Genomic DNA, 55,879 nt, shown 5'->3' with positions numbered 1-55,879 from the left:
ATCAGAAAGTTCGTTCGCCAGGCGAAGAGCCATTGATTTATCACCACGTTTACGAGCAGCATCTACGATCCAGCGCATTGCCAGGGCATTACGACGAACCGGACGGACTTCAACTGGTACCTGATAGGTAGAACCACCAACGCGACGTGACTTAACTTCGACAGTCGGGCGCACGTTTTCCAGTGCTACTTCAAAGGCTTCCAGGGAGTTTTTACCTGAACGCTGAGCCAGGGTCTCAAGCGCGGTATAAACGATAGATTCTGCAGTAGATTTTTTACCATCTACCATCAGGATATTTACAAATTTGGCCAGCAGCTCTGATCCGAACTTAGGATCTGGCAGAATTTTACGCTGACCAATGACGCGACGACGTGGCATGGAAATACTCCGTTGTTAATTCAGGATTGTCCAAAACTCTATGAGTTTATTTTGACATTTAATTTAAAACGTTTGGCCTTACTTAACGGAGAACCATTAAGCCTTTGGCTTCTTCACGCCGTACTTGGAGCGAGCCTGCTTACGGTCTTTAACACCTGAGCAGTCCAGCGCGCCACGAACGGTGTGGTAACGCACACCTGGCAGGTCTTTTACACGACCGCCACGGATCAGGATCACGGAGTGCTCCTGCAGGTTGTGACCTTCACCACCGATGTAGGAAGTCACTTCAAAACCGTTGGTCAGACGCACACGGCAAACTTTACGCAGTGCGGAGTTAGGTTTTTTAGGAGTGGTGGTGTACACACGAGTACAAACGCCACGTTTTTGCGGGCAAGCTTCCAGCGCCGGCACGTTGCTCTTTGCAACTTTGCGGACGCGTGGTTTGCGAACCAGCTGGTTAACTGTTGCCATTAAATAGCTCCTGGATTTGCTTTTGCTTCGTAAACACGTAATAAATCGCCTCGTAGAATTACGAGGAGGCAGAATTTTAGGGCTGCGTCAAAAGGGTGTCAAGAAATAACCAGGTTTTAGCCGATTACCAGACCATTTGTTGCGGATGCCTGATCGTTAGCGTGACAAAGCCATTATAGTCTACGGACCGCACAGTGGTCGAAATTTGTCCAGACAGCCCGCGCGCCTGGACATCTTCGTCCAGAACCCACAGCGTCGCTTTGCAGGCTGACAGCTGAACCCATGCCCGACTGCCAGCCACGGCAGCCAGCACACCATCCTGTAGCAGCAGCAGATCATCACCGGCTTCCGCCATTAATAACAGCGTGTCGAGGTCGCTGTGCGACGGAGAGTACATCAGAGTATGCAGCATTTGCGCCTCTTAAAAAGTCAGAATGCGATCGAAGCTGGCCAGCCGCTGGCGCAGTTCCGGCGCGTCCAGTAGCGTCACGTCCAGCAGCCGCCCGGCGTCAGCATCCAGTCCGCGCGCAATCAGTGATGTCCGGCAGAGATAGCACTGCTCAATGTCATAGAGTGCCAGCACGCCAAACGTCGCGGCATAGTGACGGCTTTTTATGCGTTCAGGTTGCTGATGCAGATTAAGCTGCAGCACTCCATCGCCGATAAAGAACAGGCCAATATCGTCGCTGAGTGCGCCCGTTGCCAGTGCGGCATCCAGCCCCTCACGCCCTGCGCTGCTGCCATGGGGCGCACGGGTAAAGACAAAGGCAACCCGATTCATCAGAACTGCACCATGCGTTCACAGCTCAGCGCCGCCTCTGCCAGCGCACCCAGCCCGCTCAGGGTAAATCCCGGCTGCAGGTTACTGGCCGCCAGGTGCAGACGAGCTGCCTCCTGCGGGTCGCTGATTCCACGCCGCAGTGCGGCCGCCACACAGATATTCAATACGACCCCCTGCTCCTGATGCAATGCCTGCCATGCCCGCACCAGATCAAACTCATCGCTGGCCGGTGCCGTCAGCTGGTTAGCATTGAGCACCCCTTCACGATAGAAGAAAACGCTTTCAAGCTGATGACCCGCCGCCAGCAGTGCCCGGGCAAACAGCCAGGCACTGGTTGCCTGTTGCGTGCCGTAGGCCGGGCCAGTCACCAGCAGCGTGTAACGCATCAGCGATCCTGTCCCTGGAAATCGCCATTTTTAAACTGGCGGATGTAGAGATAGACGGTGTGCTTCGAGATGTTCAGCCGGTCTGCGACCTGGTTGATGGCATCCTTAATGTCGAAGATCCCCTTCTCATACAGGTTGAGCACAATCTGACGGTTCTTAGCGTTATTAGAGACATTGCGGTCAGCGCTGACCTCTTCAATCGTAAACTCCAGGGTCTGCATAACCAGGTCATCGACCGAACTGGCGAAGTTAACGCTGGAGTCAACCTGCTGCATCTCGGGCGGCATAAAGGTCGACATAATCTGCGAGAACGGCACATCAAGATTCATGTTGATACAGAGCAGGCCGATAACCCGCTGTTGACGGTTACGAATCGCGATGGTCACGGATTTCATCAGCACGCCGCTTTTGGCGCGCGTGAAGTAGGCACGGGAAACATTACTGTCCGCGCCATGCATATCATGCAGCATCCGCAGCGCCAGATCGGTGATAGGCGAACCGACCTTACGGCCCGTGTGCTCTCCATTGGCGATGCGAACGGCTGAACACTTAAGATCTTCCAGCGAATGCAGGACGATTTCACAATGCGAACCGATCAACATCGCCAGGCCATCCACGACAGCCTCGTACGATTTCAGAATATCGTAATCAGTTTGTTCGAACGGGCGCTGCTCCAGAAGATCGAAGTCGCTCAGTTCACCCGGATTGAATGGATTAGACATTGAAGAGTATCACCCTGAATGGCTGGAGCCTGTCACAGCGGCTTATGGGCAGACTCAATGTTGGGATAATTAGGCAGGCATTAGTCTGGCAAATGTCGTCGGCTTATGCCAGAGGTTTGTCGTGAAGGCGAAATGAAACCGCCGCCCGGAGGCGGCGGTCAGCAGATTACTGCGCTTTTTCTGCGGCAGCAGGCGCGGGCGCCTGTGCTTTTTCATCGGCTTTTGGGGCCGGTTTGATATCAAGCAGCTCAACATCAAACACCAGCGTGGAGTTAGCCGGAATACCCGGAACGCCATTTTTACCGTAAGCCAGCTGCGGTGGGATGACCAGCTTGATCTTACCCCCTTTCTTCACGTGCTTCAGGCCTTCGGTCCAGCCCGGGATGACGCCATCCAGACGGAAAGAGAGGGGCTCGCCACGGGTGTAAGAGTTGTCAAACTCAGTACCATCAATCAGGGTACCTTTGTAGTTAACCACCACAGTGTCGCTATCTTTTGGTGCGTCGCCGCTGCCCTCTTTCTCAACTTTATAGAGCAGGCCGGTTTCCGTTTTCTTCACGCCGCTCTCTTTGGCGAATTTGGTCGCGTAAGCCGTGCCCTTTTCAGCATTCTCTTTCGCATCTTTTTCCATTTTCGCAGAGGCAGCGCCTTTCACGCGACCTTCGAACGCCTGCAGTGTCTGCTCAATCTCTTCATCAGAGAGTTTGCTCTTGCCACCGAATGCATCCTGGACGCCCGCGATCAGCTGCTGCTTATCCAGTTTGATGCCCAGTTTTTCCTGCTCCTTCAGGGAGTTGTCCATGTAGCGACCCAGTGAAGCACCCAGTGCATAGGCTGACTGCTGGTCTTCATCTTTGAAAGCCGCATTTTTCGGTGCCTGAGGCGCAGACTGTGGCGCAGCAGCCGGGGCAGCCTGAGGAGCCGCAGCGGTTTCAGCCGCCATAGCCAGCGGAGCATTCAGCGCAACAGCCATGGTGGTAGCTAACAATGTGACTTTAAACAGTGATTTCATCCATTCTCCAAAACCGAAGCGTCTAACCTCGGGAAACATTGCGGACTTCAGGGTCCACACTATAACTTTACGTGGCAGTGTCGAACACTCCCACAATGTAATTACCCGGTTAACCTCCGACCTTTATAACAGCGGGAAGTTTCATCAGAGATGATGCCGCGCCACCTTTTTTCAAGCGCAACGCCTTCGGGCATGAAAAAAACAGGTGATTCCTGGCGTTCAGGTCGTAGAATCACGCCCTGAGTCGCACCTTAACAGAGGAACAGGTCATGCAACAGTCTGAGTGGGAACAGCGTCTGGAGACGTTAGAGAGCAAACTGGCCTTTCAGGAGATGACCATTGAGCAGCTGAACAGCGCCGTTGTTCAGCACGAGCTGGAGATGAGTAAAATGCGTGAGCAGATACGCCTCTTAACCGACAAGCTCAAAGCGAACGCAACCTCACTGGTGGCCTCACAGTCTGAAGAGACGCCGCCGCCACACTACTGATCGCGCGCTGTCGGCCCCTGTCCGTCCGGGCCAGCGCCGGATAGCCGCCAAAAGAAAGGCCACCCGAAGGTGGCCTTAACCGATTGTCAGACTTAGTGGCTGCAGCCGCAACCGCCAGTGCCACAACCGCCTTTACCGTGATCATGGTCGTGATCATGGCCGTGATCATGGTCATGATGATGACCGTCTGCACCGTGAACATGGCCGTGAGCCAGTTCTTCCGGCGTCGCTTCACGAATCGCAACCACTTCAACGTTGAAGTTCAGGTTCTGACCCGCCAGCATGTGGTTACCATCAACCACGACGTGATCGTCTTCCACTTCGGTGATTTCAACCGGAACCGGACCCTGATCGGTTTCTGCCAGGAAGCGCATGCCAACCTGCAGTTCGTCGACGCCCATGAAGACATCTTTAGGAACACGCTGCACCAGGTTATCGTCATACTGACCGTAAGCGTCGTTTGCCGGGATATGCACGTCAAATTTGTCGCCGGCAACGTGGTTTTCCAGCGCATTTTCCAGACCAGAAATCAGGGAACCATGACCGTGCAGATAGTCTAACGGTGCGCTCACCGGTGACTCGTCAACTAACACGCCGTCTTCTGTACGTACCTGATAGGCCAGGCTTACCACCAGGTCTTTTGCTACTTTCATGATATCTCCTAACCGTTGAGAACTAAGATCCCGTCTCATTGGTCTATTCTTGCGTGCAATAACACCAACCAGAAAGGTTCGGGGCTGAGTGCAAGAGGGGTTTCACTTTCTCTTGCGACCACAGCGTTAATGGCGTCAATTGTAACGGAATTCAATCCCGCTGTAAGTTTAAGCGTAAAAAAAGCTGCGTCACTTCGCTACTCGGGATGGAAAATCCCGATAACCTGCTCGTTAGTGCGAACCTGATCGCGCGCCTGTTTATCCGCCTCGCGCATCTGATGTCCACACTTCACGCACTCCACGACATCGACACTATTTTCACGCCACATCGCCAGCGTGTCCTTCTCCTGGCAGTGCGGGCATGTCGCACCAGCAATAAAACGTTTACGCATGAGCTTCAGCCTGTTTTAAAAGGTTATTGATCATCGTCCCAGCCATCGATCTGCCGCTTTTCGCGCTGCATTTCGCGCTGGAAGATATCTTCCAGTTCCCGCCGCGCTTCACGCACGCGCGACGCCTGCGCACTTTCAGAGAGGCTGGGCATCAGTTCACGCAGCATCCGCATATCGAGCCGGCGGAAATGCTGCTGGGCGCGATGCGCCTGATGCGGATGCATCCCCAGAGACATCAGCGTCTTGCGTCCCAGCTCCAGCGCACTGGAGAAGGTTTCACGTGAGAACTGCGTCACGCCAGCCTGCAGCAGTTCGTGTGCCTCGACACGGCCCCGGGCGCGCGCCTGAATCTGCAGCTGCGGGAAGTGCTGCTGACATAAGTGCACGATGGTCATCACATCTTCCGGTTCATTACAGGTGATCACAATCGCCTGCGCGCTGGCTGCGCCCGCCGCGCGCAATAACTCCAGCTCGGTGGCGTCGCCGTAATAAACCTTGTAGCCATATTTGCGCATCAGGCTTACCGCACTGATGTCGCGCTCCAGCACGGTGATGCGTTTGTTGTTCGCCATCAGCAAGCGGCCGACCACCTGGCCGAAGCGACCAAAGCCCACCACAATCACCTGCGGCTGATCGTCTTCAACAAAGTGCTTCTCTGCTTCTTCATCGGGCTCATTGAAGCGATGCGCCAGCAGACGATCAATACCCTGCATCAGCAGAGGCGTGGTCATCATCGACAGGGTGACGGTCACCAGCAGCATCGGCAGCTGATCGCCGGAGAAGAGCTTCGCCGAAGAGGCCGCGGAGAAGAGCACAAAGGCGAACTCGCCCCCCTGACTCAGCACGCCGGCAAACTGCTGCCGCTCGGAACTGCGTAAGCCATAAATACGCGCCAGCAGATAGAGCACCAGCGTTTTCACCGCCACCAGCGTCACCACGCCGAGCAGGATGGTCACAATATGGGTATAGAGCACACCGAGGTTGAGCGCCATGCCAACGGAAATAAAGAACAGGCCCAGCAGCAACCCTTTGAAAGGGTCAATCGCCACCTCCAGCTCATGCTGGTATTCACTCTCTGCCAGCAGGATCCCCGCGATAAAGGTGCCCAGCGCCATCGACAGACCCAGCGCATCCATAAACAGCGCGGAGCCCAGCACCAGCAGCAGCGAGGCGGCGGTAAAGACCTCACGGACACCTGATGCGGCGATATAGCGGAAGATAGGCCGCAGCAGATAGCGTCCCCCCACCAGCATGCCTGCGAACGCCAGCACCTTCATGCCGACTTTCATCCAGTCAATATGGCCGCTGTCGGTGCCCGCCAGCAGCGGAATCAGCGCCAGGGCCGGGATCACCGCGATATCCTGAAACAGCAGCACCGAAAAGCCCAGCTGCCCCGCTTCGCTGCGGTTCATGCCTTTATCCATCATCAGCTGCAGCGCCATCGCGGTTGAGGACATCGCCAGACCGATGCCGCCGATGACCGCCGCCTGCCAGCTAAAGTCGGTCAGCCACAGCAGGCCGCCCAGAATCGCCGCAGAGAAGATGACCTGCGCCGCGCCGACACCAAAAATGGAGCGGCGCAGCGCCCACAGCTTTGCCGGGTTCAGCTCCAGGCCAATAATGAACATCAGGAAAACCACGCCCAGCTCCGAGAAATGGAGAATCTCATCGACGTCGCTGATAAAACCTAATCCCCACGGGCCGATAGCGATCCCCGCCACCAGATAGCCCAGTACAGCACCAATCCCGAGGCGAGCCGCCACCGGTACAATTAATACCGCCGCGACCAGATAAATCACCCCGGCGGTCAGCAGCGTTTGCCCTTCCATCTATATCCCTCCATTCGGCAGCGGAGCTGCCAGCCACTCGCCATAGGCGCGGGCATAATTTTTCATCAGTTCAGGACTCTGCCGACGCGCCCAGTAGACGATCATCGGCGGCATCCAGTGCATGCGGCACATCTGTGCGGTCAGCTCAAAGGGCCGCATGATGTCATTGAGTGAATAGCGGTTCAGCCCCTGCTGTTTAAAGGCGCTCTCCGGCTCCCCGGTCGTCACAACGCTGCGCCAGTATTTTCCTTCCAGCGCATTGCCATCCACGCCACTGGCAAAACCGCGCGACAGCACCCGGTCCAGCCACTCTTTCAGCAGGGCCGGACAGCTATAGGTATAGAGCGGATGCTGAAAAATGATGACATCATGTTCGCGCAGCAGCTGCTGTTCATGATGAATATCGATAAAAAAATCCGGATAGGTGGCGTACAGATCGTGTACGGTGACGTGTTCCAGCGCCTGCGCCGACTGCAACAAAATCCGGTTAGCGACGGAATCCTGTAATTCCGGATGAGCAAAAAGCAGTAACACGCGGGGTGGCTGCGACATCCTTTCCCTCCAAAGCGTCGTCATTGGTGCGGTTTTCGGCTACCATGCACGACGCAGCAAAATCTCATTATGTTGCCAGTAAATTAACATATTCTGACGATACGGCGCTTACATGATTGTCTTCTCTGCCTTACAAATTCGCCGCGGCATCCGCGTCCTGCTCGACAATGCCACCGCCACCATTAATCCCGGTCAGAAGGTCGGGCTGGTGGGTAAAAACGGCTGTGGAAAATCCACGCTGCTGTCGCTGTTAAAAGGTGAGATCACCAGCGATGCCGGCACCGTCACCTTTCCTGCTCACTGGGCGCTGGCCTGGGTTAACCAGGAAACCCCCGCGCTGGACAAAGCCGCGCTGGAGTATGTGATTGATGGCGACCGCGACTATCGCCAGCTTGAGGCTGAACTGGCGGAGGCGAACCGGCGGGACGACGGCAATGCGATCGCCCTGCTGCACGGCAAGCTTGATGCGGTGCAGGCGTGGAGTATCCATGCGCGCGCCGCCAGCCTGCTGCATGGTCTGGGCTTCAGTCAGGAGCAGCTGCAGCGCCCGGTCAGCGACTTCTCCGGTGGCTGGCGGATGCGCCTCAATCTGGCTCAGGCGCTGATCTGCCGCTCCGATCTGCTGTTACTGGATGAACCGACCAACCACCTCGATCTTGATGCGGTGATCTGGCTGGAGCGCTGGCTGAAGAGTTACGAAGGTACCCTGATCCTGATCTCGCATGACCGTGACTTTCTCGATCCGGTGGTCGACAAAATCATTCATATCGAACAGGCGTCGATGTTCGAATATACCGGCAACTACACCTCCTTTGAGCGGCAGCGCGTCGCCAAACTGGCTCAGCAGCAGTCGCTGTATGAGAGTCAGCAGGAGAAGGTGGCGCATCTGCACAGCTACATTGACCGCTTCCGTGCCAAAGCCTCCAAGGCGAAACAGGCGCAGAGCCGCATCAAAATGCTGGAGCGCATGGAGATGATCGCGCCTGCCCATGTCGATAACCCGTTCAGCTTCACCTTCCGCAAGCCGGAAAACCTGCCCAACCCGATTCTGAAGATGGAGAAGGTCACGGCGGGGTATGGCGATCGCATCATTCTCGACGCCATCAAGCTCAACCTGGTACCGGGTTCGCGCATTGGTCTGCTGGGCCGCAACGGGGCGGGTAAATCGACCCTGATTAAGCTGCTGGCGGGCGAGCTGGAGGCGATGGAAGGCAGGATTGGCCTGGCGAAAGGGATCAAGCTCGGTTACTTCGCCCAGCATCAGCTCGAGTACCTGCGGGCCGACGAGTCCCCGCTGCAGCATCTGGCGCGCATTGCGCCGAACGTGCTGGAGCAGCAGCTGCGCGACTATCTGGGCGGCTTTGACTTCCGCGGCGATAAAGTCACGGAAATGACCGAACGCTTCTCCGGCGGTGAGAAAGCGCGCCTGGTGCTGGCACTGATTGTCTGGCAGCGCCCTAACCTGCTGCTGCTGGATGAACCGACTAACCACCTTGATCTGGATATGCGCCAGGCGCTGACGGAAGCGCTGATCGACTTCGAAGGTGCGCTGGTGGTGGTGTCGCACGATCGCCATCTGCTGCGCGCCACCACGGACGATCTCTATCTGGTGCACGACGGCAAAGTGGATGTCTTTGCCGGCGATCTCGAAGATTATCAGCAGTGGCTGAGCGATCTGCAGAAGCAGCAGGCGCAACAGGAGGCCGCGCCAAAGCAGGACAACGGCAACAGCGCCCAGGCGCGAAAAGATCAGAAGCGCCGCGATGCCGAACTGCGTGCGCAGACTCAGCCGCTGCGTAAAGAGATCGAAAAACTGGAAAAGCAGATGAGCAAATGGCAGAGCCAGCTGGCCGATGCCGAAGCTCAGCTTTCGGACAGTGCCATTTATGATCCTGGCCGCAAAGCGGATCTGACCACCGCGCTGCAGCGTCAGGCAGAGAGTAAATCGGCGCTGGAAGAGGTGGAGATGGCGTGGCTGGAGGCGCAGGAACAGCTCGAACAGATGATGGCGTCCTGACGGGCTGGCCTTCTCCCTGCCCACAGGGAGAAGGCTGTGCGCTTAACGGGGTCTGTCGCCCAGGACGGTGGCCCGCTGCATAATCCGGCGCGCCGGATAGTAGTCGGCATTGGCATAGTGCTGCGTGACCCGATTATCCCAGATAGCCAGATCGTTGGGCTGCCAGCGCCAGCGCACCTGAAACTCCGGTTTGGTGGCGTGAGCGAACAGAAAGCGCAATACCGCCTCACTCTCCTTCTCACTTAACTCCACGATCCGCGTCGTGAACCCCTCATTCACAAACAGGGCTTTTTTGCCGCTGACCGGATGGGTGCGGATCACCGGATGCTGCACCGGCGGATGTTTATCGACCGCCTGCTGCCAGCGCTGATGCTCCTCCGGGGTTTTGCGGTACTTATACTCCTGAAAGGACTTTTTAAAATCGTGTTCCGCACTCAGGCCCGTCAGCAGTTGCTTAAAGGGTTCAGAGAGCGCCTCGTAAGCCGCTATCCCGCTGGTCCAGAGCGTATCGCCGCCCGCCGCCGGTAGCACCTTGGAAGCCAGCAGCGCAATCGCGGGCGGCGTGTCGATAAAGGTGACGTCGGTGTGCCAGTTATCATTATCCGGCGGGTTATCCTGGTGGGTATCCAGCACGATAATCTCCTCCACGCCTTCCGCATGCGGATAGACCGGATGAATATGCAGGTCACCGAAGCGCACTGCCAGCGCGCGATGCTGCTCCGGCGTAATCTGCTGATCGCGCAGAAACAGCACCTGATGACGCAGCAGGCCGTGATAGAGCTGCTCAAACTGCGCATCGCTCAGGGGGCGCGAGACATCCAGGTCAGAAACCTGTGCGCCAATATAGGGGCCAAGCGGGGTAAAACTGAGACGTTCACTCATGATTGTTCTCCACTCCAGGGCGTCAGACGGCGCTGCAATGCGCGGAGCCCGAGTTCTAAGCTAAAAGCGATAACGGCTATCACCGCGATACCTGCCAGCACCACATCGGTGGCAAGAAACTCTCCGGCCGACTGCACCATAAACCCCAGTCCTCGCGTGGCGGCAATCAGTTCAGCCGCCACCAGCGTCGACCAGCCCACGCCCAGACCGATGCGCAGTCCGGTCAGGATCTCCGGCAGCGCACCCGGCAGAATCACCCAGCGCAGCAGTTGCCAGCGGTTAGCCCCCAGCGAGCGGGCCGCCCGCAGCCGCACCGGCTGCGTGTTTCGTACCCCGGCCAGGGTGGAGAGCGTCACCGGTGCGAAGATGGCCAGATAGATCAGCAGAATTTTTGAGGTTTCGCCGATGCCGAACCAGATCACCATCAGGGGCAGATAGGCGAGAGGCGGAATCGGGCGATAAAGCTCAATCAGCGGATCGAGCAGTCCACGCGCAACCGGGCTGAGGCCCATCAGAATGCCGGTCGGAATACCGATGGCGGCAGCAGCGGTCAGCGCAATCAGCATGCGCGTCAGGCTGGCGGCCAGATGCTGCCAGAGCGTGGCATCCATAAACCCCTGTGCGCTGGCAATCAGCAGCAGCTTGCTGAACACCTGCTGCGGCGATGGCAGAAACAGCGGCGCGATCAGGCCCAGCGCGGTCACGCCCCACCAGAGCAGTAACAGCAGAGAGAGGCTCAGCAGGCTCAGCGTCAGGGCAGTTGAGAAAGGCCAGCGCAGCCGACGGCGCACCGGCAGAGATTTGTCGTTGATAAGCGCGCTCATGCAAATGCCTCCCGCTGATCAAACACCCGGCTCAGCACATACTCGCGCTGGGCGATAAACTGCGGATCGGATTTGATGCTGCGGCACGATTCACCCGCGGCAAAGCGCCGGCCAAAATCGGGGCGCAGCCGCTCGACAATGCGGCCCGGTCCGGGTGAGAGCAGAATCAGTTCGCTGGCGAGGAAAATCGCCTCTTCAATGTCGTGCGTAATCAGCAGGATCTGTTTACCGCTGTCACGCCACAGCGTCAGCAGCAGGGTCTGCATCTGTTCGCGGGTAAACGCATCCAGCGCACCGAAGGGTTCATCCAGCAGCAGCAGTTGCGGATCGGTCGCCAGCGCGCGTGCGATGCCTACCCGCTGACGCTGACCGCCAGAGAGCTGCCAGATGGCGCGCTTCTCCGCCCCTTCCAGCCCCACCTGTCTGATCAGGCGGCGCGCCACCGCCTCACGCGGCTGGCGGGGCATCCCGGCCAGCTGCAGGCCAAACGCGACATTATCCAGGACGTTGCGCCACGGCAGCAGCCCCTCATTCTGAAACACCACGCCGCGCTCCGCGCCCGGTCCGGTCACCGGCTGGTTATCCAGCGTAATGGAGCCCGACTCAACCGGCAGGAATCCGGCGACCAGATTCAGCAGCGTGGTTTTGCCGCAGCCGGAGGGGCCCAGTACCACCAGCAGTTCCTGGCTGTCCAGTTGCAGGTTGATATCCTGCAACACCGGCTGCCCGGCATACCGTGCATTAAGGTGAGCGATGCGCAGCATAGTGCCTCCTTACTGTTTAACGAGTGGCGCGACGAAGCGGGAAGTGACGTAGCTGCTGTAGTCGTTATCGGCCTGTGGCACTCGGCCCTGCGCTTTCAGAAACTGCGCGGTATCGACAATCGCTTTATTGACTGGCTTGCCCAGCTGCTCAACCTGCTGCTGCGCCGTCAGATAGGTATTCCCCTTCACCAGGTCCGGCACCTGCGCTTCCGGCACCCCGCTCAGGCGTGACAGTTTGCTGAGGTTTTCAGGCTGCTTCAGCCAGCTGTCGGGACTCTTCAGGTAGGCCTGTTGCGCCTCGATAGCGCTGCGGGCAAAGGCAGTGACGATCTCCGGATGCTGTTCGGCAAAATCTTTGCGTACGACCCAGACATCCAGCGTCGGTGATCCCCAGCTCCCCACCTGCGAAGAGTCGGTTAATACCCTGCCCTCTTTTTCCAGCTCATTCACCGCGGGTGCCCAGACATAGGCCCCGTCAATATCGCCGCGCTGCCAGGCAGCAATAATCGCGGGCGGCTGCAGATTGACCAGCTGAACCTGCGACGGCTTAATGCCCCAGTGTTTCAGCGCAGCCAGCAGGCTGTAGTGGGTGGTGGAGATGAACGGCACCGCGATGCGCTTGCCGATAAGATCTTTCGGGGAGGTGATGCTTTTTTTGACGACCAGGGCTTCCGAATTACCCAGCTGCGACGCGAGTAAAAAGGCTTCAATCGGCAGCTTCTGCGCCGCGGCCACTGCTAACGGACTGGAACCGATATTACCAATCTGGACGTCACCGGAGGCCAGCGCACGTAATACGCCCGCGCCGCTGTCAAACTTACGCCAGTCGACGCTGGCTCCGCTATCTTTGGCAAAACTGTTGTCCGCCTGCGCCACTTTTGCCGGTTCGGCGGAAGTCTGGTAGGCCACGGTGACATTCACCGCATCAGCCCGGAAAGCCAGCAGCGCCAGCGCGGCGGCTAAAAGTGTGAAACGTGTTGTTGCCATGATCGTTTTCCCCCCTGTTTTTTTATCGTGGGGGCAGTGTCTCTGCGCACTATAGTTTCATAAAGGAATTAAAAATTATCCCTAATAGAAATAAGTTCTTAGATCACTATCTGCAAACCTAAGTCAGAAATCGCAAATGCTGAAAATAGCTAAAGTAAGCAAAAATGTCAGGCGCTCACATTGTCCCTGTGATATTGATATGTGTTCCCATTCATTGCCTGTTAAGGTCTCAGTAACCCGATGTCGATTGAGAAAGTCGCTCAGCTGGCTGGCGTCTCCAAAGCCACGGTATCGCGGGTACTCAACGCGCATCCTGGCGTCAAGCCCGATACGCGTGAGAAAGTTCTGGCGGCGATCTCTGCCTGCGACTATCAGCCCAACTTACTGGCACGTCAGCTGCGTACGGCGCAAAGCCACATGCTGCTGGTGCTGATCTCAGATATCACCAATCCCTTCTGCTCGCGCGTGGTGCAGGGGATAGAGGCAGAAGCCGAACTGCATGGCTATCACATCCTGCTCTGCAACTCCGCTTCGCAGCTGCAGCGGGAAGCCGCCTATCTGAGTTTGCTGACCGGGAAAGTGGTGGATGGCGTGATTACCATGGATGCCGCGTCGGGCTTGCAGGATTTGCAGGCGCTGATTGCCGGTGCGCCGTGGGTGCAGTGTTGCGAGTTTGATCCGACGATCCCCGCCTCCTCGGTCACCATCGATCATCTTGAAGCTGCGCGTGACACCGTCCATTACCTTGCCGGTAAAGGACGTAAACGCATCGGGCTGGTGAATGGCGATATGCGCTACCTCTATTCACATCATCGTGAAAAGGGCTACCGGCAGGCACTGGAAGAGCTGGAGTATCCCTGGTCTGGCGTCGCTTATACCGATGAAATTTCCCCTGAGGCGGGCAGTCAGGCCGTGAAGGAGCTGCTGGCGCTACCGGAACCGCCGGATGCAGTGTTTGCGGTTTCCGATGTGCTGGCGGTGGGCGTGGTGCATGCGGCACTGGAGGCAGGTCTGCGCGTACCGGAAGATCTGGCGGTGGTCGGTTTTGATGGGATTCCGTTCACCCGCAGCCTGAATCCGCCGCTGACCACCATCGAACAGCCGATGAACCAGCTGGGCGCTCGCAGCGTGCAGCTGCTGTTGCAGAAGATCCGTAATCCGAACGCGTCAGTGGTTCGCGAAGTACTGCCCTGGACGCGCGTTGAACGCGCATCCAGTTAACTCAGTGCCAGATTAACAGCACGCAGGCGGCAGTCAGCAGCCCCATGGCGAGGTTGAAGATTTTCCAGGCGCGACGGCTGCGCAGAATGCGGCCAATCATCGCGCCGAATCCCATCCAGATTGCGCCCGACAGCAGATTGACCATAAACATGCCGATGCTTATCGCGGCAATCGAATGGCGATAAGCGTCCCCTGCCAGGCTGAAGCTGGCGACTGCGCCCAGCGCCATCAGCCAGGCTTTGGGGTTGATCAGCTGCAGCACGCCTCCCTGCCAGAATGGCATCGGCGCATCCGGGCCCTGGTCAGTTTCCAGCTTTTCATAGCTGGCTGTGGCGATTTTCCACGCCAGCCAGAGCAGATAGAGGCTGCCGGCGATTTTCAGCATCAGATGCAGTGACGGATAGAGCAGGATCAGGCCACCCACCCCAAAGGCCACCATCAGCAGCATCACCTGCATGCCGATCATGATGCCAATCATCAGCGGAATGGTGCGCACAAAGCCAAAATTAGCGCCCGAGGCGGTGAGTAACATATTATTAGGGCCTGGCGTGATGGCAGCGACCCAGAGAAACCCTAACATCGATAAGAAAAGACTCAGTTCCATGGCAATCGGGTACTCCTTACCCCTGCAAGAAAAAACCTTTCGAAGCTAACAGTGTGATATGGAACAGACAAGCTTTTACCCCATGAAATTTACCGGACCCGGAAATGAGCGCTTTATCCCGCCGGGCTCACTGCGTAATGCGCATCTGCAGACCGTGCTGCCGCGCCTGTTGCGGCGCCATGTCACTCTCCAGCCCCACTGGCAGCGTCTCGATCTGCCGGATGGCGATTTTGTCGACCTCGCCTGGAGCGAAGATCCGCACACGGCGCAGCATAAACCGCGTGTGGTGCTGTTTCACGGTCTCGAAGGCAGTTTTCACAGCCCCTATATCCATGGCCTGATGGCCATCTGCCGTGCGCGCGGCTGGCTGGCGGTGGTGATGCATTTTCGCGGCTGCAGCGGCGAGCCTAACCGGCTGAACCGGATCTATCACTCCGGCGAAACGGACGATGCCCGCTTTTTCCTGCAGTGGCTGCACCGCCGCTGGGGACGCGTGCCCACCGCCGCCGTAGGCTTCTCGCTGGGCGGCAATATGCTGGGCTGCCTGCTGGGTCAGCAGGGTGCAGACGCCGGGGTTGATGCGGGCGTGATCGTCTCCGCCCCGCTGCAGCTGGAACCCTGCAGCCTGAGACTGGAGCGCGGCTTTTCCCGCGTCTATCAGTACTATCTGCTGGCGCAACTGAAGAAAAATGCCCGCCGCAAGCTACACGCCTGGCCGGATACGCTGCCGGTCAATCTGGCGCAGCTGAAAGCCCTGCGGCGACTGCGCGATTTTGATGACGCGATCACCGCCCGTGCCCACGGGTTTGCGGATGCGACCGACTACTATCAGCGTGCCAGCGCCATGCCGTGGCTGAAGCAGGTCGAAACACCGCTGCTGATCATCCATGCGAAAGACGATCCCTTTATGAGCGATGAGGTGATCCCGCACAGCAGCCAATTATCTGCCACTATTACTTATCAACTGAGCCCACACGGCGGCCACGTCGGCTTTGTCGGTGGAACGTTACGTCAGCCCGAAATGTGGCTGGAACAGCGCATCCCCCAGTGGATCGCCCCTATTCTGGATAACTGATCGCGTGATTATTCCCTGGCAACAGGTCTCTCCGGAGACCCTCGAAAACCTGATTGAAACGTTTGTGCTGCGCGAAGGCACCGACTATGGCGAACAGGAGCGCAGCCTGGTCGACAAGGTCGCGGATGTGCGTCGGCAGCTGGAGTCTGGCGAAGTGGTGCTGGTATGGTCGGAACTGCATGAGTCGGTCAATATTATGCCGCGCAAAGAATTTCGCGGCTGATGCACCGGCGGGCATTTCATGATAACAATGCTCATTGCCCGACCACACAGGGAGCTTTTCTATGTCTGCTCGTCATCCCATTATCGCGGTGACCGGTTCCAGCGGCGCAGGAACCACCACCACCAGCCTCGCGTTTCGCAAAATCTTCCAGCAGCTAAATCTGCATGCGGCGGAGCTGGAAGGCGACAGCTTTCATCGCTTTACCCGTCCTGAAATGGATATGGCGATTCGTAAAGCGCGCGATTTAGGACGTCACGTCAGCTATTTCGGCCCGGAGGCCAACGACTTTGGCCTGCTGGAGCAGAGTTTCAAAGAGTATGGTCAAAGCGGACAGGGCCAGTCGCGTAAATATCTGCACACCTATGATGAGGCGGTGCCGTGGAATCAGGTGCCTGGCACCTTTACGCCGTGGCAGCCGCTGCCGCAGGACACCGATATTCTGTTCTACGAAGGCCTGCATGGCGGCGTGGTTACCGCGCAGCATAACGTCGCAGAGCAGGTGGATCTGCTGGTGGGCGTGGTGCCGATTGTTAACCTTGAATGGATTCAGAAGCTGGTGCGGGACACCAGCGAGCGCGGCCACTCCCGCGAGGCAGTGATGGATTCGGTGGTGCGGTCGATGGAGGATTACATCAACTTTATTACGCCTCAGTTCTCCCGCACCCATATTAACTTTCAGCGCGTCCCGACCGTGGATACCTCGAACCCGTTTGCCGCCCGCGCTATCCCGTCACTGGATGAGAGCTTTGTAGTGATCCACTTTCAGGGACTGGAGGATATCGACTTCCCCTATCTGCTGGCGATGCTGCAGGGGTCGTTTATCTCGCACATTAATACCCTGGTGGTGCCTGGCGGTAAAATGGGGCTGGCGATGGAGCTGATCATGGGGCCGCTGGTGAAGCGGCTGATGGAAGGTAAACGGATAGAGTAAGGGGTCAGCAAAAAACCCTCAGAGAGCAGATGCCTTTCGCAAAAATGTAAAACCGGTTTTTCTGCGGATTAAGGCTTACTGCTGAGCAGGCTTCAGGGAGCTCGCTACAGACACACCCTGATCACAAAGAATCTGACAGCAGCATATAAGCTCAACACGCAGGGAACCGGGTCAGAAGAGGAAAGCGTCCCGCCGCCCGGATAAAACGCCGGGAGCGTTTTTGAACAACGCAACGTGTTGGCCCGGCTACGGGCGCACCTCAGGGATGAGGTGCGTAATCGCGCGGGCCGAGCGGCCATGGATTGGCTCAAGCGACTTTCCGATCTGACCCGGTTTCCTGCGCAGGCACGGCCTGACAGCGAACCACCACAAATCGATCCGACCCGGTTTTCTGCGCAGGCACAGTCTCAAAGTGAATTCCCCCATCCAGGCACGGCCTCACACCGGACAGCCAGCAACTTTAAAAAAACCTGCGGCTATTACAGCTCAACCACCTCATAGCTGTGCGTCATCGTCACCCCTTTCCCCAGCATGATGGCCACCGAACAATATTTTTCAGCAGAAAGATCCACCGCGCGTGAGACCGCTTTATCCTGGAGTGCTTTGCCACTCACGATAAAATGCAGGTTGATGTGCGTAAAGATTCGCGGCGCCTCTTCACGACGTTCTGAGGTCAGTTTTACTTCACAATCAGCCACATCGTTGCGGCCTTTTTGCAGAATTGATACCACGTCGATCGCGCTGCATCCGCCCGCCGCCATCAGCACCATCTCCATTGGGCTGGGCGCTTTATCCCCTGAATTGCCATCCATAAGGATCTGATGGCCGGAGGATGACTCACCAAGGAATGTCATCCCTTCTACCCATTTCACTCTTGCCTGCATGATTTTTGCTCCGGAATACGCTGTTTTGTCGCCAGAGTACGCTTTCGCCTGATAAACAGCAATCCAGAGAAATCCGCCCTTAGCTGAAGCGAGACAACAGAAGACAGTCGGCAAAAGCTGTGCTACAAACAGAGCTGAAAATATTTTTCGTCACCCGATGGCGAAGCCGGGAAGAATGATGCGCACTGCGCCTGATGCGGCCCGAATAATTTCCTGAAAAGGAAACGCTTGAAGCTTTCACCGCCTGACAGGGAAAACTGCCCCCTGTATTTTGGGCACGATTACAACAGAGGATAATAGCGAATGGTTCTCGGCAAACCGCAAACAGACCCTACACTCGAATGGTTCCTGTCCCATTGCCATATTCACAAGTATCCATCCAAAAGTACGCTGATTCACCAAGGTGAAAAAGCTGAAACGCTTTACTACATCGTGAAAGGTTCCGTCGCGGTTCTGATTAAAGATGAAGAAGGCAAAGAGATGATTCTTTCCTACCTCAATCAGGGGGATTTCATCGGCGAGCTTGGCCTGTTTGAAGAAGGTCAGGAGCGCAGCGCCTGGGTACGTGCAAAAAGCGCGTGCGAAGTGGCGGAGATCTCCTACAAGAAATTCCGCCAGCTGATTCAGGTGAACCCTGACATCCTGATGCGACTCTCGTCGCAGATGGCGCGTCGCCTGCAGGTGACGTCAGAAAAAGTGGGTAACCTCGCTTTCCTCGACGTGACCGGACGCATTGCACAGACGCTGCTTAACCTGGCGAAACAGCCAGATGCCATGACGCATCCCGACGGCATGCAAATTAAAATTACCCGTCAGGAAATTGGCCAGATTGTAGGTTGTTCACGCGAAACCGTGGGCCGTATTCTGAAGATGCTGGAAGATCAGAACCTGATCTCTGCACACGGCAAAACCATCGTCGTTTACGGCACCCGCTAATTCCTGTCATCCACGGCGTGATGTTCGCATCACGCCGTTATTGTTTGTGCTGAGCCGATGTGGCGTCGAATTATTTATCACCCTGAAGTGAACTATGCCCTGCGGCAAACGCTGGTGCTCTGCCTGCCGGTCGCGCTGGGCTGGCTGGCTGGCGACCTGCAAAAAGGTCTGCTGTTCTCGTTAGTCCCCGCCTGCTGCAACATTGCCGGTCTCGATACCCCGCATAAACGCTTCTTCAAACGTCTGATTGTGGGCGGCAGCCTGTTTGCGCTTGGCAGCTTCCTGATCCAGTGGCTTACCCTGCATGCGGTTCCGCTGCCGCTGATCCTGTTTGCGATGCCCCTGTTGCTGGGCGTCACCGGGGAGATCAGCCCGCTGCATGGCCGCCTGCTCTCCGGCACCCTCATCGCCGCTATTTTTACCCTGAGCCTGACGGGCCGCATGCCCATCTATGTGCCGCCGCTGCTCTATATCGGCGGCACCCTCTGGTATGGCGTGTTTAACTGGTTCTGGTTCTGGCTGTGGAAAGAGCAGCCGATGCGCGAAAGCCTGAGCCTGATCTACCGCGAGCTGGCGAACTACTGCGATGCCAAATATACCCTGCTGACGCAGCTGACCGATCCGGAGAAGGCCCTGCCGCCGCTGCTGGCTCGCCAGCAGAAAGTGGTCGATTTGATCAACACCTGTTATCAGCAGATGCATATGCTGTCGGCGAGCCGCGACAATAGCCATAAACGGCTGACGCGCGCCTTTCAGGTGGCGCTGGATCTGCAGGAGCACATCTCGGTCAGCCTGCACCGGCCGGAAGAGGTGCAGAAACTGGTTGAGCAGAGCCATGCTGAAGCGGTGATCCGCTGGAACGCCAAAACCATCTCAGCCCGGCTGCGGGTGCTGGCCGATACCATTCTCTACCACCAGTTAGCCGATCGTTTTGCGATGGATAAAGAGCTTGGCGCGCTGGAGAAGATCGCCCGTCAGCATCCCGACAATCCGGTGGGCCACTTCTGCCTTTATCACTTCAACCGCATTGCGCGGGTGCTGCGCACCCAGAAGCCGCTTTACCAGCGCGATCTGATGGCTGACCGCCAGCGCCGTCTGCCGCTGCTCCCGGCACTGCGCAGCTACCTCTCATTTCGCTCCTCAGCGCTGCGCACTGCCGGTCGCTTTGCGGTCATGCTGATGCTGGGCAGCGCGCTGGCGCTCTTCTTCAACATCCCTAAGCCCTACTGGATTCTGATGACGATCATGTTCGTCAGCCAGAACGGCTACAGCGCCACCCGCGTCCGTATCCAGCACCGTGCGCTCGGCACCTTTGCCGGCCTGGTGGTCGCGGCGGCCACACTGCGTCTGGCGGTGCCGGAACCTGTCGTCCTGCTGGTGATGCTGGCGATTACCTTCATCAGCTATCGCTTTACCCGTCAGTTTTATGGCTGGTCGATGATTGGCTTTACGGTCACTGCGGTTTACTCGCTGCAGCTCCTCTCACTGAATGGCGCGCAGTTTCTGCTGCCGCGACTGATGGATACGCTGATGGGCTGCCTGATCGCCTTTGGCGGCATGATCTGGCTCTGGCCGCAGTGGCAGAGTGGCTTACTGCGGCAAAATGCCCATGACGCGCTGGAAACCTATCAGGATGCGCTGCGCCTCCTGCTGGGAGAGGAACAGGCACCCGGCAAGCTGGCTTATCAGCGCGTGCAGGTGAATCAGGCGCACAATGCGCTGTTTAACTCGCTGAATCAGGCGATGCAGGAGCCGGGTTTCAACGCCCAGTATCTGAAAGATATGCGGCTCTGGGTCACGCACAGCCAGTTTATCGTCGAGCACATCAATGCGATGACCATTCTGGCGCGTGAGCACACCATGCTGACCCCCTCGCTGGCGGAACGTTACCTGCAATCCTGTGAGATCGCGCTGCAACGCTGTCAGCAGCGGCTGGAATATGAGGGTGCCAGTTCGCAGGTTAATCTGCTGGATGAGCTGGGGAATATCAGTGAAGGACCGGTAACGGTGGTAGAGCAGCATGTGCGACGCATTCTCGATCATCTCAGCGTCATGCACACCATCTCCTCGCTGGCGTGGAGCCAGCGACCACAACATGGCCGCTGGCTGATCAGACACTTACGGAAAAAATCTGCTAGCCGTTGAGCACTTTGCCGACAGCCGTGGCAAAGCGGCTCATGCCCTCTTCGATGTCAGCAGGCTCGATGATCAGCGACGGGGCAAAACGCATCACGTCGGTGCCGGCGACCAGCACCATCACGCCTTCAGCGGCCGCGGCATTGAGGATATCGCGCGACCGTCCGGCATGCTGCGGTTTCAGCGCCGCGCCAATCAGCAGCCCCTTGCCGCGAATATCGCTGAACAGATCGTACTTCGCATCGATAGCCTGTAAGGCGTTCACAAAGTGCTGACGACGCGCCTCAACGCCTGACAGTACCTCTGGCGTATTGATGATATCGAGTGCGGTTTCGGCAATCGCACAGGCCAGCGGGTTGCCGCCGTAGGTGGTGCCATGCACGCCTGGCGCCATCGTCGAGGCGATCTCATTGGTGGTCAGCATGGCGCTGACCGGGAAACCGCCGCCCAGCGCTTTGGCTGAGGTCAGGATATCGGGCTGAACACCATAGTGCTCATAGGCGAACAGCTTGCCGCTGCGGCCCATACCGCTCTGCACTTCGTCCAGCACCAGCAGCGCCTGATGCTTATCGCACAGCTCACGCAGTCCCTGCATAAAGGCCTGCGTCGCGGGCATCACGCCGCCTTCGCCCTGAATCGGTTCCACCACGATGGCACAGGTGTGATCGTCGATAACCGCTTTTACCGCCTCCAGGTCATTGAACGGCACATGCACGATGTCCGCCGGTTTCGGGCCGAAGCCGTCTGAATATTTTGGCTGACCGCCAACCGTGACGGTAAACAGCGTCCGCCCGTGGAAGGCGTTATGAAAGGCGATGATCTTACTTTTGAAAGGGCTGTGACGTTTGCAGGCGTAGTAACGCGCCAGCTTAAAGGCGGCTTCGTTCGCTTCGGCACCGGAGTTAGCAAAGAAAACGCGCTCCGCAAAGGTGGACTGGATCAGCTTACTGGCCAGGCGCAGGGCCGGTTCGTTGGTGAAAACGTTGCTGGTATGCCACAGCGTTTCGCCCTGGCTTTTCAGCGCCTCCACCAGCGCCGGATGGCAGTGGCCCAGTGCGGTGACGGCGATCCCGCCGGAGAAATCGATATACTCTTTGCCCTGCTGATCCCATACACGACTGCCTTTGCCTTTTACCGGCACAAACTGCGCAGGTGCATAAACAGGCAAAATAACGTTATCGAACGTCTCCCGGGTAACCGCAATTTTTTCCGCCGCCATTGATGACCCCATTTGAATGATAGTTGTGCAACATTGAAATAATAATCACAAAATATGCATAAAAAATCACTCAAAGGCAACTTATTGCGTCAGGAAATTGCGCAGCAGCTGATGACCCTGCTCGCTGAGAATGCTCTCGGGATGAAACTGCACGCCTTCCAGCGCCAGCGTTTTGTGGCGGAAACCCATGATCTCGTCAGGCTCACCGTCGCGCAGACTCCAGGCGGTGACCTCGAACGCATCGGGCAGCGTCTCGCGCTGCACGATCAGCGAATGGTAACGGGTGACAGTCAGGGGATTGTTGAGATTGCGGAACACACCTTTGCCGGTGTGCTGAATGGCGGAGGTTTTGCCGTGCATCACCTGACGGGCGCGCACCACCTGCGCACCATACGCCTGCGCGATAGCCTGATGACCCAGACAAACGCCCAGCACCGGCAGCTGCCCGGCAAAGTGGCGGATGGCCGCCAGTGAGATCCCCGACTCCGAAGGCGTACAGGGGCCAGGGGAGATCACCAGATGGGTCAGCGGTAAGGCAGCCATCTGCTCCAGCGTGATGGCGTCATTGCGCACCACCTTAACCTGCGCATCCAGTTCGCAGAAATATTGATAAAGATTCCAGGTAAAGGAGTCGTAGTTGTCGATAAGCAGCAGCATGACTGATCCAGAATGATAAACCGCGCCGCTATTCTACGTGGTTAAGCCGCCTCACTCACCACTTTCGCAAAAACCGCCTCCAGCGGAGCCAGATCGCCCGCCACACCTGCCTGATTGGCCGCTTTCCAGCTCTCCGCATCGGTCTCTTCCCACGTCAGCAGATACCCGGCATGCAGCGCCAGCTGTTCGAAGAAGATGCGCTGGGCCCGCCCGTTGCCATGGCGGAACGGATGCAGCATGTTGATTTCACAATAGTAGTGGGCGATACGCGGGATAAAGGCGTCACGCGGGAGGTCAGCCAGCCCCTTCTCCTCTTCCAGCGCGGCCATCAGGGCGTTGCCCTCTTTTTCGATATATTCGAAATGACAGAACGGCGTCTCATCGCGCCAGATATCAATGGTGCGCAGTTCACCGGCCCAGCTGTAGAGATCCTGGAACAGGGTGCGGTGAATCTGACGCAGCCAGGGCAAACCGGGGTTGCGGGGCCCCAGTTCCAGCGTGGCGAGACGCGCCGCACTGAAGCTCAGCTCCGCCTTACGCAACTGGGCGGCATCGTGAATGTCGGCCAGATTTTTCAGCACATTGTCGTGCTGCCACAGGTAAGGGTCCTGGCTGACGGCGCTGTTAGAGTCCATATTGCCTCCTCAGGGACGCCAGACGCGTTTCCGCATCGTCACTCTTCACGCTGATCTCATTCGGTGTGAAGCCCTCCAGCCGACAGCTGGCCTGATAGCTGGCGCTGCGCCGCTGTTGCCACAGTGTGACCTTCTGTTTTTCGGTGAGTTTGTTCGCCATGCCGCCTCCTGCTCAGGTTTTTGCCCTAAGTATAAGAGCAAATTCTGGCTTTGCCGGAGGCGGCGGGCGATCGCCATCCGCAGATGGCGACAAAAGGCGTTAAGGCAGGACTTTCGCGGAGAGGATAACGACCGGTTTAGACGGGACATTCTGGTAAGGGCCAACATCTTTGGTCGGCACCTGAGAAATTTTTTCAACCACATCCTGGCCTTTCACAATCTTACCGAAAACGGCGTAGCCAAAATCGCGCTGTCCATGGTCAAGGAAGGCGTTATCCGCCACGTTGAGGAAGAACTGGCTGGTCGCGCTGTCTTTATCCGCAGTACGCGCCATCGAGATGGTGCCACGCAGGTTGCGCAGGCCATTATCGGCTTCATTTTTGATCGGCGCGTTGGTCTGCTTCTGCTGCATATCGGTAGTGAAACCGCCGCCCTGCACCATAAAGCCCGGGATCACGCGGTGAAAAATGGTGTTGTTGTAAAAACCGCTGTTAACGTAATCAACGAAGTTTTTTACGGTAACCGGCGCTTTCTGGTTATTCAGTTCGAGTTCGATATTACCGGCGGAGGTGGTAAGCAGAACGTGCGTGTCGCCTTTTGCGGCCAGCGCTTGGGCGGAAACAGAGGAGAGCGCTAACAGGGTAATGGCCGCTGTTAAAGTACGTTTGAACATGAAAGATTCCTTACCCTGGAGAGTGGGGATCGAAAAAAGTGATTAAGTGTAAAGAGCATGGAATACAAGAGCCAGCGTTTTACCTATATTTACGCTGCCTGCGCAAAAGCGAGACGCAAACGTTAACCCTCAGCAATTACGTGATTAAAATCACACAACACATGAAATTTGGATCTGTAGTTTCACTGCTTGTTTATTAAGATCACAGTTCCGTTTACACTTTCTGACACTTTTTGGCACCCGGTCCCTAACAGGTTCAGAACATGACAAACCGAAATCGTATTGGCCTTACCTGGATAAGCTTTTTCTCCTATGCGCTGACGGGCGCACTGGTAATCGTTACCGGCATGGTAATGGGCGATATCGCAAAAGATTTCCAGATCCCTGTCTCCAGCATGAGTAACACCTTCACCTTCCTCAACAGCGGCATTCTGGCTGCGGTCTTCCTGAATGCCTGGCTGATGGTGATTGTGCCCCTGAAGCGCCAGCTGATTTTCGGCTTCGTTCTGATGGTCCTGGCGATCGTCGGATTGATGACCAGCCGCGATCTGACCATCTTCTCGCTCTGTATGTTTGTGCTGGGCGTGGTCAGCGGCATTACCATGTCGATCGGCACCTTCCTGATCACCCATCTGTATGAGGGTCGTCAGCGTGGTTCCCGCCTGCTCTTCACGGACTCCTTCTTCAGCATGGCGGGCACGCTGTTTCCGGTACTGGCCGGGATCCTGCTGGCGCGTCAGCTGCCGTGGTACTGGGTCTACGTCTGCATCGGCTTCATCTACGTCGCGATCTTCATCATGACGCTGTGTGTGGAGTTCCCGGTGCTGCGCAAGCCTGAAAACAGCCCGACGGTGGAAAAAGAGAAATGGGGTCTGGGCGTGCTGCTGCTGGCAGTGGCGGCTCTCTGCTACATTCTCGGCCAGCTTGGCTTCATCTCCTGGGTGCCGGAATATGCCACCAAAGTCATGGGCATGAACATCAATGATGCCGGACAGCTGGTGGGCAGCTTCTGGACAGCCTACATGGTCGGCATGTGGGTCTTCAGCTTCCTGCTGCGCTTCTTCGACCTGCAGCGCATTCTGATGGTGCTGGCGGGTCTGGCCACGGTGCTGATGTACTGGTTCGTCAGCAGCAACGATGCCGGCATGCTGAAATGGATCATCATGATTCTTGGCTTCAGCTCCAGTGCGATCTACACCACCATCATCACGCTGGGTTCGCTGCAGACCAAAGTCGCCTCACCGAAGCTGGTCAACTTTATCCTGACCTGTGGCACCGTCGGCACCATGCTGACCTTCGTAGTGACGGCGCCTATCGTTGAGAAAAGCGGAGTGCATACCGCACTGGCGACCGCCAACGCGCTTTACGCGGTGGTGTTTGTCATGTGTGCGCTGCTCGGCTTTGTCAGCCGTCATCGTACGCACGGTCACATCACGCATTAATGCTTCAGGGCGGCGATTTATCGCCGCCCTGCTCGTTAACGCCGGAAATCTACGCGCTCCCGCTCCCGCCAGTAAATTTCACTTTCCGCTGGTTTTGTCTCCGCCACCACCACACCACGCCGCACCGAGTAGCGCACCGGAACCTGCCTTCTCACCGCATCAAAGCCACTCTCAGCCGGCAGAATGATCAGGCTCGCCTCGTTGCCGCTCTGAATGCCATAGCCTGCAAGCTGCATCGTCTTCGCGCTGTTATGCGTAATCAGATCCAGCCCCGCATCAATCTGCTCGTAGCCCATCAGCTGACAGACATGTAAGCCCATGTGCAGCACCTGCAGCATGCTGGCGGTGCCCAGCGGATACCAGGGATCAAACACATCGTCGTGGCCGAAGCAGACGTTGATCTCCGCCTCCAGCATCTCTTTCACCCGCGTAATGCCGCGCCGCTTAGGATAGGTGTCGAAACGCCCCTGCAGATGAATATTGACCAGCGGGTTCGCGACAAAGTTAATGCCCGACAGCTTCAGCAGGCGGAACAGCCGCGAAGTGTAGGCACCGTTATAGGAGTGCATGGCGGTGGTGTGGCTGGCGGTCACGCGTGCGCCGTTGCCGTCGCGGTGGGCCAGCGCCGCCACGGTTTCCACAAAGCGCGACTGCTCATCATCGATCTCATCGCAGTGAACATCGATCAGCCGGTCGTAGCGGTTCGCCAGCGCAAAGGTCTTATGCAGCGACTCCACGCCATATTCGCGGGTAAATTCATAGTGCGGAATCGCCCCGACCACATCAGCACCCAGCCGCAGCGCCTCCTCCAGCAGCGCCTCCCCGTTGGGATAGGAGAGGATCCCCTCCTGCGGAAAGGCGACGATCTGCAGGGTTATCCAGGGGGCCACCTCCGCCTTCAGCTCCAGCATCGCTTTGAGCGCCGTCAGGGAGGGATCGGAGACGTCAACGTGGGTGCGAACAAACTGGATGCCGTTGGCGATTTGCCATTTCAGCGTCTGCATCGCCCGCTGTTTAACATCCTCGTGACTGAGCATCGCCTTGCGTTCCACCCAGCGCTCTATGCCTTCAAACAGGGTGCCGGACTGATTCCACGCGGGCTGACCCGCGGTCTGGGTGGTATCCAGATGAATGTGTGGCTCAATAAAGGGCGCACAGGCCAGACCGCCCTCGCCGTCCAGCGTCTGATTGGCCGGTGTCGCCTGCTGGGGCTGGGCCGAGAGGCGGACAATGCTGCCGTCGGCAATTTCGATCTGCCACAGACCTTCCCGCCAGGGTAAACGCACGTTGTTAATCCACTTGGGTGACCGCATTGCCATCTCCTTATCCGGGTTTTGGTTAAAACTAGCACGAATCGTCGTCCCGGCGGCAATACCGGATTATCAGCGGGTTAGCCCTTCCGGATAAAATCAATTCAAATCAACCACCTAACCCTAAATAGGTATATGGACGGGTGGTTGATGTACATCAATAAGCGCCAGAAAGGGCGCGCTATTGTAGCCGCAGAAATCGCAAATCTGAGGCAAAAATGAGCAAGCACAATGTCGTCGTTATCGGTAACGGCATGGTCGGCCACCGCTTCATAGAAGAGTTAATGGAGAAAGCGGAACCTGACCAGTTTTCGCTGACCGTCTTTTGTGAAGAACCGCGCGTCGCCTACGATCGTGTCCACCTCTCGGCTTACTTCTCCCACCACACCGCAGAAGAACTCTCGCTGGTGTGTAAAGGGTATTACGAGAAACATCAGGTCACGCTGCTGCTGGGCGAGCGCGCCATCACCCTTAACCGTGATGAGAAACTGATCCACTCCAGCACCGGTCGCACGGTCCGCTACGACACGCTGATTTTTGCCACCGGCTCTTATCCCTGGGTCCCGCCGATTAAGGGAGCGGACGGCAGCGACTGCTTTGTCTATCGCACTCTTGAGGATCTTGATGCGATTGAGGCCTGCTCACGCCGCAGCACACGTGGCGCGGTGATTGGCGGGGGTCTGCTGGGCCTGGAAGCGGCGGGTGCCCTGAAAAATCTGGGCATCGAAACCCACGTCATAGAATTTGCCCCCGTGCTGATGGCAGAACAGCTGGATCAGCAAGGCGGAGAGCAGCTCCGTCGCAGGATCGAAGAGATGGGTGTACGGGTCCACACCGGCAAAAATACCCAACAGATTGTGCATCATGAACAGGGCGGCAAAACACTGCAGTTTGCCGATGGCAGCACGCTGGCGGTCGATTTTATCGTCTTCTCCACCGGTATCCGTCCGCAGGACGCGCTGGCGAAGCAGTGTGGCTTGACGCTGGGGCCGCGCGGCGGCATCGCGATTGATGACCAGTGCCGCACCAGCGACCCCGCCATCTACGCGATCGGCGAGTGTGCCGCCTGGCAGAACCGCGCCTATGGCCTGGTGGCACCGGGGTACAAAATGGCCCAGGTCGCCAGCGACCATCTGCTGGGCCGCGACAATGCCTTTACCGGCGCGGACATGAGCGCGAAGCTCAAGCTGCTCGGGGTCGATGTCGGCGGGATTGGCGATACGCGCGGCACCACACCGGGCGCCCGCAGCGTGGTCTGGCTGGACGAAGGCAAATCGATCTATAAACGCCTGATTCTCAGTGAGGATCAGAAAACCCTGCTGGGGGCCGTGCTGGTGGGCGACACCCGCGACTATGGCAACCTGCTGCAGCTGGTGCTGAACGCGATTCCGCTGCCTGACCAGCCGGAAGCGCTGATTCTGCCCACAGGCAGCGGTGAAAAACCGGCTATCGGCGTCGACTCTCTGCCGGAGAGCGCGCAAATCTGCTCCTGCTTCGACGTCACTAAAGGCGATATTGTGCAGGCGGTCCAGGCGGGCTGCCACACCGTGGCTGCACTGAAAACCACCACCCGTGCAGGCACCGGCTGCGGCGGCTGTATTCCGCTGCTCACACAGGTGCTCAACAGTGAGCTCAGCCGCCAGGGGATTGCGGTCAGCGACCATCTTTGCGCCCATTTTGCGTATTCCCGTCAGGCGCTGTATCACCTGATTCAGGTAGAAGAGATCAAAACCTTTGATGAACTGCTGGCCCGCTATGGCCAGGGCTACGGCTGTGAGGTCTGCAAGCCCACGGTGGGTTCGCTGCTCGCCTCCTGCTGGAATGAATATGTGCTCAAACCCCAGCACGCCCCGCTGCAGGACAGCAATGACCTCTGCCTGGGCAATATTCAGAAGGATGGCACCTACTCCGTGATCCCGCGCTCCCCCGGTGGGGAAATCACGCCGCAGGGACTGAAAGCGATAGGTGAGATCGCCGGACGCTACCAGCTCTACACCAAAATTACCGGCTCACAGCGCATCGGCCTTTTCGGGGCGCAGAAAGATGATCTGCCCGCCATCTGGTCACAGCTGATCGACGCCGGCTTCGAAACCGGCCAGGCCTACGCTAAGGCACTGCGAATGGCGAAAACCTGCGTCGGCAGCGCCTGGTGCCGCTATGGAGTCGGCGACAGTCTCGCTCTGGGCGTGACGCTGGAGAACCGTTACAAAGGCATCCGCACCCCGCATAAGATGAAATTTGGCGTCTCCGGCTGCACCCGCGAGTGCGCGGAAGCCCAGGGGAAAGATGTCGGCATCATTGCCACCGAAAAAGGCTGGAACCTTTACGTCTGCGGCAACGGCGGCATGAAGCCGCGGCATGGCGACCTGCTGGCCGCCGATCTGGATCAGGAGACCCTGATCGCCGCGCTTGACCGCTTCATGATGTTCTATATCCGTACTGCCGATCGTCTGCAGCGCACCTCGCTGTGGCTGGAGAGCATGGAGGGCGGCATCGACTATCTGCGTTCGGTGATCATGGATGACCGGCTCGGTCTCAACAGCCAGCTGGAGCAGCAGCTGGCTGCGCTGCGCGCCACTGTCCGCTGCGAATGGAAAGTGACGCTGGAAGAGGAACCGTCCCTGTCGCGCTTCGCCCACTTTATCAACTCGCCGCAGCGCGACCCTGGCATACAGCGGGTGGCCGAACGCGACCAGCACCGTCCGGCCCGCGCCGATGAGCGTATTGCCATCACCCTGACAGAGGAGACGAAATTATGAGCCAGTGGCATCCGGTGTGCGCGCTGACGCAGATCCTGCCCGCAACGGGCGTCTGTGCGCTGGTCAACGGCGAGCAGATCGCCATCTTCCGTCCACGCAATGATGAACAGCTCTATGCCATCAGCAATATCGACCCGTTCGCCGGGGCCAGTGTGCTGTCGCGCGGCATCATCGCGGAACATCAGGATGCGCTCTGGGTGGCCAGCCCGCTGAAAAAGCAGCGTTTTCGTCTCAGCGATGGTGTCTGTATGGAGGATGCCTCGCGCAACGTGGCCGCCTGGCCGGTGCGGGTCAATGCCGGACAGGTCGAAGTCTGCCTGTAACTCTCTTCACAGCCCGCTCCGGCGGGCTTTTTTAAGGATCGCTGATGGACTACTTCCCCCTCTTCTGCCGCCTGCAGGGCCGGCGCTGTCTGCTGGTGGGTGCGGGTGATGTGGCGGAGCGCAAAGCCCGCCTGCTGCTGGAAGCCGGTGCCGAACTCCGGGTGGGTGCCCCTGATTTTTCGCCCGCCTTCCGGGCGTGGGCACAGCAGCGTGCGGTTACGCTGCTGCCGGGACATTTCGATCCGCACTGGCTGAACGGCTGCTGGCTGGTGGTGGCCGCCACCAGCGACAACGCGGTCAATCAGCAGGTGGCGGAAGCGGCGGAAAGGCAGCAGATCTTCTGCAACCTGGTGGATGCACCGCAGCAGGCCAGCGCGATTGTGCCATCGATCATCGATCGTTCCCCGCTGATGGTGGCGGTGTCGTCCGGCGGACGGGCGCCGGTGCTGGTGCGCCTGCTGCGGGAGAAGCTGGAGGCGAGGCTGCCGCAACATCTCGGCCAGCTGGCGCAGCTGGCCGGTCACCTGCGCGCGCGGGTGAAAAAGCAGTATGGCACGCCAGATGCCCGCCGCCGCTTCTGGGAGCGCTTCTTTCACAGCGAGCGACTGGCGCAATCGCTGGCGAACGGCGACAGGCCGCGTGCAGAGCAGATCGCTGACGCGCTTTTTGACGCCGATCCGGCCCGCCAGGGGGAGGTGGCGCTGGTCGGTGCCGGGCCGGGCGATGCCGGACTACTCACCCTGAAGGGCTTACAGCTTATTCAGCAGGCGGACGTCATCGTCTATGACCGCCTGGTCTCCGATGCGGTCCTGAAGCTGGTGCGCCGCGATGCCGAGCGTATCTTCGTGGGTAAACGCGCCGGACATCACTGCGTGCCGCAGGCGTCGATTAATCAGCTGCTCTGCGAACAGGCGCAGCGCGGAAAGCGGGTGGTACGGCTGAAAGGGGGCGATCCCTTTATCTTTGGACGGGGCGGCGAAGAGCTGGAGGCGCTGGCGCAGCAGCAGATCCCCTTCAGCGTGGTGCCGGGGATCACCGCCGCGTCAGGCTGTGCGGCCTACAGCGGCATTCCGCTGACCCACCGCGATCATGCGCAGAGCGTCAGGCTGGTTACCGGCCATCTGCAGAAAACGGGCACCCTCGCCTGGCAGACGCTGGCGGCGGAACAGCAGACGCTGGTCTTTTACATGGGGCTGACGCAGGCCGGAGAAATTCAGCAGCAGCTGATCCGACACGGGATGCGCAGCGATATGCCGGTGGCGCTGGTGGAAAACGGCACCAGCACGCGTCAGCGCGTGGTGACCGGAATACTGAATGAGCTTGAAGCGTTAGCCGATCAGGTGAGCAGCCCCAGCCTGATGATCATCGGCAGCGTGGTGAGTCTGCGCGACAGCCTGCGCTGGTTCTGAATGAGCAAATAAAAACGGCGGGCACAGTGCCCGCCGTTTTTTATCTGCTCAGCCGTTACGGCATCGCAACGAAGCCCACCGCCTCATACACCTTCTTCAGGGTGTCCTGCGCCTGTGCGCGTGCTTTCGCCGCACCATCACGCATCACCTGCTCCAGCAGCGCTTCGTCGTTGCGGAAGGTGTGATAACGTTCCTGCAGCTCAGAGAGCATGCCCGACACCGCATCCGCCACCGCGCCTTTCAGATGGCCATACATCTTGCCCTCAAACGCCTGCTCAAGCTCGGCGATACTCTGACCGGTCACGCCCGACAGAATATCCAGCAGGTTAGAGACGCCCGCCTTCTCTTTCACGTCGTAGCGCACCACTGGTGGCTCTTCAGAGTCGGTGACGGCGCGTTTAATCTTCTTCACCACCGCTTTCGGATCTTCCAGCAGGCCGATCACGTTGTTGCGGTTGTCGTCAGACTTGGACATCTTCTTCGTCGGTTCCAGCAGCGACATTACGCGCGCGCCAGACTTCGGAATGAACGGCTCCGGCACCTTGAAGATGTCGCCATACAGCGCATTGAAACGATGCGCGATATCACGGCTCAGCTCCAGATGCTGTTTCTGATCTTCACCAACCGGCACCTGATGGGTCTGATAGAGCAGAATGTCCGCCGCCATCAGCACCGGATAGTCGAACAGACCGGCATTGATGTTCTCTTCGTAGCGTGCGGATTTATCCTTGAACTGCGTCATGCGGCTCAGCTCACCGAAATAGGCGTAGCAGTTCAGGATCCAGCTCAGCTGCGTATGCTCCGGCACATGGGACTGAACAAAGATGGTGCTTTTTTGCGGGTCGATGCCGCAGGCAAGATAGAGCGCCAGCGTGTCCAGCGTCGCTTTACGCAGTGCGGCAGGGTCCTGACGCACGGTGATAGCATGCAGATCAACGATGCAGTAAATGCAGTGGTAATCATCCTGCATCTGCACCCACTGACGCAGCGCACCCATATAGTTGCCGATGGTCAGTTCGCCGGACGGCTGTGCGCCGCTGAAAACGATGGGTTTCATACTTAAGTCCTGATATTTACAGCCCCAGAGCGGGCAAAAGTTCGTCGAAAGAGTCGAGAGTTAAATCGGGCTGGCTGGTGGCAATCGGCTCGCCATAGTTATAGCCATAGGTCATGGCCACATTGGGCACGCCTGCCGCCTGCGCCGCCTGGATATCATTGCGGGAGTCGCCGACAAACAGCAACTGATCCTGCAGCACCCCAAAGGTGCCAAGCACCATAAAAATGGCGGCCGGATGCGGTTTTTTAACCGGCACATCATCGCCACCAATAATCAGCGAAAACGCATCGGCAATCCCCAGCGATTCCAGCAGCGGCGCCACAAACGGCGTCGGCTTGTTGGTGACAATCGCCATCGGCAGTCCGGTCGCCTTAAGGGCTGCCAGCGTCTGCTTCACGTGCGGAAACAGCGTACTGCCCGCCTCCACGGTATCGGCGTAGTGCCGGTCAAACAGCGCCCGCGCATCGCGCTGCTCTTCCGGCTGCGGTTCGCGGCCCAGCGCAAAGGTCAGCGCGCGCGCCATCATGATATCGGCACCGTTGCCAATCCACGTGGAGACCCGCGCCAGGCCCGCCTGCGGCAGACGCAGGTCGTTCAGCGTGCGGTCGATAGCCTCGGCAAGGCCGGGTGCGCTATCCACCAGGGTGCCATCCAGATCAAACGCCAGCGCGCGAATATCAGTGAAATGAGCCATTGGCCTTCTCCAGTTCGTTGCGCATGTCGTCGATGACTTTTTTATAGTCGGGATGACCGAAGATGGCGGAACCGGCAACAAACATGTCGGCACCGGCGGCGGCAATCTGGCCAATGTTATCGATCTTCACACCGCCATCCACCTCCAGACGGATGTTGTAGCCGCTCTGATCGATACGCCGGCGCGCTTCACGCAGTTTATCCAGGGTGCCCGGGATAAATGACTGACCGCCAAAGCCCGGGTTTACGGACATCAGCAGAATGATATCCAGCTTATCCATGACGTAATCGAGGTAGCTCAGCGGGGTCGCCGGGTTAAAGACCAGACCGGCTTTGCAGCCATGCTCTTTAATCAGCTGCAGGGTGCGGTCAACGTGTTCGCTGGCTTCGGGATGAAAGGTGATATAGGTGGCACCCGCTTTGGCGAATTCCGGGATCAGCGCATCGACGGGTTTCACCATCAGATGCACATCGATAGGGGCGGTGATGCCATAGTCACGCAGGGCTTTCAGCACCATCGGCCCCATGGTCAGGTTTGGCACGTAGTGGTTGTCCATCACGTCGAAGTGAACCACGTCACCTCCGGCCGCCAGCGCTTTGGCTGTATCTTCGCCCAGGCGGGCAAAGTCCGCCGACAGGATTGAAGGGGCCAGCAAATATTGTTTCATCCGATTCTCCCACTGTTGTGCGCCAGCACTCAGGCTGGCGTAATGCGTTGGTCGCGGACGAAACAGACTAGCGATAAAGTGCCAGCAGTTCGTCGACCTTGGTGCGACCGGTTATGCTCCGGCTGATAGAACGCCGGGCTTTGACCACATGTAACACTGCATCCTGATACCACAGACGCGTCAGTGCAGTGTCGTGGTTAGAAATCAGTACCGGAATCCGGTGCTCCGACGCGGCCAGCTGTGCCGCCAGCATCGCCAGATTCTCCTGCTCACGCAGGCTGAAGCTGTTGGTGTGATAAGCCGTAAAGTTGGCCGTTGCCGACAGCGGCGCATAAGGGGGGTCACAATAGACCACCGAGCCTTTGCCGGCACTGGTCAGGGTAACATCGTACGATTCACAGACAAACGTCGCTTTTTGCGCTCGCTCGGCAAACCATAACAGCTCAGCTTCCGGAAAATAGGGTTTGCGATAGCGGCCAAACGGCACGTTGAACTCACCACGCAGGTTATAACGGCAGAGGCCGTTATAACAGTGGCGGTTCAGATAGAGGAACAGCAGCGCGCGCTGGTAGGCATCCGTGCTGAGGTTAAATTCGGTGCGACGCTGGTAGTAACAGGCTTCGGTGTTCCCTTCCGGCGTGAACAACAATTGCGCGTCACGAATGAAATCCGCGGTGCGCAGTTTGACGATGTTATAGAGATTAATGAGGTCGCTGTTGATGTCAGCGAGATGATAGCGATCAAAGTCGGTGTTCAGAAACACCGAACCCGCGCCAACAAATGGCTCGACCAGGCAGTCGCCTTGCGGCAGATGGCGATGGATCTCTTCGACTAAGGGAAATTTTCCCCCTGCCCATTTCAGGAAAGCGCGATTTTTTTTCATGCTGTCGTGGTAATTACATCTTATTGTGAGGCTGTGGCTGGACCGACAGCAGATCTGCGCTTAAAACGGGGCCAGAGACTGGCCCCCTGTCCGCTATTGACTGGCTTCTTTCTTCACCTGGCTGACCGGTTTTACCCACGGATTTTTCGCGCGTACGTCAGCAGGCAACGAGGCGACAGCGCGTTTGGCATCAGCCGGTGTGGCATAGGAGCCGCTCACCAGCACATACCACGCCTGACCATTACGGGTGGTTTTGTAGACGTGATAGCCGCTCAGATTCTGCTGCTTCGCCCAGGCATTCAGGCTTTCTGCTTTAGACGCGCCGCTCAGCTGCAGGGTGTAGCTGCCGCCTGGCAGTGATTTGCTGGCCGTGCTGCTGCCTGCTGCCGATGTAGCGGGCGCAGAACTGACGGGTGACCGTGCTGGCGTCGTGTGTGTTTTGCTGTCGCGGGTTGCCGGCTTCGCCGCCGCTTTGTGCGCGGTGTCGTGCGCCGGACGGGAGGCCGCGTTTGAGCGGGCTGGTGTCTGACGCGTCACCGGTGCGGTAACGGGATTTGCCGCCGTTCCGGCATTGCCGCTGACGGTGGCAGGCGCGGTCGGCAGTGAGCTGCCGCCCTGCGAGCCCATTGCCGCACTGTCGACCTGCTGCTGCTGATTGCTCAGCGCACTGTTCAGATCGCCTGGCAAGGTGACGCGCTGCTGATTCGCTGGGGCGTCAACCGGTGCAGCCTGGGTCGGCGTAGAGGCAACAGGCGGCATTGAGACGTCACGCGCCTGGCCGGATGCCGCCTCACCGCTGGCCGCCGCGTTATTGTCGGTGGTGGCCGGCGTGTTCTGAGCGCCAGACATGGAAGAGGAGCCGGTCAGGTCGATGTTCTTCTCACTGCCGGTGCTGCCACCCGCAGCAGGCGTAGTGCCCGCTGACGCGGTTTTTTTCTCATCAGGGCCGTTCAGCGCGGAACCAATCCCCAGAACCAGTAACAGCAGAACCAGAATCCCGACGCCCATCATGATGCGCTGGCGCGAAACCGGTATTCTGGCTGCGGTAGACGACTTACGAGGGCGCGAGGGACGGCGGTCGCTGGCGTCAGGTTTTAACTCATCTTCCGGTTTAAACTCATCCATTTTGCCTCCTCCGTAAAGCGGCATTCCGCACTGCGCACCCTGCGCGCCGCGTCACCACTCAACTGCTTATTCTCAGGGTTGCTGACAATCGTTAATTGCAGCCAGCACCATATCATGTGCCACGCCGCCACGCACTTCAGAGCGGCCGATCGACAACGGCAGAACCAGCCGCAGTTCGCCCGCCAGAACTTTTTTATCGCGCATCATGTGCGGCAGGTACATCTCTGCACGCATCGCCTGTGGGCCATGCACCGGTAAACCGGCACGCTGCAACAGGGCAATGAGGCGTTCCGTCTCGTGCGGCTGGAACTGCCCCAGCCGTTCCGCCGTGCGCGCCGCCATCACCATACCTGCGGCAATCGCTTCACCGTGCAGCCAGTTGCCGTAGCCCATATGCGCTTCAATCGCATGGCCAAAAGTGTGCCCCAGATTGAGCAGCGCCCGCTGACCGTTTTCACGCTCGTCAGCCGCCACCACCTCGGCTTTCAGCTCACAGCAGCGACGAATGCAGTACGCCAGCGCCTGTTCATCCAGCGCCAGCAGCGCATCAATATTCTGCTCCAGCCACTGGAAAAAGGCGCCGTCGAGGATAACGCCATACTTGATCACTTCTGCCAGACCGGAGGCCAGCTCACGCGCCGGCAGGGTCTGCAGACAGGCGGTATCGATCACCACCGAGGCAGGCTGATAGAAGGCGCCGATCATGTTTTTGCCCAGCGGATGGTTCACAGCGGTTTTGCCACCCACCGACGAGTCCACCTGCGACAGTAAGGTGGTCGGAACCTGAATAAAGCGCACGCCACGCTGATAGCTGGCCGCAGCAAAACCGGCCAGATCGCCAATGACGCCGCCGCCTAAGGCAACCAGCGTCGTATCACGACCGTGCGGCTTCTGCAGCAGTGCGGTAAAAACCTGATCCATCACCGCCAGCGTCTTATATTGTTCGCCATCGGGTAAGATCACCTGATCAACTTTTACGCCTGCCGCCGTCAGCTGCGCCGTTATCCTGTCAAGATAGAGCGGTGCCAGCGTCTGGTTGGTCACCACCATGGCGTTTTCGCCCGCGGTCAGCGGCCAAAAAGAAGCCGGATCGTTAAACAGTCCGGCGGCGATAGTGATGGGATAACTGCGTTCCCCCAGTGAGACGGTGATCTTCTCCATGATGCTCAATACCTGTCAGAGAGCCTTCGAACGTTGGATCAACTTTTTTCCAACATGTGGATAATCTGATTCGCCACGACTTTCGCACTTTGGTCGTCTGTACGAATGGTCACATCGGCGATCTCTTCGTAGAGCGGGTTACGTTCGCCAGCCAGCGCTTCAAGCACCTCACGCGGCGGGGAGTCCACCTGCAGCAACGGACGTTTTTTATCGCGCTGAGTGCGCGCCAGTTGCTTCTCGATCGTGGTTTCAAGATAAACCACAACACCACGGGCGGAGAGACGATTACGCGTTTCCCGGGATTTGACGGAACCACCCCCTGTCGCCAGGACGATGCCTTGCTTCTCGGTCAGTTCGTTAATGATTTTTTCTTCGCGATCGCGAAAGCCAGCTTCGCCTTCGACATCAAAAACCCAGCCCACATCCGCTCCGGTGCGTCGCTCAATTTCCTGATCGGAATCGAAGAACTCCATGTTGAGTTGCTGAGCCAACTGACGGCCAATAGTGCTTTTGCCGGCACCCATCGGCCCAACCAGAAAGATATTGCGTTTCTCTGCCATTTTGTCGGTATTACTAAGAATTCGTTAATGATACCCCGCGTTCAGCTTTTGCTGGCGGGACAGGAACTGAGACCTCATGAGCGTTAGCAAGAGTCAGATGAAAAATTATCTCAACACTCAAGGCTGTTTGGCAACCGATTATATTGCCTTCAGCACATCCATTTCTGAATTGGCCTGTGTTCGCGAAACTGTAACGCGCCAGCGCTGCGTCTTTTACCACGCTGCTTACAGAGGAGTTGTCTGATCTGTTAACCGGGATTTATCCGGTTCAGACGGTTACACCGTATTGAAAATCGCTAAACCTTGTAAGCTAATTCCTCTTCTGCGTCAACGCAGATGACCCCGAGGGCCTCATTTTCCGTTTTATCCCGTCGTAAGCGCTGCTTCCCTGACCAATCGCGGCGTAATAAAGATAACCAGCTCTCTTTTTTTGCGCTGCGCCGATTGCTGGCGAAACAGTCCGCCAATCAGCGGCACCTTTCCCAGCAGCGGCACCCTGTTCTCTCCCCGGTTTCGCTGCTGCTGAAAGATGCCGCCTAAGGCCAGCGTTTGCCCGTCGCTGACCGTGACCTGGGTCTCTATTTCCTGTTTATCGATGGATAAGATGTCGCTGTCACCGGTCCGGATGCTGCGCCCCGGCATATTCTGACTGATATGGATCTTCAGCCGGATGCGGCCGTTTCCGGCGATAGTGGGCGTCACCTCCATGCCCAGCACCGCTTCTTTAAACTCAATCGAGGTGGCGCCGCTGTTGCCTGCCGACACTTCATAGGGAATTTCAGTGCCCTGCTTAATCGAGGCGGTCTGCTGGTGCGAGGTGAAGAGGCGCGGACTGGCGATGATCTCAATCTGGTTCTCCTGCTCCAGGGCGCTCAGCTCCAGATCCAGCAGGGCGCCGCCGATACGCGCCAGCGCCATCCCTGCGCTGATACCGGGTGAACTTACCGCCAGCGGAACAGCGAGCCGGGGGTGATGCAGGCTCTCTGTCACCGCTGCATCTCCCGCCAGCATGCCCCACTGCACCCCCAGCTCCTGCAGGTGCTCCTCACTGATGGTGACGATATGGGCAGAGAGTTCAATCTGCTCCAGTGGCCGATCCAGCCCCTGAATCCAGCGCGCCGTCTCTTTCAGTGCCGCGGCGGTATCGCGCAGAAGCAGCGCGTTGGTGCGTTTATCCACCGTCACGCTGCCACGCGGCGTCATCAGTGACTGGCGTTCACTCAGCAGGCTGGCATGAACGTCGCTGGCGCTGGCATAACGGAGTGTGACCGTGCGCTGTTGCAAAGGCGTCTGCTGTAACTGCGCCTGCCGCTCCGCCTCCCGGGCCGCGTCCTGCGCCTGCTGCCAGCGCAGCGGATAGACCAGCAGAACATTATCCTGCTCAATAACCGTCAGTTTTGCCATCCGCGCCACCAGCGCCAGCGCCTGACGCCACGGCAGGTTATCCAGCCGCAGCGATAGCACCCCCTCAACCTCAGGCGCGATCAGCAGATTGACCTGCTGATAGTCAGCCAGCGCCTGCAGAATCTGCTCTACCGGTGCGTGGTCAAAAGCGAGGCTGAGCGGCGCCTCGTCAGCGGCGTAAACCGGCTGCAGGCTGCTGATGAGGAGCAAGGTCGCTATCCTTAACATGCGCATATCCTTTTAAATAAAATGTGGTTTGCTGAGCGTGACAGCTCGCTGGCACGGCAAGCGTGAGGCTGCGGGAGGTGACCGCCACCAGTTGCCAGGGCGTAAGAGGAAAAGGCGTGTTGCTGCCCACCGTGACGCGTTCTCCCTGCGGGGTAAGCAGCCAGGCCTGATAGCGGGTTTCCCGCCCGGCAATCCCCTGCAGACGCCAGCCGGTGAGCGGGGCCACCGCCGCCTGACACAGGGAAGCGGCAACAGGCCGGAAGGGATCGCGTGCCAGCACATCCCCCCAGCACAGCAGCAGAATCAGCAGGCTATGGCGCATCGGCTGGCTCCAGCCAGAGTTGCGCCTCCAGATCCTGCGGCTGCGCCAGCAGCAGGAAATGCACAGGCAATGGCGCAGAGGCCTGGGCAAACTCAGCAAAGAGTGTCCGGAACGCCTGCCAGGGCAGATGCAGCGTCAGCAGGCGGGCGGGGCCATCCGGCTGCCACGCCTCCAGCTGGTGAGAGCGGCCCGCCAGAATATCGTCGATAGCCCCCTCCGATGCGGCTGCGCGAGTCAGAGCGAGCTGCATCGCCCCCCGCTGCGCCTGCAGCTGCGCGATGGCGGGATGCTGACGCCACTGCTGCTGGCGCTGCTGCAGAGTACGGGTTAACTGTGACAGCGCCGCCCGTTCAGCGGCCAGTGCCTGCTGCTGAGGCCGTAAGCCCGGCAGCCAGATAAGCAAAAGCAGACCCGACGCGAGAAGGAGCAGCAGGCCGTAGCGCGGAACAGCCGCCATCTGACACCAGCGATCAATCATCGCGTCCCCCGGCTATCTGCGCCCGTAGCGAAAAATGGTAGCGGCCATCCGCCTGACGCCGGACCCCACCCTGCTGCACCTGACCCAACAGGGCGGCGGTAGCAAGCTGCTGGCGAAACTGCCGGATTGCTGCCATATCCTGCGCCTGCCCCTCCAGGATCAGGCGGTTATCACGCTTCTCCAGCCGGGTCAGCCAGGCAGTATCGGGCAGCATGCCGGGCAGATCGCGCCAGAACTGTTGCCACCCGGCCAGCTGCGCAGCCTTGTCACGCTGTTTCGCCTGCTGTTTTTGCAGAAGCGCGAGCTGTTCCAGCAGCTGCTTCTGCTGCGCTAAACGCGCAGCCAGTGTCTCCAGCGCCTGCTGCTGCATCCTGCTCTCCTGCGCTATCCGCTGGCGCGCCTCATGGATCCGGTACGCCTGCTGCATCACCAGCAGCAGCAGACCGCCCGCCACCAGTGCCAGCACCAGCAGGCTCTGCCGTCGCTGCCGCTGCCGCCGTTGCTGCCGCCACGGCAGCAGATTTACCGCCACGCCGGGTCATCTCCGCTGGTCAGCGCCAGCCCGGTCGCCAGTGCAAAGGCTCCCGAATTCGCGGGCAACGGGGGCTGCTGATAACGAAGCAGATCAAAAGGGGAAAACGCGACAGCGTCAGCGGGCAGCGCGGCTGGCGTGGCGGCACACCAGGCGATGGCCGTTGCCTGGGGAAAGGCCTGCTGTTTCAGTGTGTCCAGCGTGACGGCGTCGTCACACTCTGCTGCGGTCTGCGCATCGCTCCAGAGCCAGCGCCCCTCCTGCTGCAGCACCAGCACCGTGCCGCCCGGCAGTCGCGCCTGCCGGGCCAGCCGCTTCAGCGCATCGGTGGTCAGTTCCAGCACCTGCGGCCTGAATCCCGCCTGTAACAGGGGCATCATCCACTGGTCAACACTCTCCCGCCGGGCCGCCGTGACGCAGAGCTGACGGTTTCCGGCCTCCTCGTGATAGTCCAGCGCCAGCGTGTCAGGCTCCAGCGGAAAGAGACGACGCGCGGCCACCTGCACGTAGTGCCCCAGCGCAGGCTCCCTGAGTGACTGTGCGGGCAGCGGAAGCGGCCGCTGCAGCACCAGCCGGGCGGGGAACCCGACCCTCAGCGAGTAACGGCGCGGCAACTGCTGACGCCAGGCTGTCAGGACCGCCTGTAATTCAGGCGAAGATTGCAGCACGCCGTTTCTTAACGTATCTTGCGGCAGCCGTTGCAGCCACCAGTGGCGTAGCTGCCAGCCATCACGACGACGCTGGAGGGCCAGGCCACACATCTGCCTGTTCTGAATATCCAGCCCGATTTGCCAGGTATGAAAAGCCATGCGCGCGATCTCCTTATCGTCCGGGAAAATGGACATATCAAAGCGTCTGGCTTGCCTTTATACTACCGCGCGGTTGTTTATAAACTGCTCAAACGACAATAGATGGGAAACTCCAGGTGAAGTTCGTAAAGTATTTATTGATCCTTACAGTGTGTTGCATCCTGTTGGGAGCTGGCTCGATTTATGGCTTGTACAAGTACATCGAGCCACAGCTGCCTGACGTCAACACGCTGAAAGATGTGCGTCTGCAAACCCCTATGCAGGTTTACAGCGCCGACGGCGATCTGATCGCCCAGTATGGCGAAATGCGCCGTATTCCTTTGACCCTGCAGCAAGTGCCACCTGTGATGGTGAAAGCGTTTATTGCAACCGAAGACAGCCGTTTTTATGAGCACCACGGTGTGGACCCGGTGGGGATTTTCCGTGCGGCCAGCATCGCGCTGGTCTCCGGTCACGCCTCCCAGGGAGCAAGTACCATCACTCAGCAGCTGGCCCGTAACTTCTTCCTGAGTCCGGAACGCACCCTGATGCGTAAAATAAAGGAAGCGTTTCTGGCAATCCGCATTGAGCAGTTACTCAATAAGGATGAAATTCTTGAGCTCTACCTGAATAAGATCTACCTCGGCTACCGGGCTTATGGCATCGGTGCTGCTTCGCAGGTCTATTTTGGTAAGCCGGTTGACCAGCTGTCGCTGAGTGAAATGGCGATGATTGCCGGTCTGCCGAAAGCGCCGTCCACCTTTAACCCGCTCTATTCGCCGAGCCGCGCCCTGTCGCGTCGCAACGTGGTGCTGGCGCGTATGCTGGATCAGCACTACATCACGCAGCAGCAGTATGATGAGGCACGCAATACGCCGCTGGTGGCGAAGTATCATGGCCCGGAAATCGCCTTCTCTGCCCCTTATCTCAGCGAGATGGTGCGCCAGGAGATGGTGAAGCGCTACGGCGACAACGCCTACACCGACGGCTATAAGGTTTACACCACCGTGACCCGTCGCCTGCAGGAAGCGGCTCAGACTTCGGTGCGTAACAACGTCATCGCCTACGATATGCGTCATGGCTATCGCGGCCCGACCAGCGTGCTGTGGCGGGTGGGCGAGCCCGCCTGGGATCAGACTAAGATCGAGAAAGCGCTGAGTGCGCTGCCGGTCTATGGCCCGCTCTATCCGGCGGTGGTCACGGAAGCGCGCAGTGATGAAGCAACCGTGATGATGAAAGATGGCAGCAATGTGTCGCTGGCCTTAGCGGGTGTGCGCTGGGCGCGTCCTTATAAGTCTGACACCGTGCAGGGCCCGACGCCGAAAAGCGTGACGCAGGTGCTGCAGCCAGGCCAGCAGATCTGGGTGCGCAAAGTGGGTGATGCGTGGTGGCTGGGCCAGGTACCGGATGTGAACTCGGCGCTGGTCTCACTCGATCCGAATGATGGTGCGGTGCGGGCGCTGGTAGGCGGCTTCGCCTTTAACCAGAGCATGTTTAACCGTGCAACCCAGGCACTGCGCCAGGTCGGCTCTAACATCAAGCCGTTCCTCTACACCGCCGCGATGGATCGCGGACTGACGCTGGCGTCGATCCTGAACGATGTGCCGATTTCACGCTGGGATGCCGGTGCGGGTGCCGACTGGCGTCCGAAAAACTCACCGCCAACCTACGATGGACCGATTCGCCTGCGTCAGGGACTTGGCCAGTCGAAAAACGTGGTGATGGTGCGTGCGATGCGCGCCATGGGCGTGGATTATGCCGCTGAGTATCTGCAGCGCTTTGGATTCCCGGCGCAGAACATTATTCATACCGAGTCGCTTGCCCTGGGGGCGGCCTCGTTCACCCCGTTACAGGTGGTGCGCGGCTACTCCGTGATGGCGAATGGCGGCTTCCTGATTGACCCGTACTTCATCACCCGGATTGAGAATGAACAGGGCGGCATTGTCTTTGAAGAGAAACCGAAGATCGCCTGTCCGCAGTGCAATCTGCCGGTGATCTACGGCGAAACGAAGAAAGCGCTGGCGCTGAACGAAGAGAGCGTTGAGAACGTGGCCGCGTCAGACAGCAATCAGAACCAGGCGGTGCCACAGCCTGCACTGGAGCAGGTTCCGGCCCAGGCACAGCAGGGCGAACAGCAATATGCCCCGCATGTCATCAACACCCCGCTCAGCTTCCTCATCAGGAGCGCACTGAACAGCAACATCTTCGGTGAACCGGGCTGGATGGGAACCGGCTGGCGTGCCGGTCGTGACCTGAAGCGTAATGACATTGGCGGGAAAACCGGTACCACGAACAGCTCGAAAGATGCCTGGTTCTCGGGTTATGGCCCTGGCGTCGTGACCTCCGTCTGGATCGGTTTTGATGATGCGCGCCGCAATTTAGGCCGCAGCACCCTTTCCGGCGCGATTCCCGATCAGATTTCAGGCTATGAGGGCGGCGCTAAGAGTGCGCAACCGGCATGGGATGAATATATGAAGAGCGCGCTGGAGGGGGTACCGGTGCAGCCGTTAACGCCGCCGGATGGCGTGGTCACGGTCACGATTGACCGCAGCACCGGCAAGCTGGCAAATGGCGGAGGCAATACGCGTCAGGAGTACTTCATCAACGGCACCCAGCCGACCGAGTATTCCGTTCATGATGTGGGCACCACCATTATGGACAACGGCGAGAGTCACGAGCTGTTCTGATGTGACCCGCACACTTAACCTGTTAAAAGGCCGACATCAGTCGGCCTTTTTTATTCAGTAGCGCAGACGCCCCTGCTTCACCAGCCATTCGCGCGCCATAAAGAGCGCACTGACGTTGCGTGCCTCGCGAAAATCGGGCTCCTCCAGCAGCGACAACATATCGCTCAGCGGCCAGCGGTGAACAATCAGTGGCTCCGGCTCGTCACCTTCCAGCTTATCGGGATAGAGACCTTCTGCCACCACGATATTCATTTTGCTGGAAAAGTAGGAGGGGGCCATCGTGAGCTTGCCCAGCGGCGTGAGGTGCTCAGCCCCAAAACCGACCTCTTCTTTCAGTTCCCGCACCGCCGCCTCATTCACAGTTTCGCCTGCATCGATCAGCCCTTTGGGAAACCCGAGTTCATAGGTTTCCAGTCCGACGGCATACTCCTGAATCAGGATCAGATGGTCATCAATAATGGGCACAATCATGACCGCTTCACGTTCTGACGGCTTCATCCGCTCATAGACGCGACGCGCCCCGTTACTGAAGGCGAGATCGACCGATTCGACGGTAAATAGCCGCGAACGCGCCACGGCGGTGATATTGAGGATGTCAGGTTTTTTTGGAATTTTCATATCAGCCTCAAAAGTTTCTGCGCCGGCTATCAGGAACGAATTAGCATACCTAACCCCAGGCAATTGTGCGACAGTCTCACCATAACGATATCGTTACATAGATTCCGGCAATTGAATAACAGCCTTTGGTTATCAGTTAAGACTAAATTTGCATTAGTCAATATGCTGCGATAAGTTTCAGATAATACCGATATTTAATCCAGTCTGAGCCGGTTACCATTCGGACAAGGCAGGGTTTAATAAATGCTAATCAGATATTCCCTGGCACTATTTAATCGGGTGTCTGACTCCTCAGGATTATATAATCTTCCGGAATGCCTCTTCAGAAGTGAGCATCCCCCGGAGCGTACGTTTAAAGTGAAGGCAGCATTTTGGCTGAATTGAGCAGAGCATGAGCACAATCTTTATGATCCTGGCCATAGTGCTGACCTGTTCAATCCTGGCAGGTATTGGGTTCTGGTACGCTATGCGGCATCGTCCGCCGTTGGCGAAACCGCTGCCATTTATCAGTCCGCCCTGCCGTAAGCTTTCCCCTCAGGAGCGCGAGGCGGTAGACAAATATGTCACCGCACTGGCAAAACAGCCCCGCACCGCCGTGACGACCGACAAGCGCAGCGCGTCTGAACGTCTGACGCTGACCGCGCAGAGCAACAACGTCTATCCGGTGACCCGCGCCATTACCCGCTACGGCCTCTCAACGGACGATCCCCATAAATGGCGTTACTATCTGGATGAAGTCGAAGTTCATCTGCCGCCGCTGTGGGAGCAGTACATCACCGACGAAAACTACGTCGAGTTAATCCGCACCCAATCCATTCCGCTGGTGATTTCGCTCAACGGCCATTCGCTGGTGGATTACGCGGTGGATCAGCAGTCCCTGCCGACGCTGATGCGTCCGGTGTCGACCAACGCCTCGATCCGCAAAGCAGAAACGGAAAACGTTGAACTGCTGCAGGTGCGTAAAGAGACCCCGGAAGAGTATCGCCTGTCGCGGCCAGACGGCACGCGTGAAGGGGTCATCATCTCGCTTGCCTTCTTACTGTTCTTCTTCAGCCTGCTGGTGCCCACGACCCTGATGATCTGGCTGGTGCTGGCCGGAGCGGGAATGATCGCAGCCAGCCTGTGGCTGCTCTATCGCATTCCGGGTGAGCGCGGCCTGCGTGACATCCACTGCCTGCGCGGCGCGCCGAAGCGCTGGGGCCTGTTCAGCGAATCGAACCAGGAGCAGAGCAACATCACGCTGGGAATTATCGATCTCGCCTATCCGGCGCACTGGCAGCCCTATGTCGCGCACGACCTCGGTCAGGTGACCGACGTGGAGATCTACCTCAACCGTCAGGTGGTGCGTCAGGGCCGCTTTTTATCCCTGCAGGATGAGGTCAAAAATTTCCCGATTCAGCGCTGGCGGAAAAATGTGGTGCTGGCCTGCGGCTCGCTTCTGGTGCTGACCCTGCTGGTCACCTGGATTCCGCTCGGGATGCCGATCAAGCTCAGTCTCGCCTGGGCCAGAGGCACCGACAGCCTGGAGGTCAACAGCGTCGATAAACTCAGCAGCGTGGCCCTGAATATTGGCGACAGCCTGAAGGTGAGCGGTACCGGCATGTGTTCAGTGCCGGATAACTACCAGAGCAACCGGAGTTACGCCTTTATGCCGTTCGACTGCTCGGCCATCTACTGGAATAACGCGAAGCCGTTGCCGCAGCCGCAATCTGACATTATTGATAAAGCCGCCGCCCTGCTGGATACCACGACCCGTCAGCTGCACCCGGAAACCAATACCGATCCCAAACTGAACCCGCAGCTGGCGTCAGCGATCCAGAAGTCCGGGATGATTCTGCTGGATGACTTCTCCGATCTGGTCATGAAGACCCAGGATCTCTGTAATCAGCCGCAGGATTGCGTGCGCCTGAAAAACGCGCTGGTAAACCTGGGCAACGCCAAAGACTGGGAGGCGCTGATGCGCCGCGCCGACTCCGGCCAGCTAAACGGCATGAACGTGCTGCTGCGACCGGTCAGTGCGGAAGCGCTGGAGAACCTGGTGAATACCGCCACCTCGACCTTCTTTTTCCGCGAAACCCGCCGTGCGGCTGAAAACCTCAACAGCCCGCCGCCGGGAGGATTCCTGATCGTCAGTGACGAGGGTCGCCAGCTGGTCAGTCAGCCTCAGCCTGCCGTGTCACTGTTCGATCTCGATCCGCCCGCTCAGTGGCATGAGCTGCAGCGCATCTCCGCCATGCTGCTGCATACGCCTTTCAGCGCCAGCGGCATCATCACCAGCATCACCACCGATGCCAACGGCACGCGTCACATCGCGCTGCACAATGAACCGGATGCCATGGCGCAGTGGCGCTATCTCGGCACCGTACTGCTGCTGATGGTGCTGCTGGCCTGCGGCGTGATCAACGGACTGCTGGCCCTGCGCCGCATGCACCGTAATCGCCAGCGCATGATCGACATCCAGCTCTACTACGACAAGTGTTTCAACCATAACCTCAGCACTTTGCAGAGCGTGCGCTCGATATTCTGAGCCCTGCCCTTCTGTGCTACCCTGTCGCCCGGTTTTTTTACAGGGTGAGAGCCACGATGCTCAACTGGTCTGAAATTGACACCGTGCTGCTCGACATGGATGGCACGCTGCTGGATCTGGCGTTTGATCGTCATTTCTGGCTGGAGCATGTGCCCGCGGTGCTCAGCCAGCAGCGCGGCATCACCCTGGCTGACGCTGACCGGATCATCACGGAAAAGTATCAGGCCGTCGCCCATACGCTAAACTGGTATTGTCTGGATTACTGGGCAGAGGCGCTGGCGCTGGACATCCGTGCCATGACCTGGGCGATGCGCAGCCGGGTCGCACTGCGTGACGACACCCTGCCCTTTTTGCAGGCGCTGCGTCGCGCTGGCAAGCGCACCATCCTGCTGACCAACGCGCATCCCTATAATCTCGACGTCAAACTGGCGCAGACAGGTTTAGCGCCACACCTTGATTTATTACTTTCCACCCATACCTTTGGGTATCCGAAAGAAGACCCGCGTCTGTGGCAGGCGGTACAACAGCACACCGGCTTTTCTGCGCCGCGCACGCTGTTTATCGACGACAGCGAAGTGATTCTGGATGCTGCGGCGTCATGGGGCATCGGCTGGTGCTTAGGCGTAAAAAATCCCGATTCGGGTCGTCCTGAGCAAATCTTTCAGCGTCACCGCGCCACCGGCGACTATCGGACGCTGATCTGAGTCAGGAGCAGCAATGAAAGAGAAAAGCAGCGAAGAGGTTCGCCTCGACAAATGGCTGTGGGCTGCGCGCTTTTACAAAACCCGGGCAATTGCGCGGGAGATGATTGAAGGCGGCAAAGTGCACTACAACGGTCAGCGCAGTAAACCCGGCAAGATCGTCGAGCTGAATGCGGAACTGACCGTGCGTCAGGGCAACGATGAACGCACCGTGGTGGTGGCGAATATCAGCGCTCAGCGCCGCCCCGCCAGCGAGGCACAGCAGCTCTACCGCGAAACCGATGCCAGTATCGAGAAACGCGAAAAAATGGCGCAGGCACGCAAACTGAATGCGCTGACTATGCCCCATCCCGATCGGCGACCTGACAAAAAAGAGCGTCGCGATTTGATGAAGTTTAAATTATCGGGCGATGAGTAATGCCGTCTTCGCGGACGCGCCATCGCCCCGTTCCAGTGAGAGAAAAAATATGTCAGTCCAGGATCAACTGCACCGTTATCTGTTTGAAAATGCCGCTGTGCGCGGCGAGCTGGTGAACGTCTCCGACACCTGGCGTGAAACCGTGAAGAACCACGACTATCCGGCTCCGGTTAAGACGCTGCTGGGTGAAATGCTGGTCGCCACCAGCCTGCTGACCGCCACGCTGAAGTTTGACGGTGAAATTACCGTGCAGCTGCAGGGTGACGGTCCGCTCTCCCTGGCGGTGATCAACGGCAACAATAATCAGGAGCTGCGTGGCGTGGCGCGCATAAAAGGCGACATCCCGGCCGACAGCACCCTGAAAAGCATGGTGGGCAACGGCTACCTGGTGATCACCATCTCCCCTGAAAAAGGTGAGCGCTATCAGGGCGTGGTGGGACTGGAAGGTGAAACGCTGGCGGAATGCCTGGAAGATTACTTCATGCGTTCTGAGCAGCTGCCTACGCGGCTGTTTATCCGCACCAGTGACCAGGGTGCCGCCGGTATCCTGCTGCAGGTTCTGCCGGCACAGGAGACAGAGAAAGAGGCGTTCGACCACCTGGCGACCCTGACGGAAACCATCAAAACCGACGAGCTGATCACCCTGCCGGCCAATGAGGTGCTGTGGCGTCTCTACCATCAGGAAGAGGTCACCCTCTATGATCCGCAGCCGGTCATCTACAAATGCACCTGTTCGCGTGAACGCTGTGGTGAAGTGCTGACCACGCTGCCGAAGGAAGAGGTGGATGAGATCATCGCGGAAGATGGCAAAATTGACATGCACTGCGACTACTGCGGTTCAGACTACGTGTTTGACGCAGTCGATATCGCGGCGATTCGCAGCCATTCTCACGGGAATGACGAGCGTCTGCACTGATTCACCGGGCGGCGTCTGCCGCCCCGTTTTCCTCTCCCCCTCCTATCCCCATAATTTCTCAGACAAATTATCTTTTTTTACTTTCATAACATCTTTAAAACGTTCGAAACATAGCCTTAACGCGCCCTGAGTCGCATTTTTAGATCGCTGCCCTTTTTCCCTCAACGCAGAAGAGTAAACTGCGCGCGATCGTGCAGCCGCCCGGAAGGCAGAGGCAGAAGCCCTGATAAGCCTGGTTGTGCCTGCAGGCTGAGGTGACGACGCGCTGTGACTTTTCAGTGCGTCGTCGCATCAGTGCAACAGCCGGCCGTACGATCCCAACCTATCTCTGCTTTGCAGAACAGACACCGATTTAAGGAGCAGTAAAATGCGCGTTAACGGCCTGACCTCGCAAGACCTTGCCGCTTTGGGCATCGTGGATACCACGGAAGTGGTTTACAACCCTGATTACGACACGCTCTTTCAGGAAGAGACGCGCCCGGACCTCGAAGGTTTTGCACGTGGCACCCTGACGCAGAGCGGTGCGATTGCAGTAGACACCGGGATTTTCACCGGGCGATCGCCAAAGGATAAGTACATTGTGCGTGACGACACCACGCGCGATACCCTGTGGTGGAACGACCAGGGAACCGGCAAAAATGACAACCAGCCCCTGTCGCAGGAGACCTGGAACGCGCTGAAAAGCTGCGTCACCCGGCAGCTCTCCGGCAAGCGCCTGTTTGTCGTGGATGCCTTCTGCGGTGCCAATGCTGACTCCCGTCTGAGCGTGCGTTTCGTCACCGAAGTGGCCTGGCAGGCCCACTTCGTCAAAAATATGTTCATCCAGCCGACCGACGCTGAGCTGGCCGACTTCACGCCCGATTTTGTGGTGATGAACGGCGCGAAATGCACCAACCCGGACTGGCAGGCGCAGGGTCTGCACTCTGAGAACTTTGTCGCCTTCAATCTGACGGAGCGCATGCAGCTGATTGGCGGCACCTGGTACGGCGGCGAGATGAAGAAAGGTCTGTTCGCCATCATGAACTACCTGCTGCCGCTGAAAGGCATCGCTTCGATGCACTGCTCTGCTAACGTTGGCAAAGCGGGCGACGTGGCGGTCTTCTTTGGCCTGTCGGGCACCGGGAAAACCACTCTCTCGACCGATCCTGACCGCCAGCTGATTGGCGATGATGAACATGGCTGGGACGATGACGGCGTGTTTAACTTCGAGGGCGGCTGCTACGCCAAAACCATCAACCTCTCAGAGCAGGCTGAGCCGGAGATCTACCGCGCCATTCGCCGTAATGCGCTGCTGGAGAATGTGGTGGTGCGCGAAGATGGCAGTGTGGATTACGCCGACGGCAGCAAAACCGAAAACACCCGCGTCTCTTACCCGATCAATCACATCGACAACATCGTGCAGCCGGTCTCAAAAGCGGGCCATGCGAAGAAGGTGATTTTCCTGACCGCCGATGCGTTTGGGGTGCTGCCACCGGTTTCCCGTCTGACGCCGGAGCAGACGCAGTATCATTTCCTGTCCGGTTTTACCGCCAAACTGGCCGGAACCGAGCGTGGCGTGACTGAGCCAACACCGACCTTCTCTGCCTGTTTTGGTGCCGCATTCCTGACGCTGCACCCGACGCAGTATGCCGAAGTGCTGGTGAAGCGGATGGAGGCGTCCGGTGCGCAGGCGTATCTGGTCAATACCGGCTGGAACGGCAGCGGCAAGCGCATCTCGCTGAAAAATACCCGTGCCATCATCAACGCGATCCTGGCGGGTGAACTGGATAATGCGCCGGTAGAAACCCTGCCGATCTTCAATCTGCAGATGCCGGTGACACTGGGTGAGCTGGACAGTGAGACGCTCGATCCGCGTCGCAGCTGGGAGAGTGAAGAGAAGTGGACCGCCGCCGCCGAAGGTCTGGCGCAGCGCTTTATTGATAACTTCGATAAGTACACCGATAACGCAGCCGGTGCGGCGCTGGTAAAAGCGGGCCCGCAACGCTGACGGAACGGGCGCGGCAGTCCTCCTGCCGCGCCCGTTTTATCCGCCTGAGACGCTGTTGCTGCCGTTGTTATGGCTCAGCGCCATATTTTCCGTTAACGGTAACCAGGCGCGAATACGCAATCCCCCGCGCTCGCTCTCGCCAATCTCCAGCGACCCCTGATGCGCATCAATAATACGCTGTACAATCGCCAGGCCGAGACCGGTTCCGCTGGTGCTGCGGGCACTGTCGCCGCGCACAAACGGCTGGAAGAGATGCGCCAGCTGATCAGGCTTAATACCCGGCCCGTCATCTTCCACCTGAAACCAGGCGCGATGCAGTTCCCGTCCGCTGCTGACTTTAATCCAGCCATTGCCGTATCGCGCGGCGTTGACCACCAGGTTAGCCAGTGCGCGTTTGATCGACAGCGGGTTGATATCCAGCATTAACTCTTCCGGCATCACCGCATTTTCGATCTCACGTTCGTAGCCACTCTCTGCGGCCACCACCTCGCCCAGCACGCTGTTCAGGTCGGCGCGCTCGGTCTGCATCTCCTGACCGGTGCGCAGGTAGTCGATGAACTGTTCGATGATGGCGTTGCACTCTTCGATATCTTTGTTAATCGATTCGGCCAGATAGCCATCCTGCTCGCTCATCATCTCGGTGGCGAGACGAATACGGGTCAGCGGCGTGCGCAGGTCGTGACTGACCCCCGCCATGAGCAGCGTTCGGTCATCCGCCAGCTGTTTTACCCCGGCCGCCATCTGGTTAAAGGCACGGGTCACCGATCGGACTTCGGACGCGCCATACTCGCGCAGCGGCGGCGGAATAATCCCGCGTCCGACCTGCAGAGCGGCGTGCTCCAGATCCACCAGCGGCCGGTTCTGGATGCGGATAAACAGCCAGGCGCCGCCAATCGCCAGCAGCATTATCGCCAGGGTATAGCGGAACAGCGGCGAGAAGTCGCCCTGATGGATTTCCGTCAGGGGCACCCGCACCCAGATATCAGGCGACAGCCAGGTTTTCAGCCAGACCACAGGCGAGTTTTTGTTGACCTCGACCCGCACATCGGTGGGCCCGCCCAGCTGCTGCCCCATCTGTTCACTCAGGAATTCATAGTGCTGCGCCCAGCGCAATCCGCTCTCCTCTGCTGCTGCATTGGTGTAGAGCGAGATCCCCAGTTCGCGGTAGATTTCCCGGCGAAACGCCGGAGGCACTTCCAGCTGCGTGCCATCCTCCAGCTGCAGCCGGTCGGTCATCAGCATACGTACTTCGTATGCCAGCACCTTATTGAACTGCTGCAGGCTGGGAAGGATGGCAAAGTTCAGCACCACCAGATAGGTCGTGACCAGGCTGACAAACAGCAGGGTCACGATCAGCAGCAGGGTGCGCGCAAACGAACTGCGTGGCGAGAAGCGCAGTCGCCTCATGCTTTACTGCCGTCCGGCACGAAGACGTAGCCCAGACCCCAGACGGTCTGAATGTAACGTGGATGCGCCGGGTCCTCTTCCACCATGCGACGCAGGCGGGAGATCTGAACGTCAATCGAACGCTCCATGGCACTGTATTCACGGCCACGCGCCAGGTTCATCAGCTTGTCGCGCGACAGCGGCTCACGCGGGTGGCTCACCAGGGCTTTCAGCACGGCGAACTCACCGCTGGTCAGCGGCATCGGCTCATCTTCACGGAACATCTCGCGGGTGCCGAGGTTAAGTTTGAATTTACCAAAGGCGATAATCGCCTCTTCCTGCGACGGTGCGCCGGGCAGTTCATTGGCCTGACGACGCAGCACCGCGCGGATACGCGCCAGCAGTTCACGCGGGTTAAAGGGTTTAGGAATGTAGTCGTCCGCGCCGATCTCCAGCCCGACGATACGATCGACCTCTTCGCCCTTGGCCGTCACCATAATGATAGGCATCGGGTTGCTCTGACTGCGCAGACGACGGCAGATAGAGAGGCCATCTTCACCTGGCAGCATCAGGTCGAGCACCATCAGATGAAAGGATTCACGGGTTAACAGACGATCCATCTGCTCGGCATTAGCGACACTGCGCACCTGAAAGCCCTGCTCGGTGAGATAGCGTTCAAGCAGAGCACGCAGACGCATATCATCATCGACGACCAGAATTTTGTAGTTCTCTTGCATTTTCAACTCCCAAAGGCGCTATTGCCTGAGCCAACATTGTTAAAAAAAGATGCCTTATAGTGACAGTCATTAATGGTTTATATTCTAGCCAAAATTGTTACAAAGCATATTAAACAGGAGCTTATATTTAATTTCGGGCCAATTTCGGGGCCAGGCTCACCCTTTTTACCGGCGACAGGGCAGGATACGGCAAATCTGAAAAAACGGCCCTGTTTCTCAGAATCGCTGGCGTCAGAAGCGGACCGGCATTTATTCGATGAAGAAATTCAGCGGCTTAGCAGTTAATTTGGCTTAAAACGGAGTCATCATTATGGATAAGCTCCAGATAATCTACCCTGCCCGCATTCAGACAGCATAATATTCCAGCAAAAGCGCCCGGGACGCCATCCTCATCTCGGATTAATTTCAGTGCTTCTCACAGCAAGGCCAGTTGAAATTAAAGTCCGATAAATCAATCAGTAAAGCCAACTTTTCGCCTTCTCCGTTTTCAACCAGACTGCTCAGGCACCATTCGACGTCTCAACGGGGATTACACAATGAAAAAAACGATTTTACTGCTGAGCGCGCTGGCATTAGGCAGCGTTAGCCCAGGTTATGCTGCCACAGCGACCGGTGAAGCGGCCGGTGCAGCGGCAACCTCAACCGCTAAAGGTAACTCTGACGCCATTGGCGTTGGCGCAGTCGCGGCCCTGCTGGGCGTTGCGCTGGCGACCATGGGCGGCGGCGGCGGTGACGGACATGGCACCGGCACCTCGACCACCACGGCGACTCACGCCGGAAAATAAGTCTGTTTTATTGGCCAGCGTCCTGTGACTGGCTCCAGATTACGCTTCAGCAGCACCCCTTTCGCCGCCGGGGAAGTCAACGCGGGTTTTTAGCTTTAAAAACCCCTTCCCCGACTCTTTTTTGCCGCGCCCTGTTTGCCTTACACTGTTTCTCTTTTGATTTGGCTGGCCGGATTAGCATGAAAACCCGACTGATTACCCGCGAAGGCTTCGATAAGCTGAAAGCGGAACTCGACTACCTCTGGCGTGAAGAGCGACCGGAAGTGACCAAAAAGGTGACCTGGGCTGCCAGCCTTGGCGATCGCAGTGAAAATGCCGACTATCAGTACAACAAGAAACGGCTGCGGGAAATTGACCGTCGCGTTCGCTACCTGACCAAAAGTCTTGAGCAGCTGCGCATCGTTGACTACTCGCCTCAGCAGGATGGCAAAGTCTTCTTCGGTGCCTGGGTGGAAATTGAAAACGATGCGGGCGACCTCAAACGCTTCCGCATCGTGGGCTACGATGAGATTTTTGGCCGCAAGGATTACATCTCCATCGACTCACCGATGGCGCGGGCACTGCTGAAAAAAGAGGTGGGCGATGCCGCCACCGTCGAGACGCCAGTGGGTCCGGCGCTCTGGTATGTCAACGCGATTGATTACCCGCAATAACGTTTCAGATTATGGCTGAAAGCCGCCCGCGTCTCTGGCAATTTTGACCATCAATCCGTATAACTGTCCGCTATTTCTCAACCCGGAAAGCAAGACAGTCCTGATGATGAACGTTCTGAGCCAGATAATAGCCAGTGAGCTGCAGGCGCGTCCCGAACAGGTTGACGCCGCCGTTCGCCTGCTGGATGAAGGGAATACCGTGCCGTTTATCGCACGCTATCGTAAAGAGGTCACCGGCGGGCTGGATGATACCCAACTGCGCCAGCTGGAAACCCGCCTCAGCTATCTGCGTGAACTTGAAGAGCGACGCCAGTCGATTCTGAAGTCGATTGACGAGCAGGGAAAACTCACCGACGACCTCGCCCGCGCGATCAACATCACCCTCAGCAAAACCGAGCTGGAAGATCTCTACCTGCCCTACAAACAGAAGCGCCGTACGCGTGGACAGATCGCGATTGAAGCGGGTCTTGAGCCGCTGGCGGACACCCTGTGGCAGGATCCGTCTCACACCCCTGAGCAGCTGGCTGCACAATATGTCGATGCCGACAAAGGGGTGGCTGACGTGCGTGCCGCGCTGGATGGCGCCCGCTACATTCTGATGGAGCGTTTCGCTGAAGATGCGGCGCTGCTGGCGAAAGTGCGTAACTATCTGTGGAAAAATGCTCACCTGGTGTCGCGCGTGGTGGAAGGCAAAGAGGAAGCGGGCGCGAAGTTCCGTGACTACTTTGACCACCATGAAGCGCTGAGCAGCGTGCCGTCACACCGTGCACTGGCGATGCTGCGCGGCCGTAACGAAGGCGTTCTGCAACTCTCGCTGAATGCTGACCCGCA

At 58.2% G+C, this 55,879-nt stretch carries 59 protein-coding genes (2 of these 59 cut by a window edge); 21 read left to right on the top strand and 38 right to left on the bottom strand.

The features are described from left to right. From rpsG to fkpA, 7 genes are all read right to left on the bottom strand, one after another. Positions 1–378, bottom strand: the 5' portion of a protein-coding gene (gene rpsG / locus CKF42_RS07595; protein ID WP_009087603.1) for a 30S ribosomal protein S7. 93 nt of this gene lie to the left of the window's left edge; the window shows 378 of its 471 coding nt (coding positions 1–378); the start codon lies at positions 376–378; its stop codon lies beyond the left edge, outside the window. A 96-nt stretch (positions 379–474) separates the two neighbouring features. Then, positions 475–849, bottom strand: a complete 375-nt coding sequence (rpsL, locus tag CKF42_RS07590) for a 30S ribosomal protein S12 (protein WP_003852912.1) — start codon at positions 847–849, stop codon at positions 475–477. A 124-nt stretch (positions 850–973) separates the two neighbouring features. Continuing rightward, positions 974–1,261 carry a sulfurtransferase complex subunit TusB gene (gene tusB, locus CKF42_RS07585; RefSeq protein WP_111207898.1) on the bottom strand — a complete coding sequence of 96 codons (288 nt, stop codon included), beginning with the start codon at positions 1,259–1,261 and terminating at the stop codon, positions 974–976. A 9-nt stretch (positions 1,262–1,270) separates the two neighbouring features. Then, positions 1,271–1,630: a sulfurtransferase complex subunit TusC gene (gene tusC / locus CKF42_RS07580; protein WP_111207897.1), complete on the bottom strand. Its 360-nt coding sequence runs from the start codon at positions 1,628–1,630 to the stop codon at positions 1,271–1,273. Next, entirely contained in the window at positions 1,630–2,016 is a 387-nt protein-coding gene (gene tusD / locus CKF42_RS07575) for a sulfurtransferase complex subunit TusD (protein WP_058957833.1), read from the bottom strand. The genes tusC and tusD overlap by 1 nt, the downstream gene beginning before the upstream one ends. Further along, the gene (locus CKF42_RS07570; protein ID WP_009087612.1) at positions 2,016–2,738 is read right to left on the bottom strand and encodes a transcriptional regulator; all 723 of its coding nucleotides are present in this window, start codon (positions 2,736–2,738) and stop codon (positions 2,016–2,018) included. Before CKF42_RS07570 ends, tusD begins: the two co-directional genes overlap by 1 nt. 166 nt (positions 2,739–2,904) lie before the next feature. After that, on the bottom strand, positions 2,905–3,750 hold the full coding sequence (gene fkpA, locus CKF42_RS07565; RefSeq protein WP_111207896.1) for an FKBP-type peptidyl-prolyl cis-trans isomerase: 846 nt from the start codon (positions 3,748–3,750) through the stop codon (positions 2,905–2,907). 269 nt (positions 3,751–4,019) lie between these two features. Between fkpA and CKF42_RS07560 the strand changes: the two genes are divergently transcribed. Further along, on the top strand, positions 4,020–4,238 hold the full coding sequence (locus tag CKF42_RS07560; protein ID WP_009087615.1) for a SlyX family protein: 219 nt from the start codon (positions 4,020–4,022) through the stop codon (positions 4,236–4,238). 92 nt (positions 4,239–4,330) lie between these two features. Here CKF42_RS07560 and slyD read toward each other — a convergent pair whose 3' ends face one another. The 4 genes from slyD to kefG all read right to left on the bottom strand — a co-directional run bounded on the left by slyD (position 4,331) and on the right by kefG (position 7,664). Continuing rightward, on the bottom strand, positions 4,331–4,891 hold the full coding sequence (gene slyD / locus CKF42_RS07555; RefSeq protein WP_009087618.1) for a peptidylprolyl isomerase: 561 nt from the start codon (positions 4,889–4,891) through the stop codon (positions 4,331–4,333). A gap of 197 nt (positions 4,892–5,088) precedes the next feature. Continuing rightward, entirely contained in the window at positions 5,089–5,283 is a 195-nt protein-coding gene (locus CKF42_RS07550) for a YheV family putative zinc ribbon protein (protein WP_046100701.1), read from the bottom strand. Between the two features lie 23 nt (positions 5,284–5,306). Further along, on the bottom strand, positions 5,307–7,112 hold the full coding sequence (kefB, locus tag CKF42_RS07545; protein ID WP_009087622.1) for a glutathione-regulated potassium-efflux system protein KefB: 1,806 nt from the start codon (positions 7,110–7,112) through the stop codon (positions 5,307–5,309). After that, positions 7,113–7,664, bottom strand: coding sequence for a glutathione-regulated potassium-efflux system ancillary protein KefG (gene kefG, locus CKF42_RS07540; RefSeq protein WP_009087624.1), 552 nt, complete (start codon positions 7,662–7,664; stop codon positions 7,113–7,115). It lies immediately after the preceding gene. Positions 7,665–7,776: 112 nt separating this feature from the next. On the opposite strand from kefG, the gene CKF42_RS07535 reads away from it, so the two are divergent. Beyond that, positions 7,777–9,681 (top strand): ABC transporter ATP-binding protein, encoded by a 1,905-nt coding sequence (locus CKF42_RS07535; RefSeq protein ID WP_111207895.1) that lies wholly within the window; start codon positions 7,777–7,779, stop codon positions 9,679–9,681. Between the two features lie 42 nt (positions 9,682–9,723). Here the strand turns inward: CKF42_RS07535 and tauD are convergent, their stop codons facing one another. The 4 genes from tauD to tauA are packed head-to-tail and all read right to left on the bottom strand — an operon-like array spanning position 9,724 to position 13,138. Further along, positions 9,724–10,563, bottom strand: coding sequence for a taurine dioxygenase (gene tauD / locus CKF42_RS07530; protein ID WP_009087629.1), 840 nt, complete (start codon positions 10,561–10,563; stop codon positions 9,724–9,726). Continuing rightward, positions 10,560–11,387 carry a taurine ABC transporter permease TauC gene (gene tauC, locus CKF42_RS07525; protein ID WP_009087631.1) on the bottom strand — a complete coding sequence of 276 codons (828 nt, stop codon included), beginning with the start codon at positions 11,385–11,387 and terminating at the stop codon, positions 10,560–10,562. Before tauC ends, tauD begins: the two co-directional genes overlap by 4 nt. After that, positions 11,384–12,151 (bottom strand): taurine ABC transporter ATP-binding subunit, encoded by a 768-nt coding sequence (tauB, locus tag CKF42_RS07520; protein ID WP_009087632.1) that lies wholly within the window; start codon positions 12,149–12,151, stop codon positions 11,384–11,386. Before tauB ends, tauC begins: the two co-directional genes overlap by 4 nt. Positions 12,152–12,160: 9 nt before the next feature. Further along, on the bottom strand, positions 12,161–13,138 hold the full coding sequence (gene tauA, locus CKF42_RS07515) for a taurine ABC transporter substrate-binding protein (protein WP_009087634.1): 978 nt from the start codon (positions 13,136–13,138) through the stop codon (positions 12,161–12,163). Positions 13,139–13,378: 240 nt separating this feature from the next. Here tauA and CKF42_RS07510 point away from each other — a divergent pair, with 240 nt between their 5' ends. After that, positions 13,379–14,359, top strand: a complete 981-nt coding sequence (locus CKF42_RS07510; protein WP_046100706.1) for a LacI family DNA-binding transcriptional regulator — start codon at positions 13,379–13,381, stop codon at positions 14,357–14,359. A gap of 1 nt (position 14,360) precedes the next feature. On the opposite strand, the gene CKF42_RS07505 is transcribed toward CKF42_RS07510, so the two are convergent. After that, complete coding sequence (locus CKF42_RS07505) at positions 14,361–14,963, bottom strand: LysE family translocator (protein WP_009087637.1); 603 nt, start codon at positions 14,961–14,963, stop codon at positions 14,361–14,363. Positions 14,964–15,021: 58 nt separating this feature from the next. On the opposite strand from CKF42_RS07505, the gene CKF42_RS07500 reads away from it, so the two are divergent. The 3 genes from CKF42_RS07500 (at position 15,022) to CKF42_RS07490 (ending at position 17,192) form a co-directional block, all read left to right on the top strand. Continuing rightward, the gene (locus CKF42_RS07500) at positions 15,022–16,038 is read left to right on the top strand and encodes a hydrolase (RefSeq protein WP_046100708.1); all 1,017 of its coding nucleotides are present in this window, start codon (positions 15,022–15,024) and stop codon (positions 16,036–16,038) included. 4 nt (positions 16,039–16,042) lie between these two features. Further along, a complete protein-coding gene (locus CKF42_RS07495) occupies positions 16,043–16,261 on the top strand; it encodes a YheU family protein (protein ID WP_009087640.1) in 219 nt (72 codons plus the stop codon). A gap of 61 nt (positions 16,262–16,322) precedes the next feature. Then, positions 16,323–17,192: a phosphoribulokinase gene (locus CKF42_RS07490; protein WP_009087643.1), complete on the top strand. Its 870-nt coding sequence runs from the start codon at positions 16,323–16,325 to the stop codon at positions 17,190–17,192. A gap of 479 nt (positions 17,193–17,671) precedes the next feature. Here the strand turns inward: CKF42_RS07490 and CKF42_RS07480 are convergent, their stop codons facing one another. Then, the gene (locus tag CKF42_RS07480) at positions 17,672–18,076 is read right to left on the bottom strand and encodes an OsmC family protein (protein WP_009087644.1); all 405 of its coding nucleotides are present in this window, start codon (positions 18,074–18,076) and stop codon (positions 17,672–17,674) included. A 303-nt stretch (positions 18,077–18,379) separates the two neighbouring features. On the opposite strand from CKF42_RS07480, the gene crp reads away from it, so the two are divergent. Both crp and CKF42_RS07470 read left to right on the top strand, forming a co-directional pair. Further along, a complete protein-coding gene (gene crp / locus CKF42_RS07475) occupies positions 18,380–19,012 on the top strand; it encodes a cAMP-activated global transcriptional regulator CRP (RefSeq protein ID WP_003852956.1) in 633 nt (210 codons plus the stop codon). Between the two features lie 57 nt (positions 19,013–19,069). Beyond that, entirely contained in the window at positions 19,070–21,157 is a 2,088-nt protein-coding gene (locus CKF42_RS07470; protein WP_111207893.1) for a YccS/YhfK family putative transporter, read from the top strand. On the opposite strand, the gene CKF42_RS07465 is transcribed toward CKF42_RS07470, so the two are convergent. The 5 genes from CKF42_RS07465 to ppiA form a co-directional block, all read right to left on the bottom strand. Further along, the gene (locus tag CKF42_RS07465; protein WP_009087648.1) at positions 21,147–22,367 is read right to left on the bottom strand and encodes an aspartate aminotransferase family protein; all 1,221 of its coding nucleotides are present in this window, start codon (positions 22,365–22,367) and stop codon (positions 21,147–21,149) included. The genes CKF42_RS07470 and CKF42_RS07465 overlap by 11 nt on opposite strands. A gap of 81 nt (positions 22,368–22,448) precedes the next feature. Continuing rightward, entirely contained in the window at positions 22,449–23,024 is a 576-nt protein-coding gene (locus CKF42_RS07460) for an aminodeoxychorismate/anthranilate synthase component II (RefSeq protein ID WP_009087650.1), read from the bottom strand. A gap of 41 nt (positions 23,025–23,065) precedes the next feature. Continuing rightward, complete coding sequence (locus tag CKF42_RS07455; protein ID WP_111207892.1) at positions 23,066–23,659, bottom strand: putative adenosine monophosphate-protein transferase Fic; 594 nt, start codon at positions 23,657–23,659, stop codon at positions 23,066–23,068. Then, positions 23,649–23,819 carry a YhfG family protein gene (locus CKF42_RS07450; RefSeq protein ID WP_009087653.1) on the bottom strand — a complete coding sequence of 57 codons (171 nt, stop codon included), beginning with the start codon at positions 23,817–23,819 and terminating at the stop codon, positions 23,649–23,651. The genes CKF42_RS07455 and CKF42_RS07450 overlap by 11 nt, the downstream gene beginning before the upstream one ends. Before the next feature lie 99 nt (positions 23,820–23,918). Further along, positions 23,919–24,491 carry a peptidylprolyl isomerase A gene (gene ppiA, locus CKF42_RS07445; RefSeq protein ID WP_111207891.1) on the bottom strand — a complete coding sequence of 191 codons (573 nt, stop codon included), beginning with the start codon at positions 24,489–24,491 and terminating at the stop codon, positions 23,919–23,921. Between the two features lie 263 nt (positions 24,492–24,754). Between ppiA and tsgA the strand changes: the two genes are divergently transcribed. Further along, positions 24,755–25,933, top strand: a complete 1,179-nt coding sequence (tsgA, locus tag CKF42_RS07440) for an MFS transporter TsgA (protein WP_046100712.1) — start codon at positions 24,755–24,757, stop codon at positions 25,931–25,933. Positions 25,934–25,968: 35 nt separating this feature from the next. Here tsgA and CKF42_RS07435 read toward each other — a convergent pair whose 3' ends face one another. Next, entirely contained in the window at positions 25,969–27,246 is a 1,278-nt protein-coding gene (locus tag CKF42_RS07435; RefSeq protein ID WP_304598456.1) for a cytosine deaminase, read from the bottom strand. Positions 27,247–27,461: 215 nt separating this feature from the next. Here CKF42_RS07435 and nirB point away from each other — a divergent pair, with 215 nt between their 5' ends. From nirB to cysG, 3 genes are read left to right on the top strand one after another with little or no spacing between them, the layout of a single operon-like run. After that, positions 27,462–30,002, top strand: a complete 2,541-nt coding sequence (nirB, locus tag CKF42_RS07430) for a nitrite reductase large subunit NirB (RefSeq protein WP_111207889.1) — start codon at positions 27,462–27,464, stop codon at positions 30,000–30,002. After that, the gene (gene nirD / locus CKF42_RS07425) at positions 29,999–30,325 is read left to right on the top strand and encodes a nitrite reductase small subunit NirD (protein WP_111207888.1); all 327 of its coding nucleotides are present in this window, start codon (positions 29,999–30,001) and stop codon (positions 30,323–30,325) included. The genes nirB and nirD overlap by 4 nt, the downstream gene beginning before the upstream one ends. A 44-nt stretch (positions 30,326–30,369) precedes the next feature. Further along, positions 30,370–31,734 (top strand): siroheme synthase CysG, encoded by a 1,365-nt coding sequence (cysG, locus tag CKF42_RS07420; protein WP_111207887.1) that lies wholly within the window; start codon positions 30,370–30,372, stop codon positions 31,732–31,734. A gap of 55 nt (positions 31,735–31,789) precedes the next feature. On the opposite strand, the gene trpS is transcribed toward cysG, so the two are convergent. From trpS to pilM, 12 genes are all read right to left on the bottom strand, one after another. Then, on the bottom strand, positions 31,790–32,791 hold the full coding sequence (gene trpS, locus CKF42_RS07415; protein ID WP_111207886.1) for a tryptophan--tRNA ligase: 1,002 nt from the start codon (positions 32,789–32,791) through the stop codon (positions 31,790–31,792). 16 nt (positions 32,792–32,807) lie between these two features. Next, entirely contained in the window at positions 32,808–33,485 is a 678-nt protein-coding gene (locus CKF42_RS07410; RefSeq protein ID WP_009087668.1) for a phosphoglycolate phosphatase, read from the bottom strand. Next, entirely contained in the window at positions 33,469–34,152 is a 684-nt protein-coding gene (gene rpe, locus CKF42_RS07405; RefSeq protein ID WP_009087670.1) for a ribulose-phosphate 3-epimerase, read from the bottom strand. Before rpe ends, CKF42_RS07410 begins: the two co-directional genes overlap by 17 nt. Positions 34,153–34,219: 67 nt before the next feature. Continuing rightward, a complete protein-coding gene (gene dam / locus CKF42_RS07400) occupies positions 34,220–35,035 on the bottom strand; it encodes an adenine-specific DNA-methyltransferase (protein ID WP_046100717.1) in 816 nt (271 codons plus the stop codon). Positions 35,036–35,128: 93 nt separating this feature from the next. Next, entirely contained in the window at positions 35,129–36,160 is a 1,032-nt protein-coding gene (locus CKF42_RS07395; protein WP_009087676.1) for an SPOR domain-containing protein, read from the bottom strand. Positions 36,161–36,232: 72 nt separating this feature from the next. Beyond that, on the bottom strand, positions 36,233–37,321 hold the full coding sequence (aroB, locus tag CKF42_RS07390; protein WP_009087678.1) for a 3-dehydroquinate synthase: 1,089 nt from the start codon (positions 37,319–37,321) through the stop codon (positions 36,233–36,235). Between the two features lie 38 nt (positions 37,322–37,359). After that, the gene (gene aroK, locus CKF42_RS07385; protein WP_003852989.1) at positions 37,360–37,881 is read right to left on the bottom strand and encodes a shikimate kinase AroK; all 522 of its coding nucleotides are present in this window, start codon (positions 37,879–37,881) and stop codon (positions 37,360–37,362) included. Between the two features lie 363 nt (positions 37,882–38,244). Continuing rightward, the gene (hofQ, locus tag CKF42_RS07375; RefSeq protein ID WP_111207885.1) at positions 38,245–39,513 is read right to left on the bottom strand and encodes a DNA uptake porin HofQ; all 1,269 of its coding nucleotides are present in this window, start codon (positions 39,511–39,513) and stop codon (positions 38,245–38,247) included. Further along, positions 39,455–39,835: a HofP DNA utilization family protein gene (locus tag CKF42_RS07370; protein ID WP_111207907.1), complete on the bottom strand. Its 381-nt coding sequence runs from the start codon at positions 39,833–39,835 to the stop codon at positions 39,455–39,457. The genes hofQ and CKF42_RS07370 overlap by 59 nt, the downstream gene beginning before the upstream one ends. Then, positions 39,825–40,313 carry a hypothetical protein gene (locus tag CKF42_RS07365; RefSeq protein WP_111207884.1) on the bottom strand — a complete coding sequence of 163 codons (489 nt, stop codon included), beginning with the start codon at positions 40,311–40,313 and terminating at the stop codon, positions 39,825–39,827. Before CKF42_RS07365 ends, CKF42_RS07370 begins: the two co-directional genes overlap by 11 nt. Next, positions 40,306–40,845, bottom strand: a complete 540-nt coding sequence (locus tag CKF42_RS07360; RefSeq protein ID WP_046100721.1) for a PilN domain-containing protein — start codon at positions 40,843–40,845, stop codon at positions 40,306–40,308. The genes CKF42_RS07365 and CKF42_RS07360 overlap by 8 nt, the downstream gene beginning before the upstream one ends. After that, the gene (gene pilM, locus CKF42_RS07355) at positions 40,836–41,654 is read right to left on the bottom strand and encodes a type IV pilus biogenesis protein PilM (RefSeq protein WP_111207906.1); all 819 of its coding nucleotides are present in this window, start codon (positions 41,652–41,654) and stop codon (positions 40,836–40,838) included. The genes CKF42_RS07360 and pilM overlap by 10 nt, the downstream gene beginning before the upstream one ends. A gap of 116 nt (positions 41,655–41,770) precedes the next feature. On the opposite strand from pilM, the gene mrcA reads away from it, so the two are divergent. Then, entirely contained in the window at positions 41,771–44,320 is a 2,550-nt protein-coding gene (mrcA, locus tag CKF42_RS07350) for a peptidoglycan glycosyltransferase/peptidoglycan DD-transpeptidase MrcA (protein ID WP_009087693.1), read from the top strand. Between the two features lie 54 nt (positions 44,321–44,374). Here mrcA and nudE read toward each other — a convergent pair whose 3' ends face one another. After that, on the bottom strand, positions 44,375–44,938 hold the full coding sequence (nudE, locus tag CKF42_RS07345) for an ADP compounds hydrolase NudE (protein ID WP_046100723.1): 564 nt from the start codon (positions 44,936–44,938) through the stop codon (positions 44,375–44,377). A 391-nt stretch (positions 44,939–45,329) separates the two neighbouring features. Here nudE and CKF42_RS07340 point away from each other — a divergent pair, with 391 nt between their 5' ends. From CKF42_RS07340 to pckA, 5 genes are all read left to right on the top strand, one after another. Then, entirely contained in the window at positions 45,330–47,465 is a 2,136-nt protein-coding gene (locus tag CKF42_RS07340) for an intracellular growth attenuator family protein (protein ID WP_111207883.1), read from the top strand. Positions 47,466–47,521: 56 nt separating this feature from the next. Then, entirely contained in the window at positions 47,522–48,169 is a 648-nt protein-coding gene (gene yrfG / locus CKF42_RS07335) for a GMP/IMP nucleotidase (protein ID WP_009087698.1), read from the top strand. Between the two features lie 13 nt (positions 48,170–48,182). After that, positions 48,183–48,584, top strand: a complete 402-nt coding sequence (hslR, locus tag CKF42_RS07330) for a ribosome-associated heat shock protein Hsp15 (RefSeq protein ID WP_009087700.1) — start codon at positions 48,183–48,185, stop codon at positions 48,582–48,584. 49 nt (positions 48,585–48,633) lie between these two features. After that, a complete protein-coding gene (gene hslO, locus CKF42_RS07325; protein ID WP_009087701.1) occupies positions 48,634–49,500 on the top strand; it encodes an Hsp33 family molecular chaperone HslO in 867 nt (288 codons plus the stop codon). A gap of 367 nt (positions 49,501–49,867) precedes the next feature. Next, positions 49,868–51,487, top strand: coding sequence for a phosphoenolpyruvate carboxykinase (ATP) (gene pckA / locus CKF42_RS07320; RefSeq protein WP_111207882.1), 1,620 nt, complete (start codon positions 49,868–49,870; stop codon positions 51,485–51,487). Positions 51,488–51,523: 36 nt separating this feature from the next. Here the strand turns inward: pckA and envZ are convergent, their stop codons facing one another. Together envZ and ompR are read right to left on the bottom strand one after the other, a co-directional pair. Continuing rightward, positions 51,524–52,894, bottom strand: coding sequence for a two-component system sensor histidine kinase EnvZ (gene envZ / locus CKF42_RS07315; RefSeq protein WP_009087704.1), 1,371 nt, complete (start codon positions 52,892–52,894; stop codon positions 51,524–51,526). After that, positions 52,891–53,610 carry a two-component system response regulator OmpR gene (ompR, locus tag CKF42_RS07310; protein ID WP_003853014.1) on the bottom strand — a complete coding sequence of 240 codons (720 nt, stop codon included), beginning with the start codon at positions 53,608–53,610 and terminating at the stop codon, positions 52,891–52,893. Before ompR ends, envZ begins: the two co-directional genes overlap by 4 nt. 536 nt (positions 53,611–54,146) lie before the next feature. Between ompR and yjbE the strand changes: the two genes are divergently transcribed. The 3 genes from yjbE to CKF42_RS07295 form a co-directional block, all read left to right on the top strand. Next, positions 54,147–54,395, top strand: a complete 249-nt coding sequence (yjbE, locus tag CKF42_RS07305; protein ID WP_009087705.1) for an exopolysaccharide production protein YjbE — start codon at positions 54,147–54,149, stop codon at positions 54,393–54,395. A gap of 179 nt (positions 54,396–54,574) precedes the next feature. Beyond that, positions 54,575–55,048: a transcription elongation factor GreB gene (greB, locus tag CKF42_RS07300; protein WP_009087707.1), complete on the top strand. Its 474-nt coding sequence runs from the start codon at positions 54,575–54,577 to the stop codon at positions 55,046–55,048. A gap of 103 nt (positions 55,049–55,151) precedes the next feature. Continuing rightward, positions 55,152–55,879, top strand: the 5' portion of a protein-coding gene (locus tag CKF42_RS07295; protein ID WP_111207881.1) for a Tex family protein. The gene runs 1,600 nt beyond the window's last position; 728 of the gene's 2,328 nt are visible here — the first part of the coding sequence; it begins with the start codon at positions 55,152–55,154; the stop codon falls past the right edge of the window.

It is taken from the genome of Pantoea sp. ARC270 (genome assembly GCF_003236725.1).
Taxonomy (GTDB): Bacteria; Pseudomonadota; Gammaproteobacteria; order Enterobacterales; family Enterobacteriaceae; genus Pantoea; species Pantoea anthophila.
Note: the sequence above shows the minus strand (reverse complement) of the source record. Positions and strands in the feature narration are given on the sequence as shown.

Coding starts and splice junctions, on each gene's coding strand:
- CKF42_RS07410 (WP_009087668.1), bottom strand. CDS start 33,485: ATGGCTCATTTCACTGATATTCGCGCGCTGGCGTTTGATCTGGATGGC.
- nudE (WP_046100723.1), bottom strand. CDS start 44,938: ATGAAAATTCCAAAAAAACCTGACATCCTCAATATCACCGCCGTGGCG.
- pckA (WP_111207882.1), top strand. CDS start 49,868: ATGCGCGTTAACGGCCTGACCTCGCAAGACCTTGCCGCTTTGGGCATC.
- kefB (WP_009087622.1), bottom strand. CDS start 7,112: ATGGAAGGGCAAACGCTGCTGACCGCCGGGGTGATTTATCTGGTCGCG.
- CKF42_RS07340 (WP_111207883.1), top strand. CDS start 45,330: ATGAGCACAATCTTTATGATCCTGGCCATAGTGCTGACCTGTTCAATC.
- CKF42_RS07570 (WP_009087612.1), bottom strand. CDS start 2,738: ATGTCTAATCCATTCAATCCGGGTGAACTGAGCGACTTCGATCTTCTG.
- aroK (WP_003852989.1), bottom strand. CDS start 37,881: ATGGCAGAGAAACGCAATATCTTTCTGGTTGGGCCGATGGGTGCCGGC.
- tusB (WP_111207898.1), bottom strand. CDS start 1,261: ATGCTGCATACTCTGATGTACTCTCCGTCGCACAGCGACCTCGACACG.
- CKF42_RS07510 (WP_046100706.1), top strand. CDS start 13,379: ATGTCGATTGAGAAAGTCGCTCAGCTGGCTGGCGTCTCCAAAGCCACG.
- yrfG (WP_009087698.1), top strand. CDS start 47,522: ATGCTCAACTGGTCTGAAATTGACACCGTGCTGCTCGACATGGATGGC.
- aroB (WP_009087678.1), bottom strand. CDS start 37,321: ATGGAGAAGATCACCGTCTCACTGGGGGAACGCAGTTATCCCATCACT.
- pilM (WP_111207906.1), bottom strand. CDS start 41,654: ATGGCTTTTCATACCTGGCAAATCGGGCTGGATATTCAGAACAGGCAG.
- CKF42_RS07505 (WP_009087637.1), bottom strand. CDS start 14,963: ATGGAACTGAGTCTTTTCTTATCGATGTTAGGGTTTCTCTGGGTCGCT.
- CKF42_RS07370 (WP_111207907.1), bottom strand. CDS start 39,835: ATGCGCCATAGCCTGCTGATTCTGCTGCTGTGCTGGGGGGATGTGCTG.
- tauB (WP_009087632.1), bottom strand. CDS start 12,151: ATGCTGCGCATCGCTCACCTTAATGCACGGTATGCCGGGCAGCCGGTG.
- CKF42_RS07500 (WP_046100708.1), top strand. CDS start 15,022: ATGGAACAGACAAGCTTTTACCCCATGAAATTTACCGGACCCGGAAAT.
- crp (WP_003852956.1), top strand. CDS start 18,380: ATGGTTCTCGGCAAACCGCAAACAGACCCTACACTCGAATGGTTCCTG.
- rpe (WP_009087670.1), bottom strand. CDS start 34,152: ATGAAACAATATTTGCTGGCCCCTTCAATCCTGTCGGCGGACTTTGCC.
- CKF42_RS07395 (WP_009087676.1), bottom strand. CDS start 36,160: ATGGATGAGTTTAAACCGGAAGATGAGTTAAAACCTGACGCCAGCGAC.
- tsgA (WP_046100712.1), top strand. CDS start 24,755: ATGACAAACCGAAATCGTATTGGCCTTACCTGGATAAGCTTTTTCTCC.
- CKF42_RS07560 (WP_009087615.1), top strand. CDS start 4,020: ATGCAACAGTCTGAGTGGGAACAGCGTCTGGAGACGTTAGAGAGCAAA.
- tusD (WP_058957833.1), bottom strand. CDS start 2,016: ATGCGTTACACGCTGCTGGTGACTGGCCCGGCCTACGGCACGCAACAG.
- fkpA (WP_111207896.1), bottom strand. CDS start 3,750: ATGAAATCACTGTTTAAAGTCACATTGTTAGCTACCACCATGGCTGTT.
- greB (WP_009087707.1), top strand. CDS start 54,575: ATGAAAACCCGACTGATTACCCGCGAAGGCTTCGATAAGCTGAAAGCG.
- CKF42_RS07470 (WP_111207893.1), top strand. CDS start 19,070: ATGTGGCGTCGAATTATTTATCACCCTGAAGTGAACTATGCCCTGCGG.
- CKF42_RS07490 (WP_009087643.1), top strand. CDS start 16,323: ATGTCTGCTCGTCATCCCATTATCGCGGTGACCGGTTCCAGCGGCGCA.
- ompR (WP_003853014.1), bottom strand. CDS start 53,610: ATGCAAGAGAACTACAAAATTCTGGTCGTCGATGATGATATGCGTCTG.
- hslO (WP_009087701.1), top strand. CDS start 48,634: ATGTCAGTCCAGGATCAACTGCACCGTTATCTGTTTGAAAATGCCGCT.
- trpS (WP_111207886.1), bottom strand. CDS start 32,791: ATGAAACCCATCGTTTTCAGCGGCGCACAGCCGTCCGGCGAACTGACC.
- CKF42_RS07455 (WP_111207892.1), bottom strand. CDS start 23,659: ATGGACTCTAACAGCGCCGTCAGCCAGGACCCTTACCTGTGGCAGCAC.
- tusC (WP_111207897.1), bottom strand. CDS start 1,630: ATGAATCGGGTTGCCTTTGTCTTTACCCGTGCGCCCCATGGCAGCAGC.
- CKF42_RS07465 (WP_009087648.1), bottom strand. CDS start 22,367: ATGGCGGCGGAAAAAATTGCGGTTACCCGGGAGACGTTCGATAACGTT.
- nirD (WP_111207888.1), top strand. CDS start 29,999: ATGAGCCAGTGGCATCCGGTGTGCGCGCTGACGCAGATCCTGCCCGCA.
- dam (WP_046100717.1), bottom strand. CDS start 35,035: ATGAAAAAAAATCGCGCTTTCCTGAAATGGGCAGGGGGAAAATTTCCC.
- kefG (WP_009087624.1), bottom strand. CDS start 7,664: ATGTCGCAGCCACCCCGCGTGTTACTGCTTTTTGCTCATCCGGAATTA.
- CKF42_RS07550 (WP_046100701.1), bottom strand. CDS start 5,283: ATGCGTAAACGTTTTATTGCTGGTGCGACATGCCCGCACTGCCAGGAG.
- envZ (WP_009087704.1), bottom strand. CDS start 52,894: ATGAGGCGACTGCGCTTCTCGCCACGCAGTTCGTTTGCGCGCACCCTG.
- hslR (WP_009087700.1), top strand. CDS start 48,183: ATGAAAGAGAAAAGCAGCGAAGAGGTTCGCCTCGACAAATGGCTGTGG.
- CKF42_RS07435 (WP_304598456.1), bottom strand. CDS start 27,246: ATGCGGTCACCCAAGTGGATTAACAACGTGCGTTTACCCTGGCGGGAA.
- CKF42_RS07535 (WP_111207895.1), top strand. CDS start 7,777: ATGATTGTCTTCTCTGCCTTACAAATTCGCCGCGGCATCCGCGTCCTG.
- yjbE (WP_009087705.1), top strand. CDS start 54,147: ATGAAAAAAACGATTTTACTGCTGAGCGCGCTGGCATTAGGCAGCGTT.
- nirB (WP_111207889.1), top strand. CDS start 27,462: ATGAGCAAGCACAATGTCGTCGTTATCGGTAACGGCATGGTCGGCCAC.
- CKF42_RS07365 (WP_111207884.1), bottom strand. CDS start 40,313: ATGATTGATCGCTGGTGTCAGATGGCGGCTGTTCCGCGCTACGGCCTG.
- hofQ (WP_111207885.1), bottom strand. CDS start 39,513: ATGTTAAGGATAGCGACCTTGCTCCTCATCAGCAGCCTGCAGCCGGTT.
- CKF42_RS07450 (WP_009087653.1), bottom strand. CDS start 23,819: ATGGCGAACAAACTCACCGAAAAACAGAAGGTCACACTGTGGCAACAG.
- slyD (WP_009087618.1), bottom strand. CDS start 4,891: ATGAAAGTAGCAAAAGACCTGGTGGTAAGCCTGGCCTATCAGGTACGT.
- rpsL (WP_003852912.1), bottom strand. CDS start 849: ATGGCAACAGTTAACCAGCTGGTTCGCAAACCACGCGTCCGCAAAGTT.
- tauD (WP_009087629.1), bottom strand. CDS start 10,563: ATGAGTGAACGTCTCAGTTTTACCCCGCTTGGCCCCTATATTGGCGCA.
- tauC (WP_009087631.1), bottom strand. CDS start 11,387: ATGAGCGCGCTTATCAACGACAAATCTCTGCCGGTGCGCCGTCGGCTG.
- tauA (WP_009087634.1), bottom strand. CDS start 13,138: ATGGCAACAACACGTTTCACACTTTTAGCCGCCGCGCTGGCGCTGCTG.
- CKF42_RS07480 (WP_009087644.1), bottom strand. CDS start 18,076: ATGCAGGCAAGAGTGAAATGGGTAGAAGGGATGACATTCCTTGGTGAG.
- CKF42_RS07460 (WP_009087650.1), bottom strand. CDS start 23,024: ATGCTGCTGCTTATCGACAACTACGACTCCTTTACCTGGAATCTTTAT.
- ppiA (WP_111207891.1), bottom strand. CDS start 24,491: ATGTTCAAACGTACTTTAACAGCGGCCATTACCCTGTTAGCGCTCTCC.
- cysG (WP_111207887.1), top strand. CDS start 30,370: ATGGACTACTTCCCCCTCTTCTGCCGCCTGCAGGGCCGGCGCTGTCTG.